Annotated in this window: 57 protein-coding genes (1 of these 57 running past the window's edge); 36 read left to right on the top strand and 21 right to left on the bottom strand. The window is 51.0% G+C overall.

What is annotated here, in order from left to right; translation table 11 throughout:
• Positions 1-130, top strand: the 3' end of a protein-coding gene (locus EGV91_RS06480; protein ID WP_135501870.1) for a GntR family transcriptional regulator. 593 nt of this gene lie to the left of the window's left edge; only the last 130 of its 723 coding nucleotides appear in the window; its start codon lies off the left edge, out of view; the stop codon is at positions 128-130.
• A 43-nt stretch (positions 131-173) separates the two neighbouring features.
• Positions 174-908: an SIS domain-containing protein gene (locus tag EGV91_RS06475; RefSeq protein ID WP_135501854.1), complete on the top strand. Its 735-nt coding sequence runs from the start codon at positions 174-176 to the stop codon at positions 906-908.
• Between the two features lie 86 nt (positions 909-994).
• Here the strand turns inward: EGV91_RS06475 and EGV91_RS06470 are convergent, their stop codons facing one another.
• Positions 995-1573 carry a YdhK family protein gene (locus EGV91_RS06470; RefSeq protein ID WP_135501852.1) on the bottom strand — a complete coding sequence of 193 codons (579 nt, stop codon included), beginning with the start codon at positions 1571-1573 and terminating at the stop codon, positions 995-997.
• A 138-nt stretch (positions 1574-1711) separates the two neighbouring features.
• Between EGV91_RS06470 and EGV91_RS06465 the strand changes: the two genes are divergently transcribed.
• From EGV91_RS06465 to EGV91_RS06435, 7 genes are all read left to right on the top strand, one after another.
• Positions 1712-2668: a F510_1955 family glycosylhydrolase gene (locus tag EGV91_RS06465; protein WP_241666121.1), complete on the top strand. Its 957-nt coding sequence runs from the start codon at positions 1712-1714 to the stop codon at positions 2666-2668.
• 36 nt (positions 2669-2704) lie between these two features.
• On the top strand, positions 2705-4111 hold the full coding sequence (locus EGV91_RS06460) for a sensor histidine kinase (protein ID WP_135501850.1): 1407 nt from the start codon (positions 2705-2707) through the stop codon (positions 4109-4111).
• Positions 4086-4760 (top strand): response regulator transcription factor, encoded by a 675-nt coding sequence (locus EGV91_RS06455; RefSeq protein WP_175580276.1) that lies wholly within the window; start codon positions 4086-4088, stop codon positions 4758-4760. The genes EGV91_RS06460 and EGV91_RS06455 overlap by 26 nt, the downstream gene beginning before the upstream one ends.
• 117 nt (positions 4761-4877) lie before the next feature.
• Positions 4878-5849, top strand: coding sequence for a YncE family protein (locus EGV91_RS06450; protein ID WP_135501848.1), 972 nt, complete (start codon positions 4878-4880; stop codon positions 5847-5849).
• Positions 5830-6507, top strand: coding sequence for a response regulator transcription factor (locus tag EGV91_RS06445; RefSeq protein WP_135501846.1), 678 nt, complete (start codon positions 5830-5832; stop codon positions 6505-6507). Before EGV91_RS06450 ends, EGV91_RS06445 begins: the two co-directional genes overlap by 20 nt.
• The gene (locus EGV91_RS06440; protein WP_135501843.1) at positions 6504-7892 is read left to right on the top strand and encodes a sensor histidine kinase; all 1389 of its coding nucleotides are present in this window, start codon (positions 6504-6506) and stop codon (positions 7890-7892) included. The genes EGV91_RS06445 and EGV91_RS06440 overlap by 4 nt, the downstream gene beginning before the upstream one ends.
• A gap of 104 nt (positions 7893-7996) precedes the next feature.
• Positions 7997-8545, top strand: a complete 549-nt coding sequence (locus tag EGV91_RS06435) for a FixH family protein (protein ID WP_158290583.1) — start codon at positions 7997-7999, stop codon at positions 8543-8545.
• A 506-nt stretch (positions 8546-9051) separates the two neighbouring features.
• Here EGV91_RS06435 and EGV91_RS06430 read toward each other — a convergent pair.
• The 4 genes from EGV91_RS06430 to EGV91_RS06415 form a co-directional block, all read right to left on the bottom strand.
• Positions 9052-9378 carry a four-helix bundle copper-binding protein gene (locus EGV91_RS06430; protein ID WP_135501839.1) on the bottom strand — a complete coding sequence of 109 codons (327 nt, stop codon included), beginning with the start codon at positions 9376-9378 and terminating at the stop codon, positions 9052-9054.
• 105 nt (positions 9379-9483) lie between these two features.
• Positions 9484-9720, bottom strand: a complete 237-nt coding sequence (locus EGV91_RS06425) for an SHOCT domain-containing protein (RefSeq protein WP_135501837.1) — start codon at positions 9718-9720, stop codon at positions 9484-9486.
• A gap of 32 nt (positions 9721-9752) precedes the next feature.
• Entirely contained in the window at positions 9753-10013 is a 261-nt protein-coding gene (locus tag EGV91_RS06420; protein WP_135501835.1) for an SHOCT domain-containing protein, read from the bottom strand.
• A 14-nt stretch (positions 10014-10027) separates the two neighbouring features.
• Positions 10028-10312 (bottom strand): hypothetical protein, encoded by a 285-nt coding sequence (locus tag EGV91_RS06415; RefSeq protein WP_175580275.1) that lies wholly within the window; start codon positions 10310-10312, stop codon positions 10028-10030.
• Positions 10313-10521: 209 nt separating this feature from the next.
• Here EGV91_RS06415 and EGV91_RS06410 point away from each other — a divergent pair, with 209 nt between their 5' ends.
• Positions 10522-11067: a GNAT family N-acetyltransferase gene (locus EGV91_RS06410; protein WP_135501833.1), complete on the top strand. Its 546-nt coding sequence runs from the start codon at positions 10522-10524 to the stop codon at positions 11065-11067.
• A 70-nt stretch (positions 11068-11137) separates the two neighbouring features.
• Here EGV91_RS06410 and EGV91_RS06405 read toward each other — a convergent pair whose 3' ends face one another.
• Positions 11138-11323 (bottom strand): CsbD family protein, encoded by a 186-nt coding sequence (locus tag EGV91_RS06405; protein WP_135501831.1) that lies wholly within the window; start codon positions 11321-11323, stop codon positions 11138-11140.
• A gap of 103 nt (positions 11324-11426) precedes the next feature.
• Between EGV91_RS06405 and EGV91_RS06400 the strand changes: the two genes are divergently transcribed.
• Positions 11427-12038 (top strand): 3'-5' exonuclease, encoded by a 612-nt coding sequence (locus tag EGV91_RS06400; RefSeq protein WP_135501828.1) that lies wholly within the window; start codon positions 11427-11429, stop codon positions 12036-12038.
• Between the two features lie 40 nt (positions 12039-12078).
• Here the strand turns inward: EGV91_RS06400 and EGV91_RS06395 are convergent, their stop codons facing one another.
• The gene (locus tag EGV91_RS06395) at positions 12079-12879 is read right to left on the bottom strand and encodes a metallophosphoesterase (protein WP_135501826.1); all 801 of its coding nucleotides are present in this window, start codon (positions 12877-12879) and stop codon (positions 12079-12081) included.
• Between the two features lie 253 nt (positions 12880-13132).
• Between EGV91_RS06395 and EGV91_RS06390 the strand changes: the two genes are divergently transcribed.
• The 3 genes from EGV91_RS06390 to EGV91_RS06380 are packed head-to-tail and all read left to right on the top strand — an operon-like array spanning position 13133 to position 15666.
• Positions 13133-13858 carry an ABC transporter ATP-binding protein gene (locus EGV91_RS06390; RefSeq protein WP_135501824.1) on the top strand — a complete coding sequence of 242 codons (726 nt, stop codon included), beginning with the start codon at positions 13133-13135 and terminating at the stop codon, positions 13856-13858.
• Entirely contained in the window at positions 13855-14883 is a 1029-nt protein-coding gene (locus EGV91_RS06385; protein WP_135501822.1) for an ABC transporter permease, read from the top strand. Before EGV91_RS06390 ends, EGV91_RS06385 begins: the two co-directional genes overlap by 4 nt.
• Before the next feature lie 15 nt (positions 14884-14898).
• Positions 14899-15666: a class I SAM-dependent methyltransferase gene (locus EGV91_RS06380; protein ID WP_135501820.1), complete on the top strand. Its 768-nt coding sequence runs from the start codon at positions 14899-14901 to the stop codon at positions 15664-15666.
• Between the two features lie 72 nt (positions 15667-15738).
• Here the strand turns inward: EGV91_RS06380 and EGV91_RS06375 are convergent, their stop codons facing one another.
• Positions 15739-16194 (bottom strand): GNAT family N-acetyltransferase, encoded by a 456-nt coding sequence (locus EGV91_RS06375; RefSeq protein WP_175580274.1) that lies wholly within the window; start codon positions 16192-16194, stop codon positions 15739-15741.
• Positions 16195-16216: 22 nt separating this feature from the next.
• On the bottom strand, positions 16217-16573 hold the full coding sequence (locus EGV91_RS06370; protein WP_135501816.1) for a DUF1801 domain-containing protein: 357 nt from the start codon (positions 16571-16573) through the stop codon (positions 16217-16219).
• Positions 16574-16943: 370 nt separating this feature from the next.
• On the opposite strand from EGV91_RS06370, the gene EGV91_RS06365 reads away from it, so the two are divergent.
• Together EGV91_RS06365 and EGV91_RS06360 are read left to right on the top strand one after the other, a co-directional pair.
• The gene (locus EGV91_RS06365) at positions 16944-19718 is read left to right on the top strand and encodes a sensor domain-containing phosphodiesterase (protein WP_135501814.1); all 2775 of its coding nucleotides are present in this window, start codon (positions 16944-16946) and stop codon (positions 19716-19718) included.
• A gap of 20 nt (positions 19719-19738) precedes the next feature.
• Complete coding sequence (locus EGV91_RS06360; RefSeq protein ID WP_135501812.1) at positions 19739-21376, top strand: thiamine pyrophosphate-binding protein; 1638 nt, start codon at positions 19739-19741, stop codon at positions 21374-21376.
• A gap of 53 nt (positions 21377-21429) precedes the next feature.
• Here EGV91_RS06360 and EGV91_RS06355 read toward each other — a convergent pair whose 3' ends face one another.
• On the bottom strand, positions 21430-22074 hold the full coding sequence (locus tag EGV91_RS06355) for a hypothetical protein (protein WP_135501810.1): 645 nt from the start codon (positions 22072-22074) through the stop codon (positions 21430-21432).
• A gap of 628 nt (positions 22075-22702) precedes the next feature.
• Here EGV91_RS06355 and EGV91_RS06350 point away from each other — a divergent pair.
• The 3 genes from EGV91_RS06350 (at position 22703) to EGV91_RS06340 (ending at position 25218) form a co-directional block, all read left to right on the top strand.
• A complete protein-coding gene (locus EGV91_RS06350) occupies positions 22703-23149 on the top strand; it encodes a DUF4385 domain-containing protein (RefSeq protein ID WP_135501808.1) in 447 nt (148 codons plus the stop codon).
• 246 nt (positions 23150-23395) lie between these two features.
• The gene (locus tag EGV91_RS06345; protein WP_135501806.1) at positions 23396-24223 is read left to right on the top strand and encodes an undecaprenyl-diphosphate phosphatase; all 828 of its coding nucleotides are present in this window, start codon (positions 23396-23398) and stop codon (positions 24221-24223) included.
• Positions 24224-24327: 104 nt separating this feature from the next.
• A complete protein-coding gene (locus EGV91_RS06340; protein ID WP_135501804.1) occupies positions 24328-25218 on the top strand; it encodes a TIGR01777 family oxidoreductase in 891 nt (296 codons plus the stop codon).
• 51 nt (positions 25219-25269) lie between these two features.
• Here the strand turns inward: EGV91_RS06340 and EGV91_RS06335 are convergent, their stop codons facing one another.
• From EGV91_RS06335 to EGV91_RS06325, 3 genes are all read right to left on the bottom strand, one after another.
• Positions 25270-25641, bottom strand: coding sequence for a DUF5655 domain-containing protein (locus EGV91_RS06335; protein ID WP_135501802.1), 372 nt, complete (start codon positions 25639-25641; stop codon positions 25270-25272).
• Positions 25642-25704: 63 nt separating this feature from the next.
• Positions 25705-26178, bottom strand: coding sequence for a GNAT family N-acetyltransferase (locus tag EGV91_RS06330; protein WP_135501800.1), 474 nt, complete (start codon positions 26176-26178; stop codon positions 25705-25707).
• A gap of 73 nt (positions 26179-26251) precedes the next feature.
• Entirely contained in the window at positions 26252-27049 is a 798-nt protein-coding gene (locus EGV91_RS06325; protein WP_135501798.1) for a DUF817 domain-containing protein, read from the bottom strand.
• A gap of 254 nt (positions 27050-27303) precedes the next feature.
• Here EGV91_RS06325 and EGV91_RS06320 point away from each other — a divergent pair, with 254 nt between their 5' ends.
• Positions 27304-29673, top strand: a complete 2370-nt coding sequence (locus EGV91_RS06320; RefSeq protein WP_135501796.1) for a M14 family zinc carboxypeptidase — start codon at positions 27304-27306, stop codon at positions 29671-29673.
• A gap of 93 nt (positions 29674-29766) precedes the next feature.
• Entirely contained in the window at positions 29767-31509 is a 1743-nt protein-coding gene (locus EGV91_RS06315; protein ID WP_135501794.1) for a DNA/RNA non-specific endonuclease, read from the top strand.
• 170 nt (positions 31510-31679) lie between these two features.
• On the opposite strand, the gene EGV91_RS06310 is transcribed toward EGV91_RS06315, so the two are convergent.
• From EGV91_RS06310 to EGV91_RS06300, 3 genes are all read right to left on the bottom strand, one after another.
• Positions 31680-32132, bottom strand: coding sequence for a DUF305 domain-containing protein (locus EGV91_RS06310; RefSeq protein ID WP_135501792.1), 453 nt, complete (start codon positions 32130-32132; stop codon positions 31680-31682).
• A 349-nt stretch (positions 32133-32481) separates the two neighbouring features.
• A complete protein-coding gene (locus EGV91_RS06305) occupies positions 32482-33579 on the bottom strand; it encodes an ABC transporter ATP-binding protein (protein WP_135501790.1) in 1098 nt (365 codons plus the stop codon).
• A 106-nt stretch (positions 33580-33685) separates the two neighbouring features.
• On the bottom strand, positions 33686-34576 hold the full coding sequence (locus EGV91_RS06300) for a PucR family transcriptional regulator (RefSeq protein WP_135501788.1): 891 nt from the start codon (positions 34574-34576) through the stop codon (positions 33686-33688).
• Positions 34577-34830: 254 nt separating this feature from the next.
• Here EGV91_RS06300 and EGV91_RS06295 point away from each other — a divergent pair, with 254 nt between their 5' ends.
• Both EGV91_RS06295 and EGV91_RS06290 read left to right on the top strand, forming a co-directional pair.
• A complete protein-coding gene (locus tag EGV91_RS06295) occupies positions 34831-35397 on the top strand; it encodes an MEDS domain-containing protein (protein WP_135501786.1) in 567 nt (188 codons plus the stop codon).
• A gap of 191 nt (positions 35398-35588) precedes the next feature.
• Positions 35589-37064, top strand: coding sequence for a protein adenylyltransferase SelO (locus EGV91_RS06290; protein ID WP_135501784.1), 1476 nt, complete (start codon positions 35589-35591; stop codon positions 37062-37064).
• A 55-nt stretch (positions 37065-37119) separates the two neighbouring features.
• Here EGV91_RS06290 and EGV91_RS06285 read toward each other — a convergent pair whose 3' ends face one another.
• Positions 37120-37701 (bottom strand): biotin transporter BioY, encoded by a 582-nt coding sequence (locus EGV91_RS06285; RefSeq protein WP_135501782.1) that lies wholly within the window; start codon positions 37699-37701, stop codon positions 37120-37122.
• A 678-nt stretch (positions 37702-38379) separates the two neighbouring features.
• Here EGV91_RS06285 and EGV91_RS06280 point away from each other — a divergent pair.
• The 9 genes from EGV91_RS06280 to EGV91_RS06240 all read left to right on the top strand — a co-directional run bounded on the left by EGV91_RS06280 (position 38380) and on the right by EGV91_RS06240 (position 49293).
• Complete coding sequence (locus EGV91_RS06280; RefSeq protein ID WP_135501780.1) at positions 38380-39972, top strand: glycoside hydrolase family 13 protein; 1593 nt, start codon at positions 38380-38382, stop codon at positions 39970-39972.
• A gap of 25 nt (positions 39973-39997) precedes the next feature.
• Positions 39998-40870: an ROK family protein gene (locus EGV91_RS06275; protein ID WP_135501778.1), complete on the top strand. Its 873-nt coding sequence runs from the start codon at positions 39998-40000 to the stop codon at positions 40868-40870.
• Positions 40871-40968: 98 nt separating this feature from the next.
• Positions 40969-41178, top strand: coding sequence for a hypothetical protein (locus EGV91_RS06270; RefSeq protein WP_135501776.1), 210 nt, complete (start codon positions 40969-40971; stop codon positions 41176-41178).
• A gap of 172 nt (positions 41179-41350) precedes the next feature.
• Positions 41351-42661 carry an ABC transporter substrate-binding protein gene (locus EGV91_RS06265; protein ID WP_135501773.1) on the top strand — a complete coding sequence of 437 codons (1311 nt, stop codon included), beginning with the start codon at positions 41351-41353 and terminating at the stop codon, positions 42659-42661.
• 114 nt (positions 42662-42775) lie between these two features.
• Complete coding sequence (locus EGV91_RS06260) at positions 42776-43636, top strand: carbohydrate ABC transporter permease (RefSeq protein ID WP_135501771.1); 861 nt, start codon at positions 42776-42778, stop codon at positions 43634-43636.
• The gene (locus EGV91_RS06255) at positions 43636-44451 is read left to right on the top strand and encodes a carbohydrate ABC transporter permease (protein WP_135501769.1); all 816 of its coding nucleotides are present in this window, start codon (positions 43636-43638) and stop codon (positions 44449-44451) included. Before EGV91_RS06260 ends, EGV91_RS06255 begins: the two co-directional genes overlap by 1 nt.
• A 13-nt stretch (positions 44452-44464) precedes the next feature.
• Positions 44465-45484, top strand: a complete 1020-nt coding sequence (locus tag EGV91_RS06250; protein WP_135501767.1) for a LacI family DNA-binding transcriptional regulator — start codon at positions 44465-44467, stop codon at positions 45482-45484.
• A 12-nt stretch (positions 45485-45496) separates the two neighbouring features.
• On the top strand, positions 45497-47137 hold the full coding sequence (locus EGV91_RS06245) for a glycoside hydrolase family 13 protein (protein WP_135501765.1): 1641 nt from the start codon (positions 45497-45499) through the stop codon (positions 47135-47137).
• A 149-nt stretch (positions 47138-47286) separates the two neighbouring features.
• Complete coding sequence (locus tag EGV91_RS06240; protein WP_135501763.1) at positions 47287-49293, top strand: penicillin-binding transpeptidase domain-containing protein; 2007 nt, start codon at positions 47287-47289, stop codon at positions 49291-49293.
• A gap of 48 nt (positions 49294-49341) precedes the next feature.
• Here the strand turns inward: EGV91_RS06240 and EGV91_RS06235 are convergent, their stop codons facing one another.
• The gene (locus EGV91_RS06235) at positions 49342-49602 is read right to left on the bottom strand and encodes a hypothetical protein (protein WP_135501761.1); all 261 of its coding nucleotides are present in this window, start codon (positions 49600-49602) and stop codon (positions 49342-49344) included.
• Positions 49603-49632: 30 nt separating this feature from the next.
• On the bottom strand, positions 49633-50070 hold the full coding sequence (locus tag EGV91_RS06230) for a WapI family immunity protein (RefSeq protein ID WP_135501759.1): 438 nt from the start codon (positions 50068-50070) through the stop codon (positions 49633-49635).
• A 173-nt stretch (positions 50071-50243) separates the two neighbouring features.
• Between EGV91_RS06230 and EGV91_RS17110 the strand changes: the two genes are divergently transcribed.
• From EGV91_RS17110 to EGV91_RS06220, 3 genes are all read left to right on the top strand, one after another.
• Complete coding sequence (locus EGV91_RS17110; protein ID WP_158290582.1) at positions 50244-50417, top strand: hypothetical protein; 174 nt, start codon at positions 50244-50246, stop codon at positions 50415-50417.
• An 87-nt stretch (positions 50418-50504) separates the two neighbouring features.
• Positions 50505-52229 (top strand): ABC transporter ATP-binding protein, encoded by a 1725-nt coding sequence (locus tag EGV91_RS06225; protein ID WP_135501757.1) that lies wholly within the window; start codon positions 50505-50507, stop codon positions 52227-52229.
• On the top strand, positions 52226-54085 hold the full coding sequence (locus EGV91_RS06220) for an ABC transporter ATP-binding protein (RefSeq protein WP_135501755.1): 1860 nt from the start codon (positions 52226-52228) through the stop codon (positions 54083-54085). Before EGV91_RS06225 ends, EGV91_RS06220 begins: the two co-directional genes overlap by 4 nt.
• Positions 54086-54488: 403 nt before the next feature.
• Here EGV91_RS06220 and EGV91_RS06215 read toward each other — a convergent pair whose 3' ends face one another.
• Entirely contained in the window at positions 54489-54794 is a 306-nt protein-coding gene (locus EGV91_RS06215) for a hypothetical protein (protein ID WP_135501753.1), read from the bottom strand.
• A 21-nt stretch (positions 54795-54815) separates the two neighbouring features.
• Complete coding sequence (locus EGV91_RS06210) at positions 54816-55637, bottom strand: CPBP family intramembrane glutamic endopeptidase (protein ID WP_135501751.1); 822 nt, start codon at positions 55635-55637, stop codon at positions 54816-54818.
• 119 nt (positions 55638-55756) lie between these two features.
• On the opposite strand from EGV91_RS06210, the gene EGV91_RS06205 reads away from it, so the two are divergent.
• Complete coding sequence (locus EGV91_RS06205; RefSeq protein ID WP_135501749.1) at positions 55757-57613, top strand: penicillin-binding transpeptidase domain-containing protein; 1857 nt, start codon at positions 55757-55759, stop codon at positions 57611-57613.
• The last annotated feature ends 58 nt before the right edge of the window (positions 57614-57671 follow it).

The following is a 57671-nucleotide window of genomic DNA, read 5'->3' as shown; positions in this document are numbered from 1 at the left end:
AATCGGCATGCCGGCACCGATCCTGATGATCGAACGCGTATCTTATTTATCGAACGGCGTCCCTTTCGAAGTGGTCCGCAGCATGTACCGTGCCGACCGTTATAAATTCATCACCGAAATCCAGCGCTGAAAGAGGAACGATGGAAGCCGCTGGAGGCGAAGGAGGTTTGCTTATGTTAACGAAGTATTTCGATAACGTGCATGAAATGCTGCAGCTTGTTGAAAGCCAGGAAAAAGAAGCGATGGTGCAAGCGGCTGAGAAAGTGGCGGCAGCGATCCAAAACGGCGGAATTGTCCAGTTGTTCGGCTGTGGCCATTCCCATATCCTGACCGAGGAAGTTTTTTACCGGGCTGGCGGCCTCGTGCCGGTCAAACCGATCTTGATCGAACCGCTGATGCTGCACGAAGGCGCAGTGCGTTCTTCTGGACTGGAGCGCAAAAACGGGTATGCAGCAGAGCTGCTCCAACAGGAGGATTTCCGGCCGGAGGATGTGGTATTTGTTTTATCCACTTCCGGACGAAATCCGGTGCCGGTTGATTTTGCGCTCGCCGCTCGCAGCAAAGGCGCATTCTTCATCGGCCTGACGTCACTTGCCTACGCAAACAGCCAGCCCTCGAGGCATGCGGACGGACAACATTTGCATGATGCAGTGGACCTCGTCGTCGATAATCATGCGGTGGCGGGCGATGCCGTCCTCAGCGCGGAAAACGTCCAAGTGCCTTTTGGTCCGACGTCAACCGTCGTGGGGGCTGCCATATTGAACGCCGTCTTCGCTGAAGCCATTCAAAGGATGGCCGACAACGGCTTTGAGCCGCCGGTTTTCCTCAGCGGCAATATCGACGGAGCGGACAGCCACAATAATGCGCTGATTGAAAAATATCACGGCCGGATACCGGCATTGTCGTAATCTGCACCATAAAAAAACACCTTCAGCACCAAGCGCTTGAAATCAGCGCTGGCGTCGAAGGTGTTTTTGATTTGGAGAATAAGGCTTTATTCAGCAGACAATTCGCTTTCGGTCAGCCATTTATGATTCATGACTTCCTCGCCGTCAGCGGTTGTGAAATCGACCATGTAGACAGTCGTTTCCTCCGCGGAATCGATTGTGGCGGTGGCGCCGTTCATGCCTTCCATATGGTCAGCGGTGACAACGGCTTCATCTCCTGCAGCCAGTGGTTCGCTGCCGGCATCTTCAAGCTCTTCGTGGATGACCCATTTATGGTTCTCGACCGGTTCGCCGCCGCCCTCCGGCGTATAAGAGATTGCATAAACGGTCGTATCGAATGCGCCGACAATCGTCGCTTCACTGCCTTCCATGCCCTCCATATGGCCAGCTGTAATGGTCGCGGTGCTGCCTTTCGGATACATCGGATCGGCTGCTTCTTCCAAGCCCATCGGAATGTCGCCGGAACCGGAATGGTCCATGCCGCTATGGTCCCCTCCGCTGCTTTCTTCTGCCGCAGGCGGTTCGGTTTCCTGTGTCATTTGCGGTTCATCTGAATCTCCGCACGCAGCGAGTGTAAGCGCCGCAACGACGGATAACATGGTGATCTGAAACTTGTTTTTTATCATGGAAATCCCTCTCTCGTTGTTGGTCTACTTTCACTATACCCACTGATTATGCAGAATATGTGCAGATGCATCTGCACGGAAAATCGAGAGTTTTCAGCTATAATAGAAGAAACAGAATATGGAGAGGTGGCAATTCGCATGAACAATAAATTATGGATCGCCGTATCCTTAGCCGCTTTATTGGCAGCAGGATGCGGGGCTGAAAACGAAAGTGAACCTGCACCGGCAGAAGATGCAGCAGAAGAAGAGGCGGCACAAGGCAGCCTGGATGCAGAAGATTTCGAAGTGGATTTTGAAGGCACAGTGGAGCACGTCCACGGCATGGGTTATATCGAAGGCGATGGGCTTTATTTCGCATCGCACGAAGGGCTGAAAATCTACCGCGACGGCGAATGGCTTGAAACGGATGGCATGCACAATGATTACATGGGCTTTAACGCGGTGGACCGCGGATTCTACACATCCGGACATCCCGGCCAAGGCTCCGGCATGATGAATCCGATCGGCATCCAGCGCAGCATGGACGGCGGGCGTTCGCTCGAACACATGGGCTTTGAAGGCGAGACCGATTTCCACGCCATGGCGGTTGGCTACCGCAGCCATCACATGTTTGTCATGAACCCGCAGCCGAATTCCGGCATGGGAGCGGGCTTTTTCCGCAGTGAAAACGAAGGCAAAGACTGGAGCGAAGCAGCTGCAGAAGGGCTTGACGGCGACATCTCCTATTTGGCGATGCACCCGGACGATTCGCAAATCATAGCCGCAGCGACATCAACCGGCGTTTACCTGTCCGAAGATGGGGGCGATTCGTTCAAAGCTTTGACGAACGATGGCCAATTCGGTACAGCGCTTACGTTCAGCGAAGATGCGCTGTATTACGCAAGCTATGAAACGGCGTCGGAGCTCGTGGAATACACACTTGAAGGCGGCGGCACAAAGACTTTGCCATTGCCGGAACTGCCGGAGGACGGGGTGCTGTATCTAGCCCAAAAACCGGATGAACTGGCGATTTACACCGTCAAGGGACAGGCTTTCATCTCTGGAAACAAAGGGGAAGAGTGGACGCAAATCATGGAAAACGGCGAAGTGCGATGAACCCAGCGGCAAAGGATTCGCCCTTAAGAGGCGCTTATGTTCAATAAACTATCGCTGAAGATCGGCTTATTGTTTTTCGCGTTCATCTTATTGATCGAAGCGCTGCTGTTCACCGCCTTGTATGTCACACTCGTCAACGAACGCGTCGATGAAGTCATGGCGAGCTTGCTTGCCCGCGGGGAAACGCATAGCGAAGTGCTTGCGGATCATTTCGAGCCGACGACGCTCGAACATGTCGGCATGATGGAGGCGGCGTCTTCTTATATAGTGGTCATCACCGATGAAGCGGGGAGGATCCTCATCAATTCAGATCCGCTCGAACCGGAAATGGTCGATGTGCTGCAGCATACCGATTTTGAAGAAGTGCCGGCAAGCGGCAAAGTGGTCGAAGAAAAATGGGACGACAAGCGCTATATTGCGGCAGATAGCCCCATCACAATCGATGGCGAGCACGCCGGACATGTCTTCATGTTTTCCGGCACAGCAGCAATCGAGCGCATGGTCGGCAATTTGCAGAAGCAATTTCTGGCGGCAGGCGCTATTGCGGTGCTGCTGACAGTCGGTACGGTTTTGATGCTGTCGCGTTTTATCACGCTGCCGCTGATCCGCATGAAAGAAGCCGCGGAGCAGTTGAGCATCGGCAACACAGGCGTTGATTTGTCGACGGACCGCAACGACGAACTGGGTGAGCTGGCGAATGCCATCACCAAATTATCGGTCGACCTCGACCGGCTGAAAAATGCCCGCAATGAGTTCCTGGCGAGTATTTCCCACGAGCTGAGGACGCCGCTCACTTATATAAAAGGCTACGCAGATATCCTGAGCCGGCCGGGAATCCCACAAAAGGAGCGGGAAGAATACATCGCTATCATCCGGGAAGAATCGGCACAGCTGGCAGCGCTAATCGGGAATTTATTCGAATTGGCGAAACTCGACTTGCACCAGTTTGAAATCCGGCGCCAGGACGTAGCCATCGATGAATTGCTGGAGTCGGTCGCGGCATTGGTCAAGCCGGCGTTCAGGGAAGGCCGAATTTCCTTGTCGGTAGCGTGTGAGCCCGGCCTTCGTGCCTTCTGGGATCCCGACCGCATCCAGCAAGTGCTGTTGAACATTCTGGACAACGCACGGAAACATTCGGCTGCGGGTTCTCGGGTCTCTGTGGACTGCAGGCAAGAAGGCGATGAAATCGTCATCCGCATCAGCGACGAAGGTGAAGGCATCCCGTCAGAAAGTGTGCCCTATGTTTTCGAACGTCTTTACCGCGCCGAGAAATCGCGGTCGCGCGAAAACGGCGGGTCTGGACTTGGCCTTGCTATTGCCAAGGAAATCGTCGAATCACACGGCGGGCGGATCGATCTGAAAAGCGAACAAGGCAAAGGAACGGATGTCATTGTCCGGCTGGAAAGAGGGGAAAGCGATGCGCAAAGTATTGTTGGTGGATGATGAAAAACGCATGCTCGATTTGGTGGCGCTGTATTTGAAGCCGCATGGCTACGCCTGCCTGAAAGCACAGAGCGGCAAAGAGGCAATCAGGCTGCTCGAAGAAGAGCTCGTGGATCTGGTGATCCTCGATATCATGATGCCGGAAATGGATGGCTGGGATGTCTGCCGCGAAATCCGGCGCTTTTCAAATGTGCCGATCATTATGCTGACGGCGCGTGAGCAACAGGAAGACATCGTGAAGGGTCTGCGGCTCGGTGCCGATGATTATTTGGTCAAGCCATTCGGCGAAGAAGAGCTGCTTGCGCGCATGGAAGCCTTGCTGCGCCGTGCAGCACCGGCTAAACGGTTGGAAGTGGGTGGTTTGGTGTGGGACGAAGAGCGCTTTGAATTGGCTTACCACGGCCACATCATCCGGCTGACTCCGAAAGAATTCGCGATGCTCGGGCTGCTTATGAAAAACCCGGATAAAGTCTACGAACGTTCGCGGCTGCTTGAAATTGTTTGGGGCTTCGATTCGGAAACGGAAGGCCGCACTGTCGATTCGCACGTCCGCAACATCCGCGAAAAAATCCGCCATTCCGGCTTTCCAATCGATGATTATTTCCGCACTGTTTGGGGCATCGGCTATAAATGGGTGAATATGAAATAAGCTGTGCTGCAGATTCTTCTGCAGCGCTTTTTTTTATGGCTTGCCAAAGCGGAATTTCACACGGATTTCGCATTTCCGGTGTATACTTTCCACATGAAACAACAAAGGATGATTGGCATGAAACGCAAAATAGGATTAATGGGCGCAGCAGCGCTCGCTTTGCTGCTCGGGGCGTGCTCCGGGGAAGTGAGCTACAGCTGGCCGGAAGGCGACAATCAGCTGTTCGTCACGCACATCAAAAAACCTGTGCTGACAGTCATCAGCAGCGGAGCGGAGCAAACGGAACTTGAGCTGCCGTTCATTGCATCGGATATGGTCATGGCAGAAGACAAATTGGTGCTCGCGAGCAAAGAAGAAGACAGGCTGTATGCGCTCGATTTGGAAACGCAGAAATTGGAGCCGCTCGGCGATACGGGCGAAGGCATCACAAAACTCCTGTATGGCGGCGGGAATCTGTATGCGGCATATGCAGACTCCAATAAGATTGCACAGATTGCGCTTGAGCCGTTCACCATCAAAAATACAGCTGAAACCGGGCGGCATCCGCATTCAATGGCAATGGACGGCTCGAAGCTGTATGTAACGAATGTCTATGGCCAAACAGTGCAGGCAATCGGAACTGCAACGATGGATGTCGAAGCAACGCTCCAGATTGTTGATCGCCCGAATGGCATCGCCCTGGAAGATGGCAGCGTGATTGTCGGCGGCCACGGCCCCTATGGCCAACTTAACGATAGCGTTTACCGCTACTCGCTGAAAGAAGAAAAAACGGTTCAGAAGGTGGAAACCGGATTGATGCCGATTGAAATCATAAAGGACGGCGGCAACCTCTTCGTGCTGAACCACGGTTCGCATGATGTCGTGAAACTGGACGCTGCCACATTGGAGCTGCAAGGCAAAGTTTCAGTAGGCGACAACCCGTATTACGCTGTCGCATCAGGCGGCAATTTATATGTCAGCAGCATGGACGCTGATACAGTCAGTGAAATTGATATTGAAAGCTTTACCGTAACGAACGAAATTCCGACGGCTGCCGGGCCGCATGCGATGGTGCTGGAGGAGGATACCGATGAAAATACTGGTCATTGATGATGAACAGACAATGCAGCATTTGCTGCGGCTCATGCTGGAAGGAGCGGGCTATGAGGTGTTGACGGCGCCGAGCGGGGAAGAAGGCATCCGGCAAATACGTACGCAAAAAATCGACTTTGTCATTCTCGACGTGCTGATGGGCGGCATGGATGGCTTCGCCGCATGCGCAGAAATCCGCCGTTTCACGCCAGTGCCGATTCTCATGCTGACTGCGATTGCCGGCAGCGAAGCGGACAAAGTGAAAGGGCTGCGGGCAGGAGCCGATGATTACATGGTCAAGCCATTTTCAAAGCAGGAACTGCTCGCCCGTATTGAGGCGATTCTTCGGCGCAGCCAAATGGCAAACGTCCAAGTGGGCAGCGAATGGGTAAATGGCGCACTCGAATTGAACGAAGCGATGCGAACTGTGCGGGTCACGGGCAAGCCGGTGGCATTGACGCGGCGCGAATTCGATTTGCTGGCATTTTTGCTGAGGCACCGCGAACAGGTATTTTCGCGCGAACAATTGATGGAGAAACTTTGGGGGGAACAGGCTTATAACGTCACGACGCGGACGGTCGACACCCACATCAAAACGCTGCGCATCAAGCTCGGTGAAGCCGGCAGCGCAATCGAAACCGTCTGGGGTTTGGGCTATAAGCTGGTGAAACGATGAAGCCATACCGTTCTGTTGCAACAAAGTTATGGCTCTTGTTCGCTGGTATTTCTGTTGCCGGTGTCGTTCTCTTGATGTTCGTCGCCTATTCGGTTTATGACGCGGTATACGTCGATGCGGAACGCGAACAATTACACGAACTGGCGGAAGCATTGCGCGGTGCTTATTTGGCCGGTGACGAAGAAAAGCTGGAAGGCATTATCGGCTTTCTGGAAGATTCCGGCCTCGACGCACTGGCAATCGATGACCCAATGGTGCTTGGCGCAGCGCTGCCGCTCCAGGCACCTGAAGGGGATGTCATCATTAATTTCGAGGAACGGGAACAGCTTGCGCAAGGAGAGGCTGTAGTCATTGAGCGGCGCAATGCGTATGTCGATGCAGATTTGATCGGCGTAGCGCTGCCGGTGATCGAGTCGGGGAATTTGCGGGCAATCGTCTTCGCCTACCGGCCGGTATCGGAACTCAGCCAGGCCTTCATGAATGTGCTGCCAATCCTAGCGGTGTCCGGCTTGCTTGCGCTAGCAGCGCTTTATGCCATCCGGCGGCGCATCCAGAAAGAATTCATCGGGCCGGTCGTGAAACTGCGGAACGCTTCTGACGCCATGGCAAAAGGGCGCTTCGAAGGCGCCGTAAAGCCTGGCGTACACAATGAAGTCGGCGACCTTGGCCAGTCATTCAGCGCGATGGCGGCGTCCATCCGTGAAGAAGATGAGAAGAAACGCGAATTTCTGCAGAATTTGTCTCATGAATTACGGACCCCGCTCAGCTATATGAAAGGCTATAGCGAATTGCTGCAGCAGCCGGATGCCGACTACCGGAACATAGCGGCTATTTTGTATCGTGAATCGGAACGCATGGAACGGATGGTCAGCCAGATCCTGGACTTGAGCAAACTGGAAGGCGGCAATGAGGAAATGGCATATGAGCTCTTAGCGCTGAGTGAAATCGCGCTGTCGGCAATCGATAACACGGCAGTGAAATGGCGGGGCAAGCACCAGCGCTTAGAAGCCGACCTCGATGAGGAACTGCTCGTGTACGGCGATGAAGACCGATTGCTGCAGGTGCTGGTCAATTTGCTCGACAACGCCATTGCTTATACGCCGCAGGGCGGTTCGATTGCTGTAAGCCTGCGGAAAGAAGGCGAAGAAGCAGTGCTCGAAGTGAACGACAATGGGCCGGGGATCCCGGAACAGCATCTGCCGCACGTGGCGGAGCGGTTCTACCGCGTCGAAAAAGGGCGCACCCGGGCTGGCGGCGGGGCAGGCATCGGCCTGTCAATCGTCAAAGGGATCGCTGAAATGCACGGCGGCTGCTTGGAAGTAGAGTCGTCCGAAAGCGGCGGAACGTGCGTCCAAGTTCGGCTGCCGATGGCAGTGATCAGTTGACGAGTTGTTGGAAAATTTTTATTTCGGAAATTTCACAGTCGTTTCACAATTGCCCATTAAGCTGAATCCATTGGAATAATCTCAGGTTAATGGAGGGTTTATTGATGAAGAAATTGATGGTGATAGGCGCGTTGGGATTGATGCTCGCAGGCTGCGGCATGGAAGAGGAAAGCGTGGACAACGCTTCGGCCGCTGAACAAGAGGTGCAGGAATTGGAAGTCGAAGTCCTGACCGAAGCTAAGGGCGAAACGGGCGAATGGACGCTTGAAGCCTATGTATCGCAGGGCAGCGAAGCAGTGAACGACGCGGATGAAGTGAAGTTCGAAGTATTCGAGGCTGGCAAGAAGGACGATAGCGTGAAAACGGATTATACGGATGTGAAAGACGGCGTCTATTCGGTCAAGCACACATTCCAGCAAGACGGCGTCTATTATTTCATCCCGCACGTAACAGCGCGCGGCTTGCATACGATGCCGACGCAGCAAGTGCTTGTTGGAGATGTGACAGCGGAAGAAATCCAAGCAGCTGAAGAAGCGATGGCTGAAGCGAAAGCCCAAATGATGGACAACAAGGAGTCTGGCATGGAAGGCATGAAAGAAAGCGAAGGCACGAAAGACGGCATGGAAAACAGCGAAGGCCATAGCGGCCACTGAGCGACAACTAGATGAATGCACAAGCCCCCCCTCCTGGATCAGGAGGGGGCGAGCTTATTGAGAAAGGTAAATCTTTTTTTCGATGGAGCCGATATTCCGCAAAACAGCTTCGCTTGCCGCGGGCGAGCGCCAAGCCTCCTCAGTCGCTTCGCTCCCTGCGGGGTCTCGGCTGTCTCGCTTTCCCGCAGGCGTCTCCGCTGTTTTGCTCCATATCTGAAGAACAGGAAAGAAACTGCAGAAAGTGTATCTTTCATGTTCTTCAGTAAAAGAAATAACTCGCTATTAAGAAATACTTTGGAATGAAGCGGAAGGCGGCGACTCCAGCGGGCGCAGCGCAGCGACCTGAGCTGAAGGCCCCGCAGGAGCGTTAGCGACGAGGAGACTGAAGCCAGGCCCGCGGAAAGCGTCCGCCTGAAGCGAAATGCAAAACAATCATCTAAGTTTCTCGACAGTCAAGAGACCCCCTACTGAATCAGTAGGGGGTCTCTTGTGTTGAAAATTAAGGATTATGCTGCGTTTCTGCAAGCTTCTGCACATTTCATGCAAGCTTCCGCACAGCGCTGGCAATGGTCGTGGTCATGTTTTTGGCATTCTGTCCCGCATGCTTCACAAATAGCTGCGCAAGCTTTCGCCAATTCGGAAACGAATGGTGAATTGCGCGTAATGGCATGTTCCAAATACGCGCAGATGTCCGCGCATTCACGGTCTAGGCGGATGCAATCTACCATCATCTTGACGTCGTCTTCTTTTAGGCACGCGTCGAAGCAATGATTGCAGGCCTCCGCGCAGTCGTGCAATATTTTGATCATTTCTGCATGTTGTTCATGAGCCATTCCTATAACCTCCATTTCAGATTTTACTGCTCTCCTTTTCTGCTTTCCCCAAGCTCAGAAGTCTAAACGGAAAGGGGCCAACTCCTTGGAATCTGCACAGTTTTATTATCCTTCCGGCGGCCTTTTGCGCCTGCTATCGAGTTCCTGCAGGCGCTGCCGATATTCTTCTGCGCTGATTTCTCCTTTGGCAAAGCGGTCATCCAGCTTTTTTTCAGCAGTGCCCAAAGAGCCGATGCTGCGCTGCCTTGCGTAAATCGCCACAGCGCTAATGGCTGCAACCAGGATGAGCACAATAAGGAGAATCATGAAAAATGAAATCCGTACGCCTTCTGTTTCTGCCATCGCATTCTGCTCCTTTCTGAAAAGCTTCCTTGCTAATCACGTTTGCCGCCCTCAAGTTCCAACAGCCGCTCCCGGAATTCTTCCGTGCCGATTTCTCCCCGCGCATAGCGTTCCTTCAGCAGTTCAATTGCCCGGCTTGAGGGGGGAACCGGTCCTTCAGCGGTATTTCTCCGGCTGAAAGCAACAATCATCCAAATGGCCAAAGCCAGAAAAATAAGCAGGACAATTAGACCGAATGCCATCCCCATCCACATCATGGGATTGGAAGCCGAATTCGAACCGTAATTCCACATTGCATTCACCTCCGTTATTCTTTCTTATGGCTCTTAAGCGAAAGGTGCCGCCTGGCGTCGTCATGCAATTCGCGCATTCCGCAACGGTATTGTTCTTCGGTGATTTCCCCATTGCTGAATTGCTCTTTTAAAAGCCGCGCCACAAAATGCGAATAATTCACTTTCTCCATCGCAGAACCGATGCGCCTTGTATAAAAAACCAACAGGACAGCAAGCACCAACAAGGCAATGTGAATCAGGAGCAGCCACCCGTAGCGGGGGTCTTCCCGCATAAAGACGACAAAGCCGAGATAAGCCATTGCAGTCGTCTCCTTTCCGCAGAGTTTGGGATCATGGATTATTCTTGCTTAAATCGGTGACACTGAAAGTGAATATCAATTACCCATAGTGTACAACATAATAGATGGAATATTCTAATTATTAAGAAGGAGAATGTTTATTTCATGAAAAAGCCTCAACTAATAAAGGATATGCTACGATATACCATAAAAAGAGAGGGGAATGACCTATGTTTATACATAAAATTGACAATGACTTGTCATTGAAACTTGTGGACTTGGGAGACGCACCACGGATTTTTGAACTGACCGACAACTCTCGCGACCATTTGAAAGAATGGCTGCCATGGCTCGATTACACGACCGAATTAAAAGACACGGAAGATTTCATCAAAGCGGGAAGAGGCAATTATGCAGAAGGCAAAACCTTGAATGCCGCAATTTTATACAATGGGGAAATTGTTGGCATCGGAGGATTCAATAACATCAATCCGGCCAATAAGACCGCGTATATCGGCTATTGGCTGGGACAGGATTATCAAGGCAAGGGCATCATGACGCGTGTGGCGCATGCGCTGACGGATTATGCGCTGACAGAGTTAAAGCTCAATAAAGTGGAAATCCGCGCAGCGGTCGGCAATGCGAAAAGCCGGAGCATACCGGAGCGCCTCGGCTATGTCGAGGAAGGCACCATCCGCCGAGCGGAATTGCTTTACGGGCAGTATGTCGATCATGTGGTTTATGGCATGCTCGCTGAAGAATGGCAGGGAAAATAGAAGCGTTTTACTGAAGAGCAGACATGAAAAGTCCCCTGGCACACTATGTGCCAGGGGATTCTTGATATGCTTATTTATTGAAATCTTTTTTGAAGTCGCCGACTTTATCTTGGATATCGCCTTTGGCTTTGTCTTTTTTGCCTTCTGCTTGGAGTCTTGTATCATCCGTAGCGTTGCCGACTTGGTCTTTCAGTTCGCCTTTGCCTTTGCTGACTGCGCCTTTTAATTTATCTCCGAATCCTTTGTCTTCTGCCATGATGAATTCCTCCTTATAATTGTGTTACTGATTATATAACCTGAAAAAGGAAAAGTTAAACGTTTTTCGGTACAATAGAAAGAGTAGAAAAAGGAGGGACAGCATGGATAAACGAGATCCCAATCAAATTATCGACCAGAAACTAAGGGAAACCCGGCCGCCGTGGCGCGGAAGACAAGCACCGGCGCAGCCCAAAAAATATAAGCCCAGCATGAAGACTGTGGAGAATTACGTCGTCCTCGATTTTGAAACGACTGGCCTGAAAGCGGGAAGCGATAAAATCATCCAGATTGGCGCCGTGAAATACATCGGCCATAACCGGGAAGATACGATGTATTTATTGATCAATCCGGAACGCCATATTTCCAGCACGATTACACGGATCACTGGCATCACCAATGCAGACGTCCAGGAAGCGCCGGTCATCGAAGAAGTGGCGCATGAATTGATCGCGTTCATCGAAGGCTTGCCGATTATCGCGCATAACGCGCCATTCGATATGGGCTTTTTGTACGCGCTGGAAGAAATCACGCCGATTCCGGAATACACCGTCATTGATACGGTTCGCCTGGCGCGGAAAGCGATTACTGAAACACCGAACCATAAACTGACGACGCTGTCAGCATTTCTTGAACTTGAACACAACGCCCATGACGCGCTTGGCGATTGCTTAGCGACAGCGGCTATTTACCAATTCTGTGTTTCCAGGCTTTAAACTGAATCAGCCTCCGGCAATTGCGCCGGAGGCTGATTTTTTAGATTTCCACGATTTTGATAGCTGAAAAAATCTCCTCTTTGGGGGAATCGGCATGCCATTCGGAAGGGTAATAGCCGAGCGGGTTGCAAATCACTTCGATGCCTTCATGCCAGTCGTGGTAGCGCAAATGGATATGGCCGAAGATGTATTTTTTCACGCCGTATTTCAGCGCCAGTTCGCCGTAGCGCACACTGCCCATCATCGCATTGAAAAAATCCCAGCTGCCGATATTTTTGACGCGCAAGTAATGGTGGAACGGGATGACATGCGTCACCATGATGATATTTTTGCCTTCATGCTGCTGGAGCCAGCCTTCGAGCTTTGCCAGCGAAATGCCGGTTTCCTCGATATCAGAACGCGGCCAATGTGCGTGTCGCATATCCGGCCAATGGTAATCCTTATAGACGCCGGCTGCAAATTCCGCTTCGGTGTGCCCATCGACGCCAAACGAATAATCGTACCAGCCGCCATCGCCAATGATTACCCAGCCGCCGAGTTCGACAGGCCCATTGCCTAAATTGCCGGGAAACGCCAATAGTTTATCATAGGCTGCCTGTGAATCAGCGGCGTAAATATCGTGGTTGCCGTTGACAAACAGCAGCCGGATGTCGGGCACAGCTGCCTGCAATCCTTCCAAAAGTTCCAGCGCCTTGTCCGGCTCGCCAGCAATATCACCGGCGATGATAAACACATCCGGCCGGTGGACCGTCAGCCATTGCTCGATCAACGCCATGATATCTGCACCGGTCTTCTTGCGGTTCAATTCTTCATGAATGTCCGACAACACTGCAATCTTCACATGAGGCTCCCCCTTTGTCTCGCAGCTGAAAATAAGGTTTGCTATGGTTTTGCTTAAGCTTTTGTAAAAAGTATAACGCAATTGTCATAACTAATAAACAATTCCGAAAAATTAAGCCGACCTTCTATTATTTGCAAAAAAAACATGTAGAATGAAATTTAAGAAGCGGGTATATAAAACGCTCCGGCTGGAGAGGCTAAAGCCTTGCAGTGAAAATGCAAAACTTCATTTTTTATGGAATGGGGGTTTATCAATGGAGCAGGCAGTTGAAATAGAAGGCGTCAGCAAATCTTTCGGCAAGAAGGAAGTGCTGTCGGACATCAGTTTTTTAATCGGTGAAGGGATGATTTACGGCTTGATTGGCCCATCGGGTTCGGGCAAGACGACGCTGGTCAAAATGATTGTGGGCATCGCGGCGCCGGATGCAGGTGCGATCCGAATCTTTGGCGTCAATGTGCCGAACCTTGAATTGCTGGAGAAGGTAGGGTATATGGCGCAAGCGGATGCGCTTTATACGGAACTGACGGGCAAAGAGAATTTGGATTTTTTCGCGTCGTTGTACCCGATGAAAAACGCGGCACGGAAGAAACGCATCGCCTACGCTGCGGGCATCGTCAATTTGACCGCTGAACTAGGCAAGCGCGTATCGGCTTATTCGGGCGGCATGAAACGGCGCTTGTCACTGGCTATTGCGCTGGTCCACAATCCGAAATTGCTGATTCTGGATGAGCCGACTGTCGGCATGGATCCTGAATTGAGGCTGTCGGTGTGGACGGAATTGCTGCACTTGAAAAAGGAGCATGGGAAAACGATTATCATTACGACGCATGTCATGGACGAAGCCGAGCGCTGCGACATCGTTTCGCTCGTCAGGGAAGGCCGGATCCTCGCGACCGGCACGCCAACCGAGTTGAAGCAAGCTTACGGGGCAAAGGATCTCGAGGAAGTTTTCCTGAAAGCCGGAAGGGAGAACCGATGAGGATTCTGGCGATCGTCAAGCGCATCATCAAACAATTGCTGAGGGACCGGCGCACGCTTGCGCTGCTGTTTTTTGCACCGCTGATTATTTTGACGCTTATGTATTTTTTCTTTAACGGCGAAACGGAAGAGCTTGTGCTCGGCACAGTCAATGTGGATGTCTGGTTCACTGCTGCGCTCGAAGAAAGCGGAGTCCACGTCATCCCGTATGAGGAGGCGGGCCGTAAAACGGTCATCGACGATGAATTGGATGGTTTGCTGCTGGTTTCGAACGGCGAGATGTCGCTGGTTTTATTGAACGAAGAGCCTTCCGCTTCAAAAGCGCTGTCGGCGCAAATCCGCACTGCGGCGATGCGTTTGGCAGCAGAGCCTGAGGGAAGGCCTCAGGAAATCGTGGCGCAGTATATATACGGCGGCGAGGACACCGCTTTTTTTGATGTGCTCAGCCCGGTATTGATCGGATTTTTCGTGTTCTTTTTCGTCTTTCTGATATCAGGCATCGGCTTGCTAAAAGAACGGACTTCCGGGACATTGGAGCGGCTGATGGCAACGCCGATCCGCAAAGGGGAATTGCTGGCGGCTTATCTGGCGGGCTTTGGGCTGTTTGCAGTGGTCCAGACCATCATCGTCGTAGCGTTCTCTATTCTTGTGCTCGATGTGGTCGTTGCCGGCTCGGTCTGGCATGTCATCATGATTAACCTGGCGCTGGCATTGGTGGCGCTGTCGCTTGGCATCCTATTGTCAACGTTCGCGGCCACCGAATTTCAGATGGTGCAGTTTATCCCGCTCGTCGTGGTGCCGCAGATTTTCTTCGCGGGCATATTCCCGGTCGAGGGGCTGGCGGATTGGCTGCAGGCGATTGCGAAAGCGATGCCGATTTATTACGCGGCGGAAGCATTAAAGGCGGTCATGTATAAAGGGCTCGGCTTCGACGCCATCAAAGGTGAACTGGCGGCGCTTCTGGCATTTGCCGCCGTGTTCATCACACTGAATCTGCTGGTGCTTAAATCGCATCGGTCGTTATAAAGAGGAGGAAAAGAATTGTTGAGCTATTACAGCAAACTATCATCAGAAGTATATGATCTGGACAAGCCGATCGGCAGTTCGTTCGGCGACATTGAATATTACGCGGAGCGATTGGAAGGTGTGAATGGCAAGATTCTCGAACCGGCTGTCGGCACTGGGCGCATGCTGATTCCGCTGCTCGAAAAAGGGTTTGACGTCGATGGCTTTGATTCGTCGACGGAAATGCTCGAAATCTGCTGGGCCAATTGCGAGGACCGCGGTTTGGACCCGGTCGTCTTTGAAGCATCAATGGAATCATTCGAAAGCGAAACGGATTATCAGGCCATCATCATCTCAACGGGTACGTTCCTGCTCATGCACGAGCGGGACACCTCGGTCCAGGCGCTGCATAATTTTCATCGCCATCTGGCAGACGGCGGCAGGCTGATTGTCGACGTGTCGCTGCCGGGGAATATTGAGCTGGAAAAAACCAATACGCGCAAATGGACCACGCCACACGGTGAAGTGATCACAGTGGAATCGAAAAAAGTGGAAGTCGACTGGCTGAACCAATATTCAATCGGGCAGAACCGCTACGAAAAATGGCGCGATGGCGAGCTCATAGCGTCGGAACTGGAATGGTTCCCGATGCGCTGGTACGGCATCGAAGAGTTCAAAATGCTGCTCGAATACGCCGGCTTCACGGAGGTTACGGTATCGGCCGGTTACCAGTACGGCAAAGCGCCGTCGCGCACCGGGGAAATACTGACTTTCGAAGCGGTCGCGAACAAGCGCGGACTATAGGGATGTATGTCGTGGATATGGAATACAAACAAAAAAGCGTTCAATCCATTTGTGGATTGAACGCCTTTTTTATCATATTGCCACATTTTTCACGACGGCCATTTCTTTGCCGAAGCGATCGCCGTTGTCTTGGAAACCCAAGCTTTCATAGAGGGCGTGGGCGCCAGTGTTTTCAGGGTGGTAGCCGACGGCGATTTTCTGCGCGTCGAGCGATTTCGCCATTTCATCGATCATCAATTTCACTGCAGCTTTGCCGATGCCTTTGCCTTGGTGATTCTTGTCGACCATGATGCGGTAAATCCAGTAACTTCCGAGTTCTTCCAACTCTGAATTGTACATCAGGAATCCGACAATCTGGCTGTCTGTGTAAATGGCATAAGGCTTGAGCGAAGGTTCGAATTTCGATTGTGCGATGGAGACCGCATTTGGTTCCATGTATTGCTCCTGGCCGTCTGCAAGCGTTAAATTGCAGCAATCATACCAATTTGATGCGTTCAATTCTTCAATTTTTACGTTCATACCAATCATTCCTTTTACATTCATGAGCCGCTTATTTCTGGTTGAATTCAATCGCTTCCCAGATCAAGCTTTTAAAAGGCTCTGGTTGGATATCCGATAGTTTATGGATGCGGATGTGGCGCATTTTCGTGCCGTCGCCTTCGAGCAGGTTGCCATAGTCAGGCAATTGCGCGCCTTGATAAAAGCCGAAATTGACGTGGGTTTTGGCAGGCTGTAAATAACACACCAACCCATCGTGCGAATAGCTCGGTTTGGACCATTTGATTTCTTCCGACATCTTATCGGAGGCTTCGAAAATAAGCTCTCTCAACTCAAGTGCCAGTGGTTTTACATGTTCGTCCAAGCCGTCAAAAAATGGATCAGCCAATGGATTATGCAACTCTTTCATCAAATCGCCCCTTTAATTCGTTTTGGGTGAATCCATAACAAACAGCCAGTGCGTATCCGGCTCCATTCCGTTCAACCTCTATCTTACCTGTAAATGAAAACGCTGGATATGGAAAAGGGGAAATGAAAAGTATTTATTGACGGAAAATTTATAACTGTCTATTATCTTTTAAACAGCATTGTCTGCCATTTTACCGCAGCCATTGTTTTAGTAAAATAATATACCTATATTCCATCTAAAATGTGGGTACAAAGTATTCTGATTTTATGGTAAAATTAGTTGAGAAATATTGTAAATTTAAGGTAATTCTTTCGAGATCTGTAAACAGTGAAATCATGCTGGGGAAGCAATAGGAATGGAGAGCGTGTGCATGCAAAAAGAACAAACAAGATACTCGCGACTTGCGCATATTACAAGGCTGATCAATACGAAACTGGAGCTTCGGGAAGTGCTTGAGCACGTTACGGCAGCGATATCAGAAGAAATTGTCCAATGCGATTCGGTCGGTATTTATCTGCCGGAAAGCAATGGCGATTACCGGGGGTATGTAGGAAAGCCGAAATACATCAACGGCACGACGCTTGATATGCATGTCATCGATATGGAGTATGATTTGCTTGCGAAAGAAGTAGTCGAGACCAAAAAAACCATCTATATCCCGGACACTTCAAAAGATACACGCCCGGATCCGCGTGCAGTTGGCGCTTTCAAGATCAAATCGCTGCTTGCACTGCCGATTACGTATGAAGACGAGTTGTTTGGCTTGGTGTTCCTTTTTGATTACGGCATCCCGATGGACTTGAAGGAAGAAGAAATCCAGACGGTTGAAGCGTATGTCAATATGGCGGGCGTCGCCATCCGCAACGCCACGAATTTGACGCGCAAAGAAAATTTGATTGCTGAAAAGCAATTGCTGCTGGATCTGACACGCGACTTGTCGTTGTGTGCGACGATGCAGGAATGCTTGGATAAATGCTTTGCTTATGTCGGTAAAGTGCTCAACAACCCGAACGTCGCCGTCCATCTGCTCGATCCGCTCGCTGGACAGCGCATCAAACCGGCGACAGTAAGCCGCGACAGCGACTGGACAGAAGAAGACTGGCTGGAAACGCATAGCAAACAGGAATTCGACCAAACCAATGATCTTGTGATGCAGGAAGTAGTGCGCACGAAGAAAATGTTGCTTATACCGGATGTCTTTGCGGACAGTAGGCCGAACCATGACGTGTGCACGAATTTCGGCATCAAAGGGATGTTCATGATTCCGCTTGTGGCGATGGGCGAAGTGCTCGGCGCACTGGCAATCGTTGAATTGGAAAAAGAAACGATGTCGCTGTCGGAAGCGGATATGCAATTGGCCCAATCGATTGCCGATGCGACGGCGTCGACTTTGTCGAATTTATTGTATATGGAAAAGCAGGAAGTGATCATCGAAGAGCGGACGTCCGAAATCCGCATCAAGAACAGCGAACTGGAAAAAGTGGTGGCGGAGCTGGAAAGCCTGAGCCGCGAAAAAATGCTGATTTTGAATTCCGCCGGCGAAGGGATTTTCGGTCTGGACCTGCAGGGCAACATCACGTTCTGCAACCCCGCGAGTGCCGCCATGCTCGGCTATGAAAAAGACGAGCTGACCGGAAAATCGTACCGGGTGATTTTCGTAGTCACCGAAGAGAATGGGAGCGACTTGCCGAACTGCACCCCGGATCAGCAGTTCATCAAAAAAAATGGCGAGCATTTTCCAGTGGAATGCGTCATTTCCGAAATCAGGGAAGGCAGCGCAGTGCTTGGTGAGGTTGTGACGTTCAAGGACATCACCGAGCGCAAACTGCTTGAAGAAGAAATCAAATACTTGGCATATTACGATAGCTTGACCGATTTGCCGAACCGCGTGCTGCTGAATGACCGGCTGAACCTTGCGCTGAACGAAGCGCGGAAAAAAGGCCAGAAAATAGCCGTGCTGTATTTGGATTTGGACCGCTTCAAATTGATCAACGACAGTTTGGGGCATAGCTATGGCGACTTGCTGCTGCGTGAAGCGGCCGAGCGTCTGAAAGTGAGCATCCCGCCGAACGCCATCATCTCGAGGCAGGGGGGAGACGAGTTTACCATCATCCTGACCGATGTCAAAGGACAAGAGGACGTTCTGGATGCGCTTGAGCACGTCATGGATGCATTTGCCCATCCATTCCCATTAAAAGGAAATGAAGTTTTCATCAAAACGAGCATCGGCATCAGTATGTTCCCGAAAGACGGCGATACAGCGGAGATGCTCATCAAGCATGCAGATGCAGCGATGTACAAATCAAAAGAAAAATCCGGGACCCATTACCATTTCTTTGAAAGCGAGATGAACCATCGCAATATGGAAAGCATCAAGCTTGAAAACGCGCTTTACAAAGCTCTTGGAAATGACGAATTGGAAATTTACTACCAGCCTCAAATCGACAGTGCAACCGAAGAAATCATCGGTGCCGAAGCCCTTCTTAGGTGGCACCATCCGACTGAAGGCCTCGTTTCGCCCGTGGACTTCATTCCAATTGCGGAAGAAACCGGCTTGATTGTGCCGATCGGCCGCTGGGTGCTGAAAAATGCCTGCAGGCAATTGAAGGATTGGCAGGAGCAGGGGCATAGCCGCATGAGCGTGTCCGTGAACTTGTCCGGCCGCCAGTTCGAAGAAGACAACCTTGTTTCCATGATCGGCGAGACTTTGATGGAATATCGCCTGGCACCTGAATTCCTGCATATCGAATTGACTGAAAACCAAATCATCAAAAACAGTGAAGTGACGATCAAGAAGATGAAAGAGTTGAAAAAGCTGGGTGTCAACATCGCCATCGATGATTTCGGCACCGGCTATTCATCGCTGGGCTATTTAAAGAATTTTCCGATCGATTTTCTGAAAATCGACCGGTCGTTCATCCAGGACATCATCGAGGATGACGATAACGCAGCCATCACCAATACGATCATCACATTGGCCAAGAACTTGAATTTGCAGGTCATCGCGGAAGGCGTCGAAACAATCGAGCAGTTGGAGTTCCTGAAATCGAAAAACTGCTTTATCATGCAGGGCTATTATTTCAGCCGGCCGATTACAGCCGTCGAGCTTGCCGCTAAATATTTCGGAAGAGAGAGAAGAAACTAATCATATCCAGGGGGAATTTGATGAAAGCTGTACGTTCTGCATTAGAATATTTAAAAGGCGCGGGAGTGACGCACGTATTCGGCATTCCAGCAGGATCCGTCAATGCGTTTTTCAATGAATTATACGATATGCCCGAAATTACATCGGTTGTAGCGAAGCACGAAGGGGCAGCGGGCTATATGGCTGCTTCCTACGCAAAATACTCGAAAAAGATGAGCGTCTGCATCGGCAGCAGCGGCCCGGGTGCCACCAATTTGGTGACCGGCGCAGCCAATGCGATGCGCGAGCATTTGCCGGTTTTGTTCATCACAGGAGCAGTTCCGGTCAGCACGATGGGATTGAACGCGTCGCAGGAACTGGATGCGGATCCGGTCTTCAAGTCCGTGACCAAATACAGTGTGACAGTAAAGGATGCCAAGGACCTGTTGAAAGAAATCGCCAAAGCGACAGAAATCGCCATCTCCGGCGTTCCTGGGCCGGTCCATGTCGCAATGCCGATCGATGTGCAGCAAGGAGACGTTGGTACGCCTGAAATTCCTGCTCCACCCGTACGCCGCGACATGGCGCCTGATCTCGAAGCGATCAAATTCGCTGCGAAAGAAATGGCTGAACGCAAGACCGGCTATATTTTTGCAGGCCAAGGCGCGAGCCAGTCTGTCGATCAGCTTATCGAATTAGCGGAATTGCTTGATTGGCCGATCATGGTCTCACCGCAAGGCAAGAGCATCATGAAGAGCAGCCATCCGTTGTTTGCAGGAATCTTCGGGTTTGCCGGCAGCGAAATGGCGTCGAAGCTGATCAATGAAGGAGACGGCAAAACATTGCTTGTCATCGGCTCAAGCCTCGGTGAAACCGCTACGAATAACTACAATGCCAATATGGCGAAAGACCGCTTCCTTGTTCAAATGGATTTTGACGCTTCGGTATTCAACCGCAAATACGAAGTCGATGCGCCGATTCTTGGCGATATCCACTTGAGCCTTGCATTCCTGATTGAGGAACTAAAAGCGCTTGGATTGACGGCACGGCCGAAAGACGCGCCGCTTGCCGAAATGCCATCGGCGGATCTTACCGAATACAGCACAAAAAATGTCTTGCTGAAATTGCAGCAATACTTGCCGGCTGAAACGCGCTACACGATCGATATCGGCGAATTCATGGCGTATGTCATCCATCATATGGACGTTCCGGAAACAGGCACATTCGACATCAATGTCCATTTCGGCGCGATGGGCAGCGGCTTGAACGCTGCAATAGGCTCGAAGTTCGCAGAGCCTGAACGTCCGGTTGTCGCAGTGACGGGCGACGGCTGCTTCTTCATGCACGGAATGGAAATTTTGACGGCGAAAGAGCATAAGCTGCCAATTCTTTTTGTCGTCATGAACAACGCGCGCCTCGGCATGGTCTACCACGGCCATTCGCTTCAATACAAGCGCGTCCATGCATCATTCGAACAAGAGCCGGTCGACATTTCCGCGATGGCGGCTGCGATGAACATCCCGAGTTTCCGTGTGGATTCGATGGATGATTTGAGCCAGGATGTATTGGATCGCCTGACAAGCCTCAACGGGCCAGCGGTGCTGGAAGTAGCACTTGTCGACAACAACACACCGCCAATGGGCGACCGGGTCAAATTCCTGTCTTCATTCGGCAAATAAAAGCCTGACCGATCTATAGAAAGTGAAAACCCCCTCTTATAGAAGAGGGGGTTTTACAATTGGGAATAATGTTCATTGGTGACGGCAATGATGGCATTGACGGTTTGCCGCTTGAAGTGGTCCGGCACGGATCGCCCTTCAGGGTTGCAGTAATACAAGGCGCCGATTTGGTAGTTGAACGAATAGCCGAGAGCGCCAAGAGCCTGTTCGAGAGGATCAGGAAGCCTGTGGAGTCCTGTATGTAAGGTGAAAAATGCGGAAGCGATGACTTTGACGTCGACGTCTTGAAAGCCGGTATGGATTTCGAACAAGTCGCCGTCCTTGCGTGCGATCCATTGGCCTTTTGAATACAGTGAAATGCGCGTGCGGCTGAGGGCGGCAATGCCTTCGAGGTTTGTGCCGAATAATTCGTTCATCATTTTGCGGATGCCGGGACCGTCTGCGGCGTTTTCACGGGTGGCTAAATAATGGTCGATTGCTGCAGTGGAAGCATTGTCATCTTCTTTTACAAGCAGGCCGATTTCTTTTTCAAGCACAGGCACCCTGCAATAATCGATGCCGAACGCTTCATAGACAATGCGGCAGATTTTGTCGCCGTCCAGCGCGCCGCCGAAATTACGGACGAGGGCATCCATACGCTCAGTTTTGTCAGCATATTGTGTTGATGATCCGTTTAAAGTCGGTTGAACGGTGTCCATACAAGCGGTCCTCCTAATTTAAAAATGAAATTTTCTTTATATTGAAATTATATCTTAAATTAGTTCAATAGATACGTTTTATTTGTTGTAATTATGTAAAAATAACCATTTTATGGGTAGTTTTATAAATTAACATGAACTAATCCGCCGTTAACATGAACAATTCTGCAGTTAACCGGCAATAATCCGAGCTTTACATGAACTATATAAGTTGAACTAAAGTCATAGAAAAGTGAAAATCGCTTCGGACGCTTTGGGCATGGCTTCCGCAATAAGCCGAGAAAACCAATCGTCTCATCGCTAAAAACATCTGCTTCTGTCTATGCATCGCTATGCTAGCTTCGAGACATGAAAAACCGTTGCATCGCTGCGCTAGCTCCTTGCTCAGCCTCTTGACGCGCCTACGCTGAGATATTTCTCGATATGGAGCAAAACAGCTGCGACTCCTGCGGAATAGCGAGACTCCCGAGACCCCGCGGAAAGCGCAGCTGTTTTGCGGAATATCGAATATAAGTATTCACTAATTCAACTTATATAACTGTTTTGCCCCGAAAATAAAGCCTCAGCGGAACCATGTGCATCAATTGGCCCTTTAGCGGGTAAGGAAATAAAAAAGGAGTGTGTGGACATGGCTTTTGATTATGACCTCGACTACAAGAACTTGGATTTGCGGAAACATCCGGAACTGTACCGGGTCGGCAAAGGGGAGCAAGGGGTCCTGCTTGTGGAACCTTATAAAGGGGAGATTTTGCCGCATTGGCGCTTCAAGACGCCGGAAATTGCGCAGGAATCCTGCGATAAAATTTACGAGATGTTCGAAGAATACCGCAAACAGGATGATTTTGTCGGCATGGACATGGCGCGCAAGTTCATCCAGATGGGCTATACCCGGGCTCGCCGCTACACGAATTACAAAGGCGGGCGCAAATACAATGAAGACGGCACCATAAAAGAACGGCAAATCGATCCGAAAAAAGCAGAGTCAGCTGCCATTTTTAAAAAGAAATGGGATGAGCTTCGCGAAGACGAAGATTACCTCAAACGCAAAAAAGAACACCAGAAAAAATACGGCTAAAGGCGGCGCCGCTGCCTTTAGCCGTATTGCTGCCTGCCTCTCTAAAAACAAGAGCCCGTAATATTAAAATTTTCCAGAGATTCCGGCAAAGCGCCATGTTCTGTTATAATAAAAACGGAATTCATTAGGAGAGAGCCTGAGGGAAATTACATACATAAGCGTTTAGATGCATCTGGCAGTAAAAGGCTGTTTTGGCGAAACGGTATTCTCAAGCCGTGCTCTCTTTGCAGAAAGTAGGATGAAATAATGGAATGGATGGATTTATTGAAAGCCTTGATATTGGGCTTTGTAGAAGGGATGACCGAGTTTGCGCCCGTGTCATCAACTGGACACTTGATCATCGTCGATGATATGTGGCTGAAGTCGCAGGAGTTTCTTGGAAAATATCCGGCAAATACGTTCAAGATTGTTATCCAGCTGGGCTCGATTCTTGCAGTCGTTGTCGTATTTTGGAAACGCTTGTTCAGCCTGATCGGTTTATACAAAATCGAAGGCCAGGAAACGAACAAGAACTTCAACTTGCTTCACGTCATTGTCGGCATGCTGCCGGCTGTCGTATTGGGCTTTGCTTTCAAGGACTTGATCGATGACCATTTGTTCGGAGTGGAGACAGTCATCTACGCATTGGTTGCGGGAGCGATTTTGATGATCGCTGCTGATAAATTCGGGCCGCGCGTGCCGAAAGTCAACTCGCTTGATGAAATCACATACATACAGGCCTTCAAAGTCGGCCTCGTGCAATGTTTGTCGCTCTGGCCAGGATTTTCGCGTTCAGGCGCGACGATTTCGGGCGGCGTGCTGTTCGGCTTGAGCCACCGCACCGCTGCTGACTTCACGTTCATCATGGCCGTGCCGATCATGATCGGTGCAAGCCTTGTATCGGTACTGAAAAACCTGGATACGCTGTCGATGGATTATCTGTCGTTTTACGCAGTCGGTTTTATCAGTGCTTTCATCTTCGCTTTGATCTCAATCCGCTTCTTCCTGAAGTTGATTGCGAAAGTGAAACTGACGCCGTTCGCCATTTATCGTCTGATTTTAGCAGCAATTTTATCGGTTATCGTCTTCCTATAAAAAAAGGGGTATCCAGAAATTTCCTGGATGCCTATTTTTTATGAATCTTTTGACGTGCGTCAAACGTTAGTATAACTAACAGACAACAGAAACGGGGAGAGCTCATGAAGAGGAAAGTGGTTATCGCAGGCGGAACCGGATTTATCGGGCAATATTTTAACGACAGGCTAGCGAAATCCGGCTATGAAGTGCATATCATTTCAAGGCTTAACAATCACATTATGTGGAAAGACCACCACGGTATCGTCGCTGCACTGGATGGCGCGGATATGCTGATCAATTTGGCAGGGAAATCGGTCAATTGCCGGTACACTGATAAGAATAAAGATGAAATCTTGAAATCGCGCACGGAAACAACGAAAATTCTGAGTACAGCGATGCTGGCATGTGAAAATCCACCGCCGCTGTGGATCAACGCCAGCACAGCGACCATTTACCGCCACGCCGAAGACCGGCCGATGACGGAAGCGGGCGGCGAACTGGGCGAAGGATTCTCGGTGGACGTCGGCAAAGCATGGGAGCAAGCTTTTTTCAATTTTAAATTAGAGGGCACGCGCCGTGTTGCGCTGCGCATGGCAATCGTCCTTGGCAGTGGAGGCGGTGCCATAGAGCCGTATCAAAACATGGTGCGCTTCGGCCTCGGCGGCAAACAAGGTTCGGGCAAGCAGATGTTCAGCTGGATTCACATCGAAGACCTGTACCGCATCGTGCTGTTCATGCGCGACCACGAAAACTTGAGCGGCATTTTCAATGCTTCTGCGCCAGTGCCGGTGTCCAATAGCGATATGATGGCATCGATGCGCCGGGCGATGAACCGCAAAGCCGGGCTCCCGGCAGCAAAATGGATGCTTCAAATGGGGGCCGCTGCGCTTGGCACGGAGACGGAATTGATCCTTAAGAGCCGCTGGGTCGTGCCGGAGCGTCTGGAGCAGGCGGGCTTTAAATTCCAATATGAAACCCTCGATCAAGCGTTGGCGGAGATTGTAAAGAGCTAGCACAATATAAATAAGCAATGAAAAAAGGAGACCGCTTGCGGCCTCCTTTTTCTAATGCTGTGAGAATTTTAACGCTTCAGCAATCCATCCCAATAACTCGTCGTCCACTTCCGATTCGTTAGCAAGGATAACATGGTTCGCCCATCGGCCCGGATTGATGGGTGCAGCTTCGGCTATCCGAGGGCTTTGGAGCGGATGGCCGAGCCACAGCGTCACAATCAGGTAATGCTCTGGACGCCCTTTGATTTTCCGGGGCGGCAGCCAGGCTGCGGCAAATACCCGCTTGCCGATAAAAGAGATCTGGCTTTTCCGGACTTCTAACCGCACCTGCGGAACAACGGCCGATATGCTGTCTGTTAATCGTTCGTAAATCGGGATAACTGCTGGCATGGCAACGAAGAACTCTCTTTCATTCTTTTCCATACCTGATCTCCTCCTTAATAGGGGTGAGTTTTCTGCAGCTGTTATCCCCGCAAGCTCTCGAACTTATAATTCCGTTGCTTCCAACTTCATCTTCATGCCTTCATGGGTCGCGGTAAAACCAAGCCCCTCATAAAACCGCAATGCGTCCGGCCGCTGTTTGTCGGTCGTCAGCTGAATCAATCGGCAGCCGCGCTCTTTGGCGCGCCCGATGGCGTAGCGGATCAGCTGTCCGCCGATGCCTTGCCCGCGCACCGTTGAATCGGTCCGCACGCCTTCAATCGTCGCGCGCCAAGAGCCTTGATGCGTCAAATGGGGTGTGAACGTTACTTGCTGAACGCCGATAATGCGGCCAGTTCCGTCGACAGCCACGATCAATTCATTGTTCGGGTCGGCATCGATTGCCTGAAACGCCTCCAAATAACTTGCCGGAAGCGGCTGCGCGTAACGTTCGCGCTCTTTCCCCAATAAATCATCCGCGAGCATCTCCACAATCCGCTCGACGTCCTGTTCCACTGCTCCTCTGAAAGTTAAAGCCATCTCCACACCTCCAATTTCTTTCCATCTTACGCGACTCTGACGCATAAGTTAATTCGAAATAAAAGATCGGTTTCTATAAGTTTTCCTTATGAAGCGGCAAAATTGCGCGATGGGGCTGTCGCACCGAACTTTTCACGCGCTTCAGCTGCGCCACGATGATGATGGAAATGATGACGAGCAAAAACCACGAACTGATTTTGCCGACATGGACAAGCGACCAAGCGGCTTGCTGGTCCGGATATTGCCAGGCACCGAGGAATGTTGTGATGTTCTCGGCAATCCAGATGAAAAAACCGATAAGCAAAAAGGACAGGATCAGCGGCATTTTATAGATGGTGTCATGGAGCCTGAACGCCACGACTGTGCGGAAGAAGACGAGGAGCAGCAATGCTTTTAAGCCCCAGCGGATGTCATACGTAAAATGATGCGTAAAAAAGTTCGCGTAAATCAAGAAACTGATGGCGATTGTGTAAAACGGCTTTGGCCAAGCGTAAATCTGCAGATCGAGACGACGCCACGATTGGCAGATATAGCTCGCGACACTCGCATACATAAAGCCGCTATACAGCGGTACGCCGAAAAACTTGCTATAAGCTTCTTCGGGGTAAGCCCACGAGCCCATATGCACTTTGAACAATTCGAGCGCGAGCCCGATGACGTGGAATACACAGATGACTTTGAACTCATCCCATGTTTCAAGTTTCGACGCTAGCATGAACGCCTGTGCCAAGATGCAGGCAAGCAAAATGAAATCATAGCGCGGCAAAAAGGGGATTTCGATGAATTTCGAAACGGCCAATGCAGCAAAAATGATGACGGGAAAGATGCAGGATAACGCCTGCAGATAGCCGAATCGCAAAATGTTCAACATGGTGGTCCACCTCCACTTTCCGGTTTTAACGTTTGCAATAAGAACGCCAAATTGGAAGAGAAGGTTTCCTGGAAGAGAGGAATTCGATTCATGAAAAAGGGATTTACAAGCTCATATATAAAATAAAACGTGACTTTTACACTTTGGAAACAACTAAACTTTAGTCGCATAGTTTGATAGTATTTACCAAAAGCTTCAATTATTATTAATGTTAGCTAATATTTATACACTATATAAAAATTGGAGGAAATCAGATGAAAAGAACAGTAAGCGGTTTATTGGCAGTGAGTATGCTCGCCACAGCACCTTGGTCTTCGGTTCTCGCAGAATCTCCGAAAACTACATACGTCAATGCTTTAGAGGAGCAGGACGGCAGCAAATTCAACGCAGAGAATTACGATTTCACGAAATTCTCAAAGATTGGTGCAGAATTGGAGCGCATCAACAAAGCGTCCAATCGCATCAAAGTGGAAGTGCAAGGCGAGTCAGCTGACGGCAATCCATTGTATGTCGTGACCATTGCTGATCCGGAATCAGGCGGCAAATTCGGCCAAAACCAGGCATTGCGTAAACAGATGTTCAAAAATCCGGGCAAAGCACAAGACTGGATTGCCAAGAATCCAGACTTCAAAGTGCCGATCATGATCAACGGTTCAATCCACGGCACCGAGTTTGTCGGAAGCGATGCGGTGCTTCAATTGATCGAACGCTTCGCGACGCAAAACGATGAGCAGACGCAAGAAATCCTGGCTAGCAATATCCTCGTCTTCAACGTCGTCGCCAATCCGGACGGACGAATCGACGCTACGCGCTTTAACGGCGAAGGCATCGATTTGAACCGTGATTTTGTGACGCAGTCACAGCCGGAAACGCAGCACACCGTTGACTTGATTACCGAATGGAACCCGATGGTTTTCCTTGATACCCATGGCTACGTGAAAAACTACGCACCGAACAAACAAGGCTTGATCGAGCCTTGCACACCGCCGCATAACCCGAACTATGAGTACGATTTGTACAATAAATGGGCGTACGGCCAAGCAGAAGCGATGGAAGCCGAGATTATGAGCAATAAAGGCGAATACGAAGGCACGATTTACCAGAACATGACAGGCACGTATGTGCCGCAGCGCGACGACGCGGCTGGCTGGGACGATTACCCGCCGATTTTCACGCCGATGTACGCCATGTACCACGGTGCATACGGCCACACATTAGAAGCGCCGACAAACGATGAAGATGGCGTGAAGTGGATGTACGACGCGGTCATGGGCGCATTGCAATACGCAACGGACAATAAAGATGAAATGATCACCGACCAAATTGAGATTTTTAAACGCGGCATCAATTTCGACCACCCGTTCCATGCAGACGGCTTTTTCCCGGAAGCGTATGTGCTGCCGGTCGATGAAAAAGATCCGACCGTAACGGAAAAAGCGGTCAACCATTTGATCACGAACGATATCGAAGTGGTGAAAGCAACGAAAGATTTCACTGCTGATGGCAAGACGTATAAAAAAGGATCGTATATCGTGAAGCTGGACCAAGCGAAAGCGGGCCTTGCGAACACGTTCCTCTGGGACGGCGAGGACATCACTGATGACACGCCGGCAATGTACGACATTTCTGCCTGGAGCCTGCCTGAACTGTGGGGCTTTGACGCATTCGCCGTCAACACAGAATTCAACGCGCCAGCTACGAAAGTCAATGAAGTAAAAGGGCAAGGTTCGGTAACTGGAAAAGGGCCTTTCGCGATTCCGAATTCATCCGTCAAAGCGGTTGAATTGGCCAACAGCCTTCTAAGCCAAGGCGTTGCAGTGAAACGCAGCGAAACAACAGGCGATTTCTTTGTGGAAGCGCCGGCAAACGCCATCTCAGCAGCGGTCAAAGCATCCGGCCTGCACGTGAAGAGCGGGTCGGTACCAGCAGATGCCGAAGCGATTTCTTCGGTTAAAGTCGCGATCCTTGAAGACGGCGGCATGGGCAAAGTGCAATCGCATGCCGGCATGAACTTGGCGCTTGAACGCCTCGGTTTCGATGTCACGGAACTGTCTCCGACAGAAGTGGCAGAAGCGGGCCTTGCAGGCTTTGACGCGTTCGTCTACAACGGCACGGAAGGCTTGATTTCCACAAGCTTAAGCGCAGCAAACAAAGAATTCGGATTCCAGAACGCAGCGCAATTGGAGCAATTCAAAGCGAACATCAACGCATTCATCGCTGACGGCGGCAAATACATCGCAGCCGGAGCCGGTGCATCGCGCGCAACCAAAACGCTCGGCTTGACGCAAGTGAGCGTCAATAGCGGCGGCAACAACAGCAACGGCATCGTTTCCGTTGACTACGACGGCACCGGCATCACAGCGGGCTACGGCCAGGACGACATCGGTTTCGTCTACCGCCCAGCTTGGTATACAGGCGCTGAAGCAGGCGAAGTCCAAGCATCATTCGATGACAGCGACTTCTTCATGGCAGGGCATTGGAAAGGGAACGAAGCTGCTTCCGGCCAGCCGGTCATTGTCCGCGAAAGCGATAAAGACGTCACGCTGATCGGGCTCGAGCCAGCATTCCGCGACCACACGGATTACTTGTTCCGCCTCGTATCAAACGCGCTTTACACGAAATAAACGATCATTAGAGAGCAGCCGATTTTTCATCAGCTGCTCTTTTTCCATTGCACAGCCGAATGTTGAAAATCCAGCCATAAAGGAGAGGACAGCATGACAGAGGGAAGAATGGAGAAAATTGAACAACAAGCACTGGCCCGCTACCAGAAACTCGAACAGCAAAGGGCGATGGAAGCAACAGCGGCAGCCGGACCTGAAGCGATGAACGTACGCATAAGCGTCATCAATCCGCATGACAGCCTCGCAACAGAACGCATCATCCACAACAGCGATTTGTTCCCGATCGCTTATCTTGAAGGCGGTTTAAATGCCGGGAAAGCGGTGTGCCGCATTTCGCTGCGCAACCACCAGGGGCAGATCAAAGGCTACGGCACCGGATTTTTGATTTCACAGTCGCTGATTTTGACCAATAATCACGTTGTTGATACGTATGACACCGCATTGAATGCCGTTGCGGAATTCAATTACGAAGACGATGTGAATTTCATGCCGCGCACCATCGTCTCGTTTCGCCTGGAACCCGAGAGGCTGTTCATCACCGATGAAGCGCTGGATTTTTCGATCATTGCCATACAGGAAAAGGCGCTGAGCGGAGCGCTGGTTTCGGATTTCGGCCATTTGCCGCTGCTGCCGATGCCTGGCAAGATTTTGGAAGGTGAATACGTCTCCATCATTCAGCATCCGCAAGGAGGGCCGAAAGCGGTGACGGTCCGGGAAAACGAAGTGAAATTCCTGTCGGACGATTTTGTCCATTACGTAAGCGATACCGAGCCGGGTTCATCAGGCTCGCCGGTCTTCAATGACCAGTGGATCGTTGCGGCGCTGCATCATGCAGGCGTGCCGGATCCGAATGACCCAAGCAAATGGATTGCCAATGAAGGCATCCGGATCAGTTCGATTTTGCGCCATCTGGAGGGCGTGCGCGGGAATCTGGATGCAGCGGAATCCCGGCTGCTCGATGTCCTATTGCCCCAAGCGCCAATTCCGGACGACGGGCTTTTGCCGATCGAAGTCGGCGAACTCGCTGCTGATTGGTACAGCGATGCTACGGGATACGACGCTGCGTTTCTTGGGCTTGGAAAGGAAGTGCCGCTTCCGCCAGTAAGAAATGGCGCAGACGTCGCGGAAACCTTGGACGGCGGGACAAAGCTCGACTATACGCATTTTTCCATTGTCATGAGCCGATCGCGGCGGCTTGCCTATTATTCGGCTGTGAACATTGACGGCAGCCAATTGGTCAGCGTCCAACGCTCGAACGATAAATGGTATTTCGATCCGCGGCTGGCCCGGGAATTCCAGAGCGGGCCGGAGCTGTATGCACGCAATGACTTGGACCGCGGCCATTTGACAAGAAGGCAGGATCCGAACTGGGGAAGAGATGCTGTCCAGGCAAATGCCCATACGTTCCACTTCACCAATAGCGCGCCGCAGCACAAAGCACTCAATCAGAAGACCTGGCTCAGCCTGGAAGATTACATCCTGGAAAACGCAGCGGCGAATGGTTTTAAAGTGAACGTCTTCACCGGACCGGTGTTCCGGGAAGACGATGTTTTGTACCGCGGCGAATTCCGGATTCCGGCCGAATTCTGGAAAGTGGCGGTCATGGCCAAAGAAGACGGCACGTTGTCAGCAACAGCTTACTTGCTGACGCAGCGCGACTTGATCGGCGATTTGGAATTTGCCTACGGACAGTTCCAGACTTTCCAGGTGCCGGTGGCGCTCCTCGATAAATTGGCGGGCATCGACTTCAGCGGCCTGCAGCTACACGATCCGTTGGCCAATTTGGAAGGGGCGGGAGGCAGAAGGATTGAAAGCAAAAGGGATATTTTGTTTTAAGTGCTTCCCTAAAAGCTAGCAGGCAGCTGATTTTTAGGCTTCTAAGGTGTTATTGCATTTCGCAAAAGGAGAAATGCGTTCTTTCAATAAAAAGAGCCCTCAGCGCAGTTCAAATCGCTGAGGGCATTTCTTATTCTGCATTTGATCTAGTGGGCGTTCAATGCGGCTGGCTATTGCTGGTTTTCAAGCTCTTCGATCAATTTCTCCATTTCCGTGATTTCTTTCTTCTGTGCTTCGATGATTTTGTCAGCCAGTTCACGCACACGAGGGTCGCTGATCTCTGCCCGCTCGCTTGTCAGAATGGCAATGGAATGGTGGGGAATCATCGCCTTCATCCAACTGCTGTCATCAACAGTGGTCTGGCTGCGCACGAGCCACAGTGACAACGCGAAAACCAATGCGCTGCCTGCTAAAATCGCTGCATTCACTTTTTTGTTCTCGTACATTTTCCACATGAACAAGAGCATGACAATTGCCATGACCGAGCCCATGATCAACGCCATATAAATGCGCGTCTGGCTAAGCCAGATATGGTCGAGCTGGAAGACATTCAGGAACATCAGCCAGTACATGATGATCGTCGAAACCCCAATCATAATTCCGAATCGAACGTAATTTTTCATTCGAATCCATCTCCTTTTTAATGGGAATTAGGTTCTATAGAAAAACCTCTGCATTCTGCTTTACCCGATAGTTTTGCAAATTCAGTGCAGAATGAGGAGAAAAGGGAAAATTTTTTATGATGCGGGAGAGATGGATTTCCGCTAGTGCCGGTTAAAGTCGAAACAGATCATGTTGACCACTGGTTAGGTCATGTTAACTCGCGGCTAAGCCATGTTAACGCAGAAATAATGCCGGTTAACGGGTGAGCTCGCGTCAGTAAACCTTGTTTGGCGAGAGCAAAAAAAAAAGCTGCCGGGAGATGCCCGGCAGCTTGGAACAGTATTCGCAGAAGCGAAGAGATTATCAGTTTTATCGGATGCGCAATTCAGATTCGCGGTCGAAGAAATGGGCTTTGTTCATATCGAACGCCATGTCGATTGTCGTGTCGGCTTCGACATTGAAGCGTGAGTCAACGCGCGCTACAAAATCCTGGTCGTCCACTTTGGAGTAGAGGATGATTTCCGAGCCCATCAATTCCGCTACGTCGATGTACGCTTTAAGTTTCGTATGCGGCGAATGCTCAAGGAAAATCGGCTCGTCATGGATGTCTTCTGGGCGGATGCCGAGAACGAGTTCTTTGCCTTCGTAACCTTGGCCCTGAAGCATTTTCAATTTGCTTTCAGGGACGCGGATACGAATATCATTCATGACAAACTCGCTGCCCATCAATTTGCCGTGCAGGAAGTTCATCGAAGGCGATCCGATAAAGCCGCCAACGAACATGTTTTCAGGCAAGTCGTAAACTTCTTTCGGCGTACCGACTTGTTGGATAAATCCATCTTTCATAACAACCAAACGCGTTGCCATTGTCATCGCTTCTGTCTGGTCATGCGTTACGTAGACAGTCGTCGTCTGTAAGCGGCGGTGCAATTTCTGGATTTCTGCACGCATCTGCACGCGCAATTTCGCGTCCAAGTTCGACAAAGGCTCATCCATCAAGAAGACTTTTGCATCGCGGACGATTGCGCGGCCCAAAGCGACACGCTGGCGCTGTCCGCCTGAAAGGGCTTTCGGTTTACGGTTCAAGTAATCTTCAAGGCCAAGGATTTTTGCGGCATTGGCTACGCGCGCTTTGATGTCGTCTTTTTTCATCTTGCGCAGTTTCAAGCTGAACGCCATGTTTTCATAAACAGTCATGTGTGGGTACAATGCATAGTTCTGGAACACCATTGCGATGTCGCGGTCTTTTGGAGATACATCGTTGACTCTTCTGTCGCCGATGAACAAATCGCCTTCCGTGATGTCTTCGAGTCCTGCGATCATGCGCAATGTCGTTGATTTACCGCAGCCTGATGGCCCAACAAGTACCAAAAACTCTTTATCGCGGATTTCCAAGTTGAAGTCTTGTACGGAAACGACGCCTTTTTCGTATTCTTTTTTGATATTCACTAATGATAAGCCAGTCATTTGTTTTCCCCCAATAATAGTTTCGTCTTGGATACAGCATAACCGAAAGGGGAATTTAAGAGAATGTCAAACCTGCCTAAAAATGAAAGCGCTTTTTTGTGCACATTTACTTTTGGATTAAAATCGCCAGATAGACGGCCATGGCTTGGTGGAATTTGCGGACGTCGATTCCTGTGTTGTCGTAGAAGCGGTCGAGCCGGTATTGCAGGCTGTTGCGGTGCATGTGCAGCGCTTTCGACGTCTCCGAGATATTTAAGTTATTGCGGACAAAGATTTCAATCATCTTTAAGGTTTCTTCATCTTCCCCATATGCCTGCAAAATGCTCTTTCGGATGTCGCTGAGCAGCGGTTCCTGCGCTTGGTCGATCAATAAATACGGCACAGCATCTGCATAGCTGATGACCGCTTTATTGGAATAGAGAACAGCTGTCTTCGCCGCATCCGCGACTGCCCGGTAATGTGCAGCGGCCTCGTCGAGACTGTCATGGAAAGGACCGACGAAAAACTGGATCTTGATATACAAATCGCTCATTAAAGGATCGATAATTTCTTCGTAGGAAATGGCACCATCTTCTGCGGCTAAATATTCAACCAGGATGCCCTGGTGGTCGTTTTCCCACAGAATCGGCACTTGCTGAGCGAAAAAATCAAGGACAGCATGTTTGAAAGCGGTCGGGCTGATTTGCTTTTCCTTGATCGAGAAATGGACAAAACGGTAAGGCGAATTCAAGGCGAATCCGTTTTCCACGTCCTGCGCAGAAGGATTCACCGCAGCGAGCCACCTTGTTTCTTCGTCAGTATGGACCGGAAACTTTGGATTGTAAGGCGTCAGAAAAGCTGTGAGCAGCGAAAGGTCTTTTGGGGCCAGTTCGGTTTTATGGATGCCGACGATAAGCCCATCTTCTGCGGAAAACCATTTATACGCAGGGTCGGCAGCAGGAGCGCCTTGCCGGTGGACTTGGAGCGAAGGATAGATTTTACTCAATTGGCTGATCATCGAATACCTCTTTTCAACTGATTTATCAGGATGGCAGCCTGCCGCATTGCTTTTTTTGCAGGTCCGCGAAATTCTTTAATTTATTCATTATACAGCAAATGCAATACGGGATGGAAATTCTGTTAAGCTGCATGCAGAGTGCTAATTTGCATGTGGTCAGTTGGAGCAGTGTTTAAAAAAAGGACAAACGTTCCCTTTTTATGTATAATTAACCTGTGAAAACCGTTAGTAGACTTTATTAAAGGGATGATGAATTGAACAAAAATATGCTTAGATTGTTTGACGAACGGCGAGATGCCCATGTGCTGTACTCCTATGAAGGAACTAAAAGCTACATCGATCGAGCCGTAGCCTATGCCAAGCATGGTGTAGAGGCGGGGGATTACGTCATTCTGATTGAGAATCCGCGCTTATCTCCAAAGATCCACGCCGAATTGAAAATCCAGCTTACTAAAGCACAAATGGAATTTATCCATTTTGTCAAAAGCTACGATTTTTATTATTCGAGCGGAAGCTACCATCCGCCTGCGATTCAGGCGTATTTTGAAAAAACGGTCAAGCCTTATTTAGAAAAAGGAGCAACTTTCCGTTCTTGGGCTCATGTAGAATGGGCGACGATGGAAGATCCGATCCACTTGGTAAAGGATTTCGAAAAAATCATCGACGTCGCAGTGAAAGAACTGCAATTTCCGCTGATTTGCGCTTACGCAAGCAAGTCGATGCCGGAAAACATTAAAACGATGCTGCTGGAAACACACCCCTACATATTGGTTGAAGACGAGGTTGTCGTTTCGGATATGTATCTTGCAGAGAAAGCTTAAAATAAATAGCATGCCACGATTCGGAGAACCGGACCGTGATTCAACACTGCCGGGGAACCACGGCGGTTTTTTTTGTTTTCTGAGGCCTCAGGCTCAGGCGGTGGACCTTTTTCGGAACAGCAGACGAGCGCTCGGCAAATGGAAAAGGTATAGTGGAAAGAACAAATGGACTGCAAAGAAAGGAAGATTTTATGGCTGGCAACAAGCAAAAAATCGATTTTGGATGGAAGTTGGAAAACAGTTACGCCCAGCTTCCTAGCATGTTCTACACCCAATTGAACCCCTGGCCTGTGCGTTCGCCGGAACTGGTGGTCTTTAATGACACGCTGGCGGCAGAGCTCGGTTTAAGGAGCGAAGCGCTGAAGACGGAAGAAGGGGTCGCAATGCTCGCCGGCAACAACATTCCGGAAGGCACGGCTCCGCTTGCCCAAGCGTATGCCGGCCATCAATTCGGCAACTTCAATATCCTCGGAGACGGGCGTGCGGTGCTGCTCGGCGAACAGCTGACGCCGCAAGGCACGCGCTATGATATCCAGCTGAAAGGCTCCGGGCGGACGCCGTATTCCCGCGGCGGAGACGGCCGTGCCGCGCTGGCACCAATGCTGCGTGAATTCATCATCAGCGAAGCGATGTATGCGCTCGGCATCCCGACGTCCCGCAGCCTTGCTGTTGTTGCCACAGGAGAAGAGATTGCTCGCGAAACCTATCTGCCGGGTGCTGTCTTGACCCGTGTCGCGGCAAGCCATCTGCGCTTCGGCACTTTCCAGTTTGCCGCTTTTAAAGGCGAAGTCGAAGACCGCAAAGCGCTTGCTGACTACGCCATCAGCCGCCATTATCCGGAACTCGAAGCGGCTGACAATAAATACTTGGCGTTCTTGCAGGCCGTGGCGAAGCGCCAAGCCTCGCTCGTTGCAAAATGGATGTCCGTCGGCTTTATCCATGGCGTCATGAACACCGACAATATGACCATCAGCGGCGAAAGCATCGACTACGGCCCATGTGCGTTCATGGACCGCTACGACCCGGCGACTGTCTTCAGCTCGATCGACGAAGGCGGACGCTATGCATACGGCAACCAGCCGCAAATCACCGGCTGGAACCTTGCGCGTTTCGCTGAAACCCTGCTGCCGCTGCTCAGCAGCAGACAGGAAGAGTCGATTGAAATGGCGCAGCAAGCGCTCGATGGGTTTATTCAGACTTACCAGGCAAATTGGCTGGATGAGATGCGCCGGAAAATCGGCCTCTTCTCGGAAGAGCCGGAAGACGGCCAGCTTATCAAGCAGCTTCTTGGCATCATGAAAGAAGCGGATGCCGATTACACCAACACGTTCCGCGCGTTGACTTTCGGGACTGTCGCGGAAACGGTGCTGGCGGGCACACGCCCATTCAATGAGTGGAACAAAGCGTGGCAAGAGCGGCTGAGCCGCCAAACGCAATCGGCCGAAGAGGTACATGAGCTCATGAAAAACAGCAACCCGGGCGTCATCCCGCGCAACCACCGCGTCGAAGAAGCACTCGATGCGGCAGTCCAAAGAGGCGATTACAGCGTCATGGAGCGGCTGCTCGAAGCGTTGGCGGAGCCATTTAGCCATAAGAGTGAACACCAGCCGTATACTGAACCCCCAGCAGACCCGGACAACCCATACAAAACTTTTTGCGGTACGTAATGCAAAATAAATAAAAAACGCCGGCCCTATTTAAAGGGCCGGCCGTTTTCAGGTTTTATTTGAAGCGTTGGATAATCGGTTTTAGGCGGTAACCGAACAAGCCTGCGAGCACAGAAAGAATAATATCCTTCGGCAGCGGTACCATCATCCAAGCCCACGCCATCTTGTACGTGAAGCCCTCCGGTGCAGCGAACCATAGCTTGTAAGCGGCGTACATCCAGTTCGTGCCGATAACGTAATTGACCACTAGTCCGACAAGCGCTGCAACAACGAAGCCTTTGCGCGACGGGAATTTCTCAGCAATCAATCCGGCTGCCAGCGCGATGAAGACAAAGGATACGATAAAGCCGAACGTCGGGCTGATCAAGGTGTCCATGCCGCCTGAAAATCCGGCGAATACCGGCACGCCTGCGAGGCCGATGAAAGCATAAACGACCATCGAAATTGCCCCCATGCGGCTGCCCAGCAGAAGCCCGGCCAGAATGGCGAAGAATGTCTGCAGCGTGATTGGCACGCCGCCGATGATCAGGAAAGAAGAGATGTTTGCGCCGATCGCCATCAGCGCGGCAAACATGGCGATATGTACTAAGTTCAAAGTCTTGGAATGATTGGCCGTGCGTGTTGTTGTCGTAGTCATTAGGTCCCTCCGAAAGCTCAAGATAAATTAAGTATAAGCAAGCATATATTTTGAGTCAACCTAATTTTAATTATAGTTAACACAAATGTTATTGGGTGAACTCTGTAAGTTGAAATAAGGAACTAGCTTTTATACATCGCTCCGGTCGCTTTGGGCAGAGCAAAGACGATTGCTCCTGCGCAAGCTCGTCGCAAAGGCGATGCCGAAAGTTGCCGGCACCACCTTGGCTCTCGCAATAAGCCGAGAAGAACACTCGTCTTCTGGCTAAGAAACTTTCTGCTTCTGCATCGCTACGCTAGCTTCGAAGCAAAGGAAATGGTCCAAATTCCATTTGGCCATCTCCTTGCCTAGCCCTTTGCCGCGCCTCCGCTAAGAAATATCTTGATATGGAGCAAAACAGCTGTGACTCCTGCGGAATAGCGAGACTCCCGAGACCCCGGAGGAAGCGTAGCGACCGAGGAGGCTTGGGAGCGAGCCCGCGGCAAAAAACATGTGCTCCTGCAGTGCTGCGCACTTCGTCGCAAAGGCATTGCCCCAATGCTTGGGTCCATGCCTTCGCAGCTGTTTTGCGGAATATCGACAATCAAAAAACATTAATTCCAATTATTTAGTTGGCAATCCAGCAATTTCATGTATGATGTTAGAATAATATTCACTTATGAGAAAAGAGGGAACTTTATGACAGAATGGTGGAAAAAATCGACAGTGTACCAAATCTATCCGCGCAGTTTCATGGACTCGGATGGTGATGGCATAGGCGATATCCGCGGCATTATCCAAAAACTCGATTACCTGCACGAACTTGGCGTAGACATTCTCTGGCTGTCGCCGGTTTATGATTCGCCGAATGACGATAACGGCTATGACATCCGTGATTATTATCAAATCATGAAAGAATTTGGCACGATGGCGGATTTTGATGAATTGCTGGCAGAAATCCATGCACGAGGCATGAAGCTGGTCATGGACCTTGTCGTCAACCACACTTCGGACGAGCACGAATGGTTCAAGAATCATCCGGATTTCTACATATGGCGCGACGAGCCGACAAACTGGCGTTCATTCTTCAGCGGATCGGTTTGGGAATACCAAAAAGAGCGCGGCCAGTATTTCTTGCACCTGTTTTCAAAAAAGCAGCCGGATTTGAATTGGGACAACCCCGAATTGCGGGAAACGGTTTACGAAATGATGCGCTGGTGGCTCGACAAAGGCGTGGATGGCTTCCGCATGGACGTCATCAACATGATTTCCAAAGTGCCGGACATGCACGATGCGCCAGGCGGCGATGGCAGCCATCAATTCCTGAACGGGCCGAACGTCCATACATACTTGAAGGAAATGAACAAAAAAGTGTTGTCGAAATACGACATCGTCACAGTCGGCGAAACACCGGGAACGACACCGAAAGAAGCGCGTGATTACACCGCCGCCAAAAACCAGGAATTGAATATGATTTTCACGTTCGAGCATATGGGGCTTGATCAGGCATCCGGCGAAAAATGGGATTTGAAGCCGCTCCGATTGACCGACTTGAAAGAGAATATGGAAAAATGGCAGCATGGCCTGCACGACGAAGGATGGAATAGCCTATACTGGAACAATCACGATCAGCCGCGGATCGTTTCGCGTTTTGGCGAAGACACGGACTGGCGTGTCGAGTCGGCGAAGATGCTCGCGACTTGCCTGCATTTCATGCAAGGGACGCCTTATATCTACCAAGGCGAAGAACTCGGCATGACGAATGTGCGATTCGATTCGATTGATGACTACAAAGATATCGAGACCTTGAACATGTACAAAGAAAAACGCGAAGCCGGTGTCCCGCATGAAGACATCATGGTGAAAATCCATGCCAAAGGCCGCGACAACGCACGGACGCCGATGCAATGGTCTGCTGAGCCGAACGGCGGCTTTACAACGGGTACGCCGTGGCTGAAAGCCAATCCGAATTACACGGAAATCAATGCCTTGCAGCACAACGATCCGGATTCGGTTTACCAGTATTACAAAAAGCTGATCGGCTTCCGCAAAGAACTGGAAATCATCACCTACGGCGATTTTGAATTGCTGTACCGTGAAGACGGCGACGTGTTCGCTTACACGCGCACATGGAACGGCGAAAAGCTGACCGTCTATTGCAATTTCTCGGAAAACACGAAATCAGTTGCACGCCCGGAAGGCGAAGTGTTGATCGGCAATTATGCGCTGCATCTCGGCGAAGGCGACGTCTTGCTTAAACCGTACGAAGCAATCGTTTATTATCAGCAATAAAAAAACAGCTTTAACAGGAGGAACTATGGCAAACGTATTAGGAATTGACATTGGCGGCACAAAAATCCGCATGGGCGTCATTGATGCTGGAGGCAAGATTTTATACGAAGAACAGATTCCCACGATCATCCCGCTGTATCCGTATTTGGAAGAAAACGTCCTGCGCATTTTGGCGCTGCGTCCGGACATCAGCGCTATCGGGGTCGGCACGCACGGCTTTGTGGATCCGAAACAGGGGAAAGTCATCTACGCGGCGGAAACGCTTCCGGGATGGACCGGTACACCAATCAAAGAATGGCTGGAACGCGCGACGGGCAAACGCGTCGAAGTGGAAAATGACGCCAATGTTGTAGCGCTCGCAGAAGCGAAATTCGGCGCTGCGCAAGGGCTTGACCGCGTCGTCGTATTGACGCTCGGCACCGGCCTTGGAGGCGGCGTGCTGTGGGACGGCGAATTATTAAGCGGCGGTCCGCACGGCGGTGCGGCTGAGCTAGGCCATATGATCCTTTATCCGAATGGCGTGAAATGCGCTTGCGGACGCTTGGGCTGCAGCGAAATGTATGTATCCGGCACAGCGCTTCGACGCCGCATCAAAGAAGCGGGGCTTACGATCACACCGCCGAAGCTTTTTGAAAACGCCAAAACAGATCCGGCAGCAAAACAAGTCGTGGAAGAATTCACGTTTGACTTGGCGCTCGTCATCAGCAGCCTGCAAGCTGCTTTCGACATGGAAATGGTCATCATCGGCGGCGGCGTGTCAGAAGCTGCGGACTTGTGGATGAAATCGCTCCAGCACCAATTGGAACCGATGCTGTTGAATCCTTTGGATATCGAAGTGGCGCGTTTTGAAAACGACGCCGGCATTCTGGGTGCAGCGCTGTTGGTACTCGAATATTAAAATCTTCAAAGCAGGCAGGATGGCGAAAGCGCCGTTCCTGCTTTTTTTATTTGGCCGATTCCGCAAGTAAATGATGATTTGCTGCAAATGAATTCAGGATGGCGCAAGTAACCCATCGTTTGCCGCAAGTAAAAATGGATGCTGCAAGTAACAAGCGGTTTGCCGCAAGTAAACAGGCATTTGCTGCAAGTAACACACAGGTTTCCGCAAGTGATTTCAAGATGGCGCAAGTAAAAGCCGCAAAGACACGTCCCAAAGATCATCGGGCCATCTCTTCGCCGCTGTTTTGCTTCCTATCGCCGCTGTAAAATACATCACCTAAAAAAATGTAATTATTTTTAAAATTACATCTTGTGCAAACGTTCTCACGGTGTTATGATACAAATAATTAATAACTGGAAACGCTTTCTAAACCGTTTCCGCTTTTTATTTGCTAATTTGTGCAAACGATTGCACGATAATCCAAAGGGGGATTTACTGATGAAGGATTTAAAGTTCAGCAAGGGGCTTGTAGCGTCATTAATGCTATCAGCAGCAGTTTTGGCAGGATGCAATAGTGGGGAAGAAAACGCTTCAGGATCTGAAGGCGGCGGCGAAGAAGAAGTAACAGTTGACATCTTCCAATTCAAAGTGGAATTCAAAGACCAGTTTGAAGACGTAGTAGCGCTTTACGAAGAAGAGAACCCGAACGTCAACATTGAAATCACGACTGTCGGCGGCGGGGAAGATTACGGCGCCGCGCTTCGTTCACGTTTTGCATCTGGCAACGAACCGGCAATCTTCAACATCGGTGGACCCCAGGATGTCGCGGACTGGAAAGACAATTTGTCTGACTTGACCGACACAGCAGCAGCAGGCGCAGCTCTTGACGGCACGCTTGATGGTGTAACGGTTGAGTCTGAAGTTCTTGGACTTCCTTATAACCAAGAAGGATACGGCTTCATCTACAACACGCGCCTATTCGAAGAAGCGGGAATCGATCCTGCATCGATCACTGATTTCGCATCGCTTGAAGAAGCTGTGAAAACATTGGATTCGAAAAAAGAAGAACTTGGCCTTGAATCAGTGTTCGCTTTCCCAGGCAAAGAAACGTGGGTTACTGGACTTCACTTATCAAACACATTCCTTGCGCCTGAATTTGACAACAACGTATTGACAGCATTCGACGCAAAAACAGTCGACTTCAAATACGCTGACGGTTTCAAGAAAATTGTAGACTTGCAAAACGAATACTCGAAACAGCCGACAGTGAGCCTTGACTACTCTCAACAAGTGGAAGAATTGTTCTCGCTTGAGCGCGTTGCGATCATCCAGCAAGGAAACTGGGCTTATGGCTCAATCGCAGGAATCGATCCTGAACTAGCTGACAACGGCGTCGGCCTTATGCCGATTCCTGTAGAAGGCATTGAAAATGCTGGCTTGCCAGTTGGCGTACCGATGTACTGGGGCGTAAACAAGAAAGCTGACGAAAACGTCGTCAAAGAATCGAAAGAATTCTTGGACTGGCTTTACACATCTGATGCAGGTAAAACAGCTGTATTGGAAGACTTCAAATTCATCCCTGCTTACGAAGGCTATGACACTTCGAAAATCTCTGATCCAATGTCTAAAGCCATCTATGACGCTTCCGAGTCAGGCAACACAATCGGATGGGTATTCATGGGCTATCCGACTGGATGGGGACAGGACGAACTTGGGGCTAATATCCAGAAATACCTGAGCGAAGAAGCTAGCTGGGAAGAAGTCATTGATTCAGCTAAAAAAGCTTGGGAAACAGACCGGGCTAAATAAGTCGGAATAGCGTCAATTTTCATAATTTGAGTGGTAAAACAAAGTAGCCTCCGTGCTACTTTGTTTTGTTACTAGGGCTTTCACGGTATAATTTAAGGAAGGAAAGATGCCTGTATGCGTACGAAAGATTTATCCTATTGGTTGTTTCTTGCCCCGGTTTTGCTGGCGCTTACGCTAGTTGTCATCGTTCCAATGCTTCTAGGCGTCTATTACTCATTTACCACTTGGAACGGCATCGACACGGGGGAATTCGTCGGATTCCAAAACTACATCGACTTGTTCAATGACCAGCGTTTCATGGATTCGCTTTGGTTCACAACAAAGTTCTCGATCGTATCGGTCATCTTGATCAACTTGATCGGCTTATCGCTGGCGCTGCTTGTTACAGGACGCGTCCGCTCAAGCAAATTATTGCGCACGACGTTCTTCATGCCGAACTTGATCGGCGGATTGATCTTGGGTTTCATCTGGCAATTCATCTTCATCAAAGTATTCGCCAGTGTCGGCGAAATCATCGGAATGGAAAGTTTGCAGGGCTGGCTGTCCACAACGGACACCGGATTCTGGGGCTTGGTCATTTTGATGAGTTGGCAGATGGCAGGTTACATAATGGTCATCTACATCGCTTATTTGGAAGGGATGCCAAAAGAGCTGTTGGAGGCTTCTGAAATCGACGGGGCATCATCGTTCCAGCGTTTCCGTTATGTCGTTTTTCCGCTCGTTGCTCCTGCGTTCACGGTCAGCATGTTCCTGACGCTGTCCAATACGTTCAAGCTGTACGACCAAAACTTGTCGCTGACAGGCGGCGGACCTTACAATTCGACTGAAATGGTCGCAATGGAAATCTTCAAGACGGCGTTCATGCAAAATGCCTTTGCTTACGCGCAGGCAAAAGCCGTCATCTTCTTTGTGATCGTTGCCATTATCGCCCTTGTGCAAGTGTATCTGAATAAACGCAAGGAGGTCGAAATGTAATGCGGAAAAAGTGGAATATCAAACTGGAAGTTCTCGGATTGTTTCTTGCCATCTTGTGGCTGCTGCCGTTTTACCTGATGTTCGTCAACTCGTTCAAATCGAAAAAAGAAATTTTCATGGATACGATCCGCCCTCCGGAAGCATGGAGCTTTGATAATTACATCACCGCTTTCGAGGAGCTCGATTTCATGCGCACGCTGTTCAATTCATTATTGATCACCGTCGTCAGCGTGGTTTTGATCATCGTCTTCTCGGCCATGGCGGCTTATGCGTTATCTCGCGCCAAAAGCAGGCTCAGCACTGTGCTGTTTTTCACATTCGTGGCAGCGATGCTGATCCCATTCCAATCCGTGATGATTCCGCTCGTGACAGTATTCGGCAAATTCGAAATGCTGAACCGCGGCGGTTTGATCTTCATGTATCTCGGATTCGGCGCAAGCCTTTCCATTTTCCTGTACCACGGAGCGCTGAACAATATCCCGCGTTCACTTGATGAAGCGGCGACAATCGATGGAGCGAATCGCTGGCAAGTGTTCTGGCACATCATCTTCCCGATCCTGAAGCCGATTACGGTAACGGTGGCAATCCTCAACATCATCTGGATCTGGAACGATTACCTTCTGCCATCACTCGTCATTAACACACCGGGAAGCGAAACGATTCCACTGAAGATGTTCTTCTTCTTCGGAGAATATACGAAGCAATGGCATTTGGCGCTTGCAGGATTGACGCTTGCTATCGTCCCGGTCATCATCTTCTACTTCTTCGCTCAGCGCGAAATCATCAAAGGGGTATCGGATGGGGCAGTAAAATAAGGGGGACGGTAAAATGGCAGTCACGATCAAAGACGTTGCAAAACGGGCTGGCGTGTCGCCGGCCACCGTGTCCCGGGTGATAGCCGACAATCCGCGGATCACAGGCAAGACAAAAGAGAAGGTGCGGGAAGTGATGAAAATCATGGGTTATTACCCGAATTTCCAGGCCCGCAACCTGGTAGCGAAAAAGAGCCAGACACTTGGCATCATCATGGAAAACTCGGCTACATTGGCATTTCAAAATCCCTTCTTCCCGGAAGTGCTGCGCGGCATCTCGACACGGGCGCATGGCAGCCAGTACGGCTTGTATTTGTCGACTGGCGCCACGCAGGAAGAAATTTACCGCGAAGTCGTCGAAATGGCGCAAGGCAAACGGGTGGACGGCATCATCCTGCTGTATTCGAAAATCGGTGATCCGGTCATGGAGTATCTTTGCCAAAGCGGCATTCCGTTCGCAGTCGTCGGGCGGCCGTTCAAAGATCCATGCGCCGTATCTTATGTCGACAACGACAACATCAATAACGCCAAAGAGGTTGTCGAATACTTGGTCGGCCTTGGCCACCGGCATATTGCATTTGTCGGCGGCGCAGCGGATTTCGTCGTGTCGCTCGACCGGCTGGAAGGCTATAAGCTGGCGCTCAAGCAACACGGCATCCCGTTTGACGCTGCATATACGGTCAACCAGGAATTCATGCACGGCAACGAACGCGAAGCAATCCGCCGCCTGATGGCGCTCGACATCCCGCCGACGGCGATTGTCACGCACGATGATATGGTGGCGTACGAAGTGATCGGCTATCTCGAGGACCTGGAAATCAGCGTACCCGAAGACGTCTCCATCATCGGTTTTAACAACCATGCCATTTCAAGGCATTTGAAGCCGCCGCTCAGCACAGTGGACATTTCGATTTATGATTTGGGGCTGCACGCGGCGGAATTGGTATTAGAGAAAATAACGGACGAATCGGTACCTCCGAAACAAGTCGTAGTTCCTTCCCGACTGATTGAAAGGGGATCTTGCCGTCGTCTTTGAGAGGGATCGGATATGGATAAAAAATGGTGGAAAGAAGCGGTCGTCTACCAAGTCTATCCGCGCAGTTTCATGGATTCTGACGGCAATGGCCTTGGCGATATCAACGGCATCGCGAGCAAACTGGATTACTTGAAAGACCTTGGCATTGATGTGATTTGGATTTGTCCCATGTATGAATCACCGAACGATGACAACGGCTACGACATCAGCGACTATCAGGCGATTTTGGAAGAATTCGGCACGATGGATGATTTCGACCGTTTGATGGAAGAAGTGCACGCGCGCGGCATGAAGCTGATCATCGATTTGGTGATCAACCATACGAGCGACGAACATCCATGGTTTTTGGAATCGCGGTCATCCCGCGACAATCCAAAGCGCGACTGGTATGTCTGGCGCGACGAACCGTTAAACTGGGAGAGCATATTCGGCGGTCCAGCCTGGGAATACGACGAAAAGACGGGGCAGTATTATTTGCACATCTTTTCGAAAAAACAGCCGGACTTGAACTGGGAGAACCCGGAAGTCCGCCGTGAACTTTATAAAATGGTCAATTGGTGGATTGAAAGAGGAATCGATGGATTCCGCGTCGACGCCATCAGCCACATCAAAAAAGATTACACGAACGTGGAAGATGGGGAAGGCCATTTGTTTGTGCCAGCGTGGGAGAAAATGATGAATGTCGACGGCATTCAGCCGTTGCTGCAGGAATTATACGACGAAACCTTCGCCAAGCACGATATCATGACCGTTGGCGAAGCGAACGGCGTATCAGCGGATGAAATCCACGACTGGGTCAGCACCGAGACAGGCAAATTCAATATGATTTTCCAATTCGAGGACATCGGCTTGTGGAACATCGAAGTGCGCAACGGCGTCAACGTGCCAGAACTGAAGCAAGTGCTCAGCAAATGGCAGAAAAAAGTGAACGGTGTTGGCTGGAATGCCTTATTCATCGAAAATCATGACAAGCCGCGCGTTGTTTCGACTTGGGGGAATGACCATTTGTACTGGCGTGAAAGCGCGACGGCATTAGGCTGCATGTATTTCTTCATGCAAGGGACGCCGTTCATCTATCAGGGCCAGGAAATTGGCATGTCGAACGCACCGTTTGAAGAATTGGAGCATTTCGACGATGTCCACACGCATAACCTGTATTTCCACAAAAAAGAAACAGGCATGGAGCACGAGGCGATCATGACGCTGCTGCGCGCCACAAGCCGCGACCACTCGCGGACGCCGATGCAATGGAACAACGGCCTCCACGCCGGCTTCTCGACAGGCCAGCCGTGGCTCCACCTCAATCCGAACTACCAATGGCTGAACGTCGATGCGCAGGAAGGCGATCCGCATTCGGTCCTGTCATTCTATAAACAGATGATCTGGCTGCGCAAGAATATGGACGTCTTCGTCTACGGCGAGTATAAGCTTGTCGAAATGGGACACGATGCCGTATTTGCCTACACGCGTGAATACGGCGATGATAAAGTGCTCATCGTTAGCAATCTTGCCCAGCACGCCTGTCTTTGCGGTGCTGCGCCTGAAGGCTCGACGCTGCTGTTGGCAAATTACCAGGACGTCGATCCGGCGCAATTGCTTCCATATGAAGCGCGGGTTTACAAGATCCCTAAAGATTCGTATACCGACAGATAAATAAAGTGCTGCCAAATGATTGGCAGGAGAAAAGCTTAGGCTTTTCTCCTGCTTTTTTATTTGCGTTTTTTGCAGAGCCCCCGAAGAGCCCTCGTTTAACTTTTCTTCGGATTTATTGTAAAATAAAGGGATGGACAGGGGGCAATTACATGAAAAAAATGATCATCGCGGCATTGGCGGCTGTGCTTTTACTCGTGCTCGCCGGCTGCAACAAACAAACAACACCGGAAGACAGGCTGGCCGAATACATAAGCCATTGGAATAAAAGCGAATTCACGGAGATGTACGAAGGGTATTTGAATGAAGGCACGAAGGGCGCTTTCGAACCGGCGCAGTTTGTTGAGCGCCAGCAAAAAATCCAGGACGATCTCGGCATTGAGAATCTGGAAGTTTCGTATACAGCGCCTCCTGAAGACACGGAATGGAATGAAGAAGAGCCGGCCGATTTTCCGGTGCAGGTGAAGATGGACACAATCGCTGGTCCGGTCGAGTTTGAACAGCAGATGACATTGCTCTTCGAAGAGCAGGGGGAAGAAGAAGGCTGGTTCGTTGAATGGAATCCTTCGTTCATTTTCCCGCAGCTTGAAGCCGAAGACAAAATCCGCATCGACCGCATCAAAGCGGCACGCGGCGAAATAATGGACCGCAATAACGTGCCGGTTGCCATTAACGGCGGCGGTTTCAATATCGGCATCGTGCCGGAAAAATTCACGGATGAAACGAAAAAACAAGAACTGGCCGAATTGCTCAATACGACAGTCGAAGCAATCGACGGCAGCTTAAACCAAAGCTGGGTGCAACCCGAAATGTTCGTGCCAATCGCGAAAGTGGCGCGCACAGATGACAAAGTGATCGACGCAGTGGTGAAGATTCCGGGCGTCGGCGCGCAAAAAACGTCGATGCGTGAATACCCGTATGGTGAATCTTTATCGCATGTGACAGGCTATATCGGCAGCATCACCGCTGAACAATTAGAAGAGCGCAAAGCGGATGGCTACACGGCGGGCGACATGATCGGCCGCCAAGGGCTTGAACAAGCGCTTGAAGACCGGCTCCGCGGCAAAGACGGCTTGAAAATCTGGATTGAAAAGCCGGCAGAAGGCAGCGAACCGGTTGATATTGCCGAACAGCCGGTGGAAGACGGCGAAACGGTACAGCTGACGATTGACGCCGAATTGCAGAAAACGGCATATGACGCCATGAAAGGCGAACCGGGAACAAGCGCCGCGGTCGATCCCGAAACAGGGGAGACCTTGGCATTGGTTTCGTCGCCTGGCTTTGATCCGAACCGCTTTATGCTAGGCCTTAGCGGCGAACAGTATAAAGCATTGGAAGAAGACCCGGCCAATCCGCTGTTTAACCGTTTCAAAGCAGCCTACGCACCGGGCTCGACATTGAAGCCGGTGACGGCAGCAATCGGCATGGAAGCGGGAACGCTCAAGCCGGCAGAAGGCATCACGATCAACGGCGAAACGTGGCAGAAAGATGCGGCGTGGGGCGATTACAAAGTGTCTCGTTTGCATCCGGAAGCGCCGAATCCGGTCGACTTGAACATTGCACTCGTTTATTCGGACAATATTTATTTCGCCCAACAGGCGTTGAACATGGGGGCGGAAACATTTATCGCCGGATTGAACGATTACGGTTTTGGCGAGACAATCGAATTTCCGATTGGGCTGGCGGCGTCGCAGATTTCCAATGAAGGCACGATCGCTTCGGCCGGACAATTGGCGGATACGTCATTCGGCCAAGGACAGATGCTTGCGAACATTGTCCATTTGGCGTCGATGTATACGCCGTTCATCACGGACGGCACGATGTACAAACCGACTTTGTTAATGGAAGAAGAAGACGGTCAAGTGTGGAAAGAAGGCTTGGTGAGTGCTGAAAACGCAGCGACGCTCCGCGAAGGCATGCGCAACGTCGTCGTTGACGGCTACGCGCAGTCAGCGAACATTGACGAAGCACCGCTTGCCGGGAAAACCGGAACCGCAGAATTGAAAGCGGCCGGCGAAGACCGCGGCAAAGAAAACGGCTTTTTCGTCACATACGATTCCGCAAATCCGGATTTCGTATTGGCAATGATGATCGAAAACGTGGAAGATAACGGCGGCAGTGATTATGTTGCAGGGATGGCCGCGGAAGTATTCAAATAAAAGCAAAAGCACAATCGGTTTTGAGCCGATTGTGCTTTTTTTGTGGATTTATTGCCAGGCGGATATGAACACGGTGAAGAACAGCAAGGCGCCGGCCACCAGCCAGACGCTAGTTTGTCCATCAAAGCGCTTGTCCAATTTGGCGAAGCCATGCAATTTTTTCGTTAGCAGGCTCAAGCCAGCAAACATCAGCATGTAAATGAAAAACGCAGCCCACCGATTGTCTGCAAGCAGCGGATCGATAGCCAGGAAATAAAGGCTCAGCAAAATCAATAAAACGATAAAGCTAATGAATGTCGATTTTCTCATGGACCATCCGCTCCTATCCGGCGCACGCTGTTATTTCGGATTTTTTCCAAGCACCGGAAACGCCTCCAGCACCCGATCGAGTTCATCGATCAAAATCCGCAAATAAGTCTGGTCTGATTCGAAATCACACGTCAGCTCGGCGCCGATGCCAGCCGGATAGCACGTTTCGATATTCCAGGAAATCTTGCCGCGCAAATCCATCGCGCCTTCGAGGTAAATATAACTGTCCAGATTTTTCAAGATGGCGGTGCCGCCGAGATTTTCGTTCATCGAGCGCAGCTCGTCGACAAAATCCCGCAGTTCATCCGTCCGCAAGTCGGCTTCGAAATGCACGATATAACCGGGAATTTCCAGATGGATTACCGAAGCGATCCAATTGGCATCCCAAAAATCCGTGCTGTCCGGATAATTCCGCTGCAGCACATCAATCTCCAATTTCGTATTCTCCCCCAAAACGTGAAACTTCATCCTATTCACCCCGGTTATTTTTTCGACTCATATTCCTTAGTTTACCAATAAAACCTCCAGCCGCCTATCCATTGAAACGAATCATTCATGCGACTTTTCAAAAGTCCGCTGGGCAAATCGCGTTACCATGAAGTATCGGCGATTCAACATGCATTGCTGGGAGTAAAACATGCATGAATCGAAAATTAACAGGCATTGGCAAACTCACAGCTTTTGAGCCACACCCCAGTCCAAGTGAAAAAACGGAAAAGCGGCTCTTTCTATCTAAAAGAGCGTATTCCGCCTCACCATATTGCAAAGGAAAATATTCGCAGATTTTCTTGGGCAAAAGCGTGCCTGCATTTTGACAGTTTCTTTAAAAAGCAGTAGCTTAAAAGCAAACCCTTATGGAGCTTTAGAGCTGCAGCAATGGAGAAATGAAGGGGGCGGCGGATATGCTGAAAATCCTGAGGAATTTAAAAGTCTATAAATGGCTTGTGGGAATGGTGTTTTTGCTGGTGTTCATCCAAGCGATGGCGGATTTGTTTTTGCCGACGCTGATGGCCGACATTATTGATAATGGCGTTGTGCTTGGCGATGTGCCGTATATCTGGCAGATCGGCGGCTGGATGCTGGCGGTTTCGGCGTTTGGCGCAGCGGCGTCAGTGGCGGCGAGTTATTTCTCGTCGAAAGCCGCAATGGGAATGGGGCGCGATGTGCGGCGCCAAGTGTTCACGCACGTCGAGCAGTTTTCGTTGCAGGAGTTTGATGAAGTAGGGACTGCATCGCTCATCACCCGGACAACGAACGACATCACGCAAGTACAGCAAGTGGTCTTGGTGATGCTGCGCATGGTCGTCAGTGCGCCGATCATGCTGGTCGGCGGGCTCATCATGGCGATTTCGAAAGACGCGCGGTTGTCGCTCGTCATCATCGGCGCGATGCCGGTCTTGGTAGTATCGATTTTATTCATCCTGAAAAAAGGCATTCCGTTGTTCACGGAAGTGCAGAAGCGGCTCGACCGGCTGAATTTGGTGCTGCGCGAAAACTTGACGGGCATCCGCGTCATCCGGGCGTTCACGCGCGAACCGCAGGAACAGGTCCGGCTTGAGAAGGCGAACCGCGAACTGACGGACGTCTCAATCCGCGTCAATAAAATCATGGCGTTCCTGATGCCGGTGATGATGCTGGTCATGAATTTGACTGTCGTCGCGATTATCTGGTTCGGCGGCATCCGCATCAATAACGGCGCGATGCAAATCGGCGATTTGATGGCATTTATCCAATACGTCATGCTCATCATGTTCGCGCTCGTCATGGCGTCGATGATGTTCATCATGGTGCCGCGAGCAGCCGTGTCAGCGAACCGCATCAACGAAGTGCTGGCAATGCGTCCGGCGTTCCAAGACCTCGGCACTCAAACAGCCGACCGCGAACGCGGCACGCTCGAGTTCGAACACGTGACGTTCAGCTACCCGGGAGCGGAAGAGCCGGTGCTGTCGGACATAACGTTCCGAGCAAAAGCCGGCGAGACGACGGCGATCATCGGCGGGACCGGTTCCGGCAAATCGACGCTGATCAATTTGATTCCGCGTTTCTACGAAGTATCGGCGGGATCGATCCGCGTCAATGGCGTCGACATCCGCGACGCTTCGCAAGATGAAATCCGTTCGAAAATCGGCTTTGTGCCGCAGAAATCAATTTTGTTTTCCGGAACTGTAGCGGACAATATCCGTTTTGGCAAACAAGACGCGGAACCGTATGAAATCGAACACGCCGCAACTATCGCACAAGCGGACGACTTTATCCGCTCGATGGAAGACGGCTACGATACGTACGTCGAGCAAGGCGGCTCGAATCTGTCCGGCGGGCAGAAGCAGCGCCTCGCCATTGCGCGTGCGCTGATCCGCAAGCCCGATCTCTATATTTTCGACGACAGCTTCTCGGCGCTTGATTTCAAGACCGATTCGAAATTGCGCGCTGCGCTCGAGAAAGAAACCCGGGAGGCAACCGTGCTGCTCATCGGCCAGCGCGTCAGTTCGCTGATGGACGCCGACCGCATCATCGTCCTTGAAAAAGGGCGGATTGCCGGCATGGGAACCCACGAAGAACTCTTGCGCACCAATAAAGTCTATAGGGAAATCGCCGAGTCCCAGCTGTCAGAGGAGGAGATCGCATGAGCGACATCAAGAAACGGCCTCAGCGCGGCGGGCCAGGCTTCGGGCCGCCCGGTGCGAACATGATGATGGCAGGCGAAAAGCCGAAGAATTTCAAAGCGACGCTGAAGCGGCTGCTTGCGTATTTGAAGCCGCGGCGCGCACGTCTGACGGTGGTCTTCGTTGCGGCAATCCTCAGCACGGTGTTTACGATCATCGGCCCGATGATTATGGGGATGGCGATCACGGAATTATTCGAAGGCGCATATGGTGAAATCCGCGGTGTACCGGGTGCAACGATCGACTTTGACGCGATTGGCCAGCTTTTATTGCTGCTCGCGGGGCTGTATGTTTTCAGCAGCGCGTTCATGTACTTGCAGCAATACCTGATGTCGACGGTGGCGCAGGACACGGTCTACGATTTGCGCGAAGACGTCAGCGCCAAGCTCGAACGGCTGCCGCTCAATTATTTCGACCAAACGGCGAAAGGCGAAACACTGAGCCGCGTGACGAACGATATCGATACAATCGGCACAACGCTGCAGCAAAGTTTGACGCTGTTTATCACATCGTTCGTGACAATCATCGGCATCACAGTGATGATGCTGATCATCAGCCCGATATTGACCGCGATTGCGATTTCCAGCCTTATGCTGTCGGTGTTCGTCATCCGGCCGATCCTCAAGCGTTCGCAGACGCAATTCGCCGACCAGCAGCGCACGCTCGGTGAATTGAACGGCCATATCGAAGAAATGTACACCGGACACCCGGTCGTCAAAGCATTCGGACACGAAAAGAAAGCAATCCATAAATTCAACGAAACGAATGAACAATTATACGAAGCCGGGCGCAAAGCCCAGTTCATGTCCGGCATCATCATGCCGCTTATGCAATTTATCGGCAACTTCAGTTATGTGCTGATCAGCGTTGCCGGCGGCATCCTGGTGACGCAAGGGCGCATCTCAATCGGGGATATCCAGGCGTTCATCACTTATTCACGGCAATTCACCCAACCGGTGACGCAGACAGCGAACATCGCAAACATCATCCAGTCGACCGTCGCTGCAGCAGAGCGCGTCTTCGAGCTGCTGGATGAACGGGAACAAAGCCAGGAAGCGAAAGGTGCATCTTTGACACGTGCGAAAGGCGCAGTCGCGTTCGAGCATGTCGACTTCGGCTATGGCGAAAATCCGTTGATCGAAGACATGAACATCCAAGTCCGGCCGGGGCAGACAGTCGCCATCGTCGGCCCGACCGGGGCAGGCAAAACGACGCTCATCAATCTCTTGATGCGCTTTTACGAATTGGACGCCGGCCGCATCACTATCGACGGCATCGACACGCGCGACTTGCCGCGCGGCGAACTGCGCCGCAACTTCGGCATGGTGCTGCAGGATACATGGCTGTTCAACGGCACAATTAAAGACAATATCGCCTACGGCAAAACCGGGGCGACCGAAGAAGAAATCGTCGCAGCGGCAACAGCGGCGCACGCCGACCATTTCATCCGCACGCTGCCGGACGGCTATGGCACGATATTGAACGAAGAAGCATCGAATATTTCGCAAGGCCAGAAGCAGCTGTTGACGATTGCGCGCGCCATCCTGTCCGACCCGCCGATCATGATACTCGATGAAGCAACGTCGAGCGTCGACACACGGACCGAGATCCTCATCCAGAAAGCGATGAACTTGCTGATGACAGGCCGAACCAGTTTCGTCATCGCGCACAGGCTGTCGACCATCCGTGAAGCCGACTTGATCCTCGTGATGGACAAAGGCCGCGTCATCGAACAAGGCACGCACAGCGAGCTGCTCGAACGCAACGGCTTCTACGCCGACCTTTACAATAGCCAGTTCGCGAAGACTGCAGCGAGCTGAGTGGAAGTTCAAGTGCATAAACGGAAGAGCCGTTCGCCTCAGCGAACGGCTCTTTCTATGGAGAAGGTGCATTTCGCCGAGGAGAAATGCATCTGTTTATGGGTGTACGGGGAAGGCTTACGCGTTAACAAGCATTAATTTGACGTTAACATGACGAAGCGGTGATTTAACATGACGTTTGTGAGATTCAACATGACCTAGCGAGATGTTAACATGAACTGTTTGAAATTTAACCGGCACTAGTGGGATTAGGCTGAAAAGTGGAGCGCCACCATCCAAGTTCAAGAGCTGAAATGGAAAAGCCGTTCGCTGTGGGGCGAACGGCTCCTTCTATGAAAAGGGCGCATTTCGCCAAGGCGAAATGCATTCATCTGAGGATTTTGTGAAAAAGCTTATTTTTTCTTCAAATACCCGGAATGCCGACAAGGTTGCCGAGCACGAAGCCGGCGGCCACGGCACCTAAAGCGATGGACAAATAGACGAGTATGGAGCGCTCCCGGTCTTTGCGTATAGCGAGCAGGCCCATGACTGCACCTGTGATAGCGGCGGCCATCGCCACAAGACCAAAGGCAGTGATTAACAGTTCAGAACGGATAACATCGAACAATTCAGCAAAAAAATAAAGAGCGAAAAATTCCAGCAGCGCCAAAGCCGCGAGCAGCGTGCCAATCCGGCCGCGCAGCGTCGTGGGCAGAAAATGGGTTTTCATGCCTTGCACCTCCCCAAGAATTTATTCCGAAAAAATCTGATCTTCTTTTAGCTGGTCTTCCAAGCCCTTGGCCATCCGCGCGATGATAAACAGCAGCAGCACGAGGCTGGCAATCAGCACGATGAGGTTCGGCATGCTTTTGGTGTAAAGGTCGTTGATGCTCGTCACCATCAGCCATTGCGGGAAAGACGGATTGACAAAGCTTTGGTAAACCGCAACGGTGTTGTTGACGATGTGCAGCAAAATCGGGATAAGCAAATTGCCGGTTTTCAAATACAAGAGCGACGCGACGACCGCGAACATGAATGCGCCGAAAAAGTCGATATGGAACATGCCGAAAATGGCACTCGACAAGCCGAGTCCATTCCAGAAACCGAATTTCGAAATCAGCCGGTTCAGGATGAGTCCGCGAAATACGAACTCTTCCGCAATCGGCCCAATGACGGCGACAATAAAGCCGGTCGCAACCAAATACCATAATGCGTCAGGAAGGGGCTGCGGTGTGAGCACGAAATCGACCGCGGCTGGGGCGATCGGCATGAGCGCGCGCAAGAGCAGCCAAATCATGCCGATGGAAAACGCCAATGACAGAGCGGTAAGCCCGAAAACAGGAAGCAGCCAGCGCGCAGTGCCGCGGAAGAACACGATTTGGCGCAGTTTCACGCCGCGCTTTTTGAAGTGGTAGCTGAAAAACCACACCGGCACGACGACGTAGAACACCAGCTGCAGCGCGACGTCGATGATAAGCGGGTTTTGTGTGACCTGCAGCAGGATGAAAATCGACACGATCGACGCGCCCAACATCCAGCCGAATAAATGCCGTGATTTCATTTCCTCGAACATCCGCAGCACCGCCTTTCGTTTTAGACTAGAGCGTATTGGATCTTTCCTCCATGATAACCTAAATTACGAGTTCAAACTATTCAGAAAACTGTTAAACTAAGAAGAAAGGGGGTGCCGGTATGGAAAAAAAGATGAGAGCCATCATTTTACTTTTATTCGTCCTAATCCTGTCCGCCTGCCAAGACGAGCCGCAGCCTGCGCCGGAAGCGGAGTCGGAAGAAGAAGCGGTGCAGGTCTCAGAAGAGCAGATTGCTGCACAAGCGCGGCTCACAGAATTTATCGGGCTGTGGCAGCAAAAGGATTTTGTCCAGATGTACGATTCGTATTTGAATGAAGGCACGAAAGGGGCATTCGGCAAAGAGCTTTTTGTCGATTGGCAGCAAGAGCTCCATCGCGAGCTGGCTATCCAGAACCTTGCCGTGAACGTTGGCGAACCGGCGTCAGACGCCGAGTGGAGCCGCGAGCTGCCGGCTGATTTCAAGCTGGAATTGGCGATGGACAGCGCAGGCGGCCCGGTCGAGTTCACGAAAACGATGAGCTTGCTGTACGAGAATGACAATTGGTTCGTCGAATGGGATCCGTCGTTCATTTTGCCAGGGCTCGAGCGGGGCGACACGGTCTCAGCGGTGAAAGAACTGGCGCCGCGGGCTGATATTGTCGACCGCAACGGCAAAGGCATCGCCGTCAACGCGGTCGGCTATGAAGTGGGCGTCATCCCTGAGAAGTTCGATGAAAAGCGCATCGCTGACGTCGCCGCATTGCTCGATATCACGCCGGCTGAAATCACCACCAAGCTCGGCAAAAGCTGGGTGCAGCCGCATTTCTATGTGCCGCTTGCCCATATTCGCGAAGACCAGGCGGTGCTGGACCAGCTGTTCGCCATTCCGGGCACGGTGCGCAATGAGCTGACCTTGCGCAGCTATCCATTTGGCGAGCCGCTGTCGCATATCTCCGGCTTTGTCGGGCCGATTACGGCGGAACAATTGGCCGAGCGCAAAGGCACGGGCTACGAAACTGATGACGTCATCGGCCGCCGCGGCTTGGAGGAAAGCTTCGAAGACGAATTGCGCGGAGTCACGGCCGGGCGCATCCTGATCCAAAAAGCGAATAGCGGCGAAACCGTTACCGCATCAGAGCGGGAAGCAGCGCAAGGCGAAGCCTTGAAGCTGAGCCTCGACGCCGAGCTGCAAAAGCGTATTTACAACGCGATGGACGGAAAATCCGGTACAGCCGCAGCCATCGATCCGAAAACCGGCGAAGTGCTCGCGCTCGTCAGTTCTCCGGGCTTCAATCCAAATCTGTTCATCCCGAATATCGCCCAGAGCCGCTACCGCGAGCTCGCAAATGATCCGCGCCTCGTGTTTTTCAACCGCTTCGCCGCAGCCTATACGCCCGGCGCGGCATTGAATCCGCTCGTCGCTGCAGCCGGGCTTGAAGCAGGAACCGTAGAGCCCGATGCAACGAATAAAACCATAGGAGCCACTGCGAATAATCTGTACGACTCGCAATTGCAGGCGCAAGGAAGCGAAGCATTCGCCAAGCGCTTAGCAGATTTCGGTTTCGGCGAAGCGATGCCGTTCACCATCGAATTGACACCGTCGACGCTGTCCCAAAACGGTGCGCCAGGAGCTGCAGGCCAGGTGCAGGCAAACATCCTGCATCTCGCAGCGTTGTATACAGCGTTCCAAAACGGCGGTTCGGTCTATGAGCCGACACTCCTTGCAGGCGAAACACCGAAAGTCTGGCTCGACAGCGTCATCAGCGAAGCGAACATCGAACCGCTCGAAGCGGCAATGCGCGAATCGATCGACGGCTTCACCGGATCGCTCAGCCTCATCAAAGCGCAAGGCAACGAAAACGGCCTCTTCATCGGCTACCCGACAGAAGAGCCGCCGTACGTCCTCGCGCTGCTGGTTGAAGATGTTGAAAATGAAGATGCTGTAGCACAGAAAGTGGAAGAGATCTTCAATAAATGATGTCCGTTTTAATCGCGCGCCTGGAGGGCGCGCTTCTTTTGTGCAACTAGGTTTTCAA

The organism is Planococcus koreensis, from assembly GCF_004761975.1.
In the GTDB taxonomy this organism is placed as follows: Bacteria; Bacillota; Bacilli; order Bacillales_A; family Planococcaceae; genus Planococcus; species Planococcus koreensis.
The sequence above is the reverse complement of the archived record's forward strand: the minus strand, read 5'-3'. Positions and strand labels throughout refer to the sequence as shown.

Coding starts and splice junctions, on each gene's coding strand:
- EGV91_RS06350 (WP_135501808.1), top strand. CDS start 22,703: ATGGCTTTTGATTATGACCTCGACTACAAGAACTTGGATTTGCGGAAA.
- EGV91_RS06325 (WP_135501798.1), bottom strand. CDS start 27,049: ATGTTGAACATTTTGCGATTCGGCTATCTGCAGGCGTTATCCTGCATC.
- EGV91_RS06315 (WP_135501794.1), top strand. CDS start 29,767: ATGACAGAGGGAAGAATGGAGAAAATTGAACAACAAGCACTGGCCCGC.
- EGV91_RS06210 (WP_135501751.1), bottom strand. CDS start 55,637: ATGTTCGAGGAAATGAAATCACGGCATTTATTCGGCTGGATGTTGGGC.
- EGV91_RS06355 (WP_135501810.1), bottom strand. CDS start 22,074: ATGGACACCGTTCAACCGACTTTAAACGGATCATCAACACAATATGCT.
- EGV91_RS06250 (WP_135501767.1), top strand. CDS start 44,465: ATGGCAGTCACGATCAAAGACGTTGCAAAACGGGCTGGCGTGTCGCCG.
- EGV91_RS06460 (WP_135501850.1), top strand. CDS start 2,705: ATGTTCAATAAACTATCGCTGAAGATCGGCTTATTGTTTTTCGCGTTC.
- EGV91_RS06365 (WP_135501814.1), top strand. CDS start 16,944: ATGCAAAAAGAACAAACAAGATACTCGCGACTTGCGCATATTACAAGG.
- EGV91_RS06330 (WP_135501800.1), bottom strand. CDS start 26,178: ATGGCTTTAACTTTCAGAGGAGCAGTGGAACAGGACGTCGAGCGGATT.
- EGV91_RS06410 (WP_135501833.1), top strand. CDS start 10,522: ATGTTTATACATAAAATTGACAATGACTTGTCATTGAAACTTGTGGAC.
- EGV91_RS06345 (WP_135501806.1), top strand. CDS start 23,396: ATGGAATGGATGGATTTATTGAAAGCCTTGATATTGGGCTTTGTAGAA.
- EGV91_RS06420 (WP_135501835.1), bottom strand. CDS start 10,013: ATGTGGAATTACGGTTCGAATTCGGCTTCCAATCCCATGATGTGGATG.
- EGV91_RS06275 (WP_135501778.1), top strand. CDS start 39,998: ATGGCAAACGTATTAGGAATTGACATTGGCGGCACAAAAATCCGCATG.
- EGV91_RS06360 (WP_135501812.1), top strand. CDS start 19,739: ATGAAAGCTGTACGTTCTGCATTAGAATATTTAAAAGGCGCGGGAGTG.
- EGV91_RS06385 (WP_135501822.1), top strand. CDS start 13,855: ATGAGGATTCTGGCGATCGTCAAGCGCATCATCAAACAATTGCTGAGG.
- EGV91_RS06450 (WP_135501848.1), top strand. CDS start 4,878: ATGAAACGCAAAATAGGATTAATGGGCGCAGCAGCGCTCGCTTTGCTG.
- EGV91_RS06390 (WP_135501824.1), top strand. CDS start 13,133: ATGGAGCAGGCAGTTGAAATAGAAGGCGTCAGCAAATCTTTCGGCAAG.
- EGV91_RS06470 (WP_135501852.1), bottom strand. CDS start 1,573: ATGATAAAAAACAAGTTTCAGATCACCATGTTATCCGTCGTTGCGGCG.
- EGV91_RS06415 (WP_175580275.1), bottom strand. CDS start 10,312: ATGGCTTATCTCGGCTTTGTCGTCTTTATGCGGGAAGACCCCCGCTAC.
- EGV91_RS06375 (WP_175580274.1), bottom strand. CDS start 16,194: ATGATTGGTATGAACGTAAAAATTGAAGAATTGAACGCATCAAATTGG.
- EGV91_RS06230 (WP_135501759.1), bottom strand. CDS start 50,070: ATGAAGTTTCACGTTTTGGGGGAGAATACGAAATTGGAGATTGATGTG.
- EGV91_RS06440 (WP_135501843.1), top strand. CDS start 6,504: ATGAAGCCATACCGTTCTGTTGCAACAAAGTTATGGCTCTTGTTCGCT.
- EGV91_RS06475 (WP_135501854.1), top strand. CDS start 174: ATGTTAACGAAGTATTTCGATAACGTGCATGAAATGCTGCAGCTTGTT.
- EGV91_RS06205 (WP_135501749.1), top strand. CDS start 55,757: ATGGAAAAAAAGATGAGAGCCATCATTTTACTTTTATTCGTCCTAATC.
- EGV91_RS06215 (WP_135501753.1), bottom strand. CDS start 54,794: ATGAAAACCCATTTTCTGCCCACGACGCTGCGCGGCCGGATTGGCACG.
- EGV91_RS06335 (WP_135501802.1), bottom strand. CDS start 25,641: ATGGAAAAGAATGAAAGAGAGTTCTTCGTTGCCATGCCAGCAGTTATC.
- EGV91_RS06340 (WP_135501804.1), top strand. CDS start 24,328: ATGAAGAGGAAAGTGGTTATCGCAGGCGGAACCGGATTTATCGGGCAA.
- EGV91_RS06400 (WP_135501828.1), top strand. CDS start 11,427: ATGGATAAACGAGATCCCAATCAAATTATCGACCAGAAACTAAGGGAA.
- EGV91_RS06310 (WP_135501792.1), bottom strand. CDS start 32,132: ATGAAAAATTACGTTCGATTCGGAATTATGATTGGGGTTTCGACGATC.
- EGV91_RS06430 (WP_135501839.1), bottom strand. CDS start 9,378: ATGGCTCATGAACAACATGCAGAAATGATCAAAATATTGCACGACTGC.
- EGV91_RS06305 (WP_135501790.1), bottom strand. CDS start 33,579: ATGACTGGCTTATCATTAGTGAATATCAAAAAAGAATACGAAAAAGGC.
- EGV91_RS06235 (WP_135501761.1), bottom strand. CDS start 49,602: ATGAGAAAATCGACATTCATTAGCTTTATCGTTTTATTGATTTTGCTG.
- EGV91_RS06240 (WP_135501763.1), top strand. CDS start 47,287: ATGAAAAAAATGATCATCGCGGCATTGGCGGCTGTGCTTTTACTCGTG.
- EGV91_RS06455 (WP_175580276.1), top strand. CDS start 4,086: ATGCGCAAAGTATTGTTGGTGGATGATGAAAAACGCATGCTCGATTTG.
- EGV91_RS06465 (WP_241666121.1), top strand. CDS start 1,712: ATGAACAATAAATTATGGATCGCCGTATCCTTAGCCGCTTTATTGGCA.
- EGV91_RS06320 (WP_135501796.1), top strand. CDS start 27,304: ATGAAAAGAACAGTAAGCGGTTTATTGGCAGTGAGTATGCTCGCCACA.
- EGV91_RS06265 (WP_135501773.1), top strand. CDS start 41,351: ATGAAGGATTTAAAGTTCAGCAAGGGGCTTGTAGCGTCATTAATGCTA.
- EGV91_RS06220 (WP_135501755.1), top strand. CDS start 52,226: ATGAGCGACATCAAGAAACGGCCTCAGCGCGGCGGGCCAGGCTTCGGG.
- EGV91_RS06445 (WP_135501846.1), top strand. CDS start 5,830: ATGAAAATACTGGTCATTGATGATGAACAGACAATGCAGCATTTGCTG.
- EGV91_RS06425 (WP_135501837.1), bottom strand. CDS start 9,720: ATGGCAGAAACAGAAGGCGTACGGATTTCATTTTTCATGATTCTCCTT.
- EGV91_RS06370 (WP_135501816.1), bottom strand. CDS start 16,573: ATGAAAGAGTTGCATAATCCATTGGCTGATCCATTTTTTGACGGCTTG.
- EGV91_RS06260 (WP_135501771.1), top strand. CDS start 42,776: ATGCGTACGAAAGATTTATCCTATTGGTTGTTTCTTGCCCCGGTTTTG.
- EGV91_RS06285 (WP_135501782.1), bottom strand. CDS start 37,701: ATGACTACGACAACAACACGCACGGCCAATCATTCCAAGACTTTGAAC.
- EGV91_RS06270 (WP_135501776.1), top strand. CDS start 40,969: ATGGCGCAAGTAACCCATCGTTTGCCGCAAGTAAAAATGGATGCTGCA.
- EGV91_RS06255 (WP_135501769.1), top strand. CDS start 43,636: ATGCGGAAAAAGTGGAATATCAAACTGGAAGTTCTCGGATTGTTTCTT.
- EGV91_RS06280 (WP_135501780.1), top strand. CDS start 38,380: ATGACAGAATGGTGGAAAAAATCGACAGTGTACCAAATCTATCCGCGC.
- EGV91_RS06290 (WP_135501784.1), top strand. CDS start 35,589: ATGGCTGGCAACAAGCAAAAAATCGATTTTGGATGGAAGTTGGAAAAC.
- EGV91_RS06435 (WP_158290583.1), top strand. CDS start 7,997: ATGAAGAAATTGATGGTGATAGGCGCGTTGGGATTGATGCTCGCAGGC.
- EGV91_RS17110 (WP_158290582.1), top strand. CDS start 50,244: ATGAATCGAAAATTAACAGGCATTGGCAAACTCACAGCTTTTGAGCCA.
- EGV91_RS06225 (WP_135501757.1), top strand. CDS start 50,505: ATGCTGAAAATCCTGAGGAATTTAAAAGTCTATAAATGGCTTGTGGGA.
- EGV91_RS06300 (WP_135501788.1), bottom strand. CDS start 34,576: ATGATCAGCCAATTGAGTAAAATCTATCCTTCGCTCCAAGTCCACCGG.
- EGV91_RS06405 (WP_135501831.1), bottom strand. CDS start 11,323: ATGGCAGAAGACAAAGGATTCGGAGATAAATTAAAAGGCGCAGTCAGC.
- EGV91_RS06245 (WP_135501765.1), top strand. CDS start 45,497: ATGGATAAAAAATGGTGGAAAGAAGCGGTCGTCTACCAAGTCTATCCG.